The following is a 57,671-nucleotide window of genomic DNA, read 5'->3' as shown; positions in this document are numbered from 1 at the left end:
CGCCAATTCCCGCAAGCCAAAGTGTTCCAAAAAGTCCTTGGTTGTCGCGTACAAGATCGGACGCCCAATTCCTTCTGCTCGGCCAGCTTCACGAATTAACTGCTTGGATAGCAGGGTGTTAAGAGCTTTTTCGCATTTCACTCCACGAATTTCCTCGATTTCCGAACGGGTCAAAGGCTGTTTATACGCAATGATCGCCAATGTTTCCAGCGCGGCCTGAGAAAGCGTAGATTGACTGGGTGAGCTCGCCAAGCGCTCAAAAAAAGGAACGTGCTCGGGCAGTGTCGTCAGCTGGTAAGCACGTGCGACCTCCACGATCTGAATCCCTCTGCCCGCTCGGCGAAAATCTGCTTTCATGTCTTCAATCAAGTCGATGACTTCTTCTTCCGATACCTCGGTGATTTCACTAATTTCCTTGGCATCGATGCCTTCATCGCCCGAAATGAACAACAAGCCCTCAATGACGCCTTTCAGCTTGTCATAGTCCATCCTCAGGGGCTCCTTTCGTTGTGTTGTCACAAATCATGATGTCCTGAAACAATTGATTTTGGATACACGTAATTTCTTTTGCTTTCATCAGCTCCAAGAGGGCAAGAAAGCTCGTCACGATCTCGGTTCGAGTCGCTCCTCGTGTAAATAGCTGCGAGAAGCGAACCATTCCTCCCCCTACACGCACGAGTTGACGGATTTCGAACATCCTGTCTTTGATCGATACTTCGTCCCTAGATACTTTGGTGATCGGCTGTTTGTCATTGACCTTCTTCACCAGTTTTTCCAAGGCGGAGATCAGATCATAGAGCGTCACGTCCTTGACGGTATGATCCTCTTCTTTCACATAAGGTGACAAATTCTCAGCAGGACGCGTGTACACTTGTTTTCGCCCAATTTCCATTTCACGCAGACGCTCCGCGAGCATCTTGTATCGTTTATACTCCAAAAGACGCTGCACCAGCTCTTCCCGCGGGTCAATCTCTTCGACATCCATATCGAGAAACTGCTGAAAGACGTGCTCCTCTTTTTTCGGCAGCAGCATCTTGCTTTTGATCGAGAGGAGACTCGCCGCCATAACGACAAACTCGCTCGCTACATCCAGCTGCAGCTCCTGCATCGTATCAATCGTCGCCAGATACTGCTCGGTTATTTCCGCGATAGGAATGTCGTAAATGTCCACTTCGGCCTTGTCGATCAGATGGAGTAACAGGTCGAGCGGTCCCTCAAAGGAATCCAGTTTGATGCTGTAAGCCACAGGTAGTCCCTCGTTTCCTTTATACGAACAGTGTAACGATCCGCACTGCTATTTCTTGTACCCACGTAATGATAAATCCAAGTGGTATTCCGAAAATGGTAGAGCTGACACCCGGAATAAAAATAAGCAACAACAAAATCCACGGACCATAGAGTTCCAAATTGTAAAAGAATCGATCCCAACGTCGTGGGGACAGGAAACGTAATATCTTGTATCCGTCTAATGGAGCGATCGGTAGTAGGTTGAACACAAACAAGGCAGCGTTGATCACAATACAAAACTCCATCGTGATTTCAATCGCATACGCCCATTTTTCATTCATTCCTTCCAATGCGCCTGTATGTCCCACCACGATGTACAACACAGAAAACAAGATAGCTAGTACCAAATTAATCAGCGGTCCAGCAGCGGACACGTACACAATCCCTAGCCGCTTGTTGCCGCGAAAATGCAGCGGGTTAATCGGCACTGGCTTGGCCCAACCAAACGGTCCAAACAATATCAAGATCAAGCCGAACGGATCGATATGGGGAATCGGATTTACAGTCAAGCGCCCTTCATCCTTGGCTGTATTGTCACCCAGCTTCCAGGCAACAAAAGCATGTGCCCATTCATGCAAAGAGAAAGCGATGACGAACGCGATCATGCGAAACGGCACAGTCTTCCAATCAAAATGAAAAAGATCCATTGGTTCCTCCTCAAAAAAATCGTCTAATTTCTAGAATACCAGCAGTTGGATATGCTTACAAGCCTTCTCACGCACGCCTTAGCAGGCAAATAAAAACACTGACGAAATGATTCGCCAGTGTTTTGGTTCGTGCCATCTTATTCAGCTGTTACTTTTACAGTACCCATTTTCTCGCCTTGCTTGATTGCATCCACATGCTCCATACCGGATGTAATTTTACCGAATACAGTATGTACGCCGTCGAGATGCGGGAAGGAATCGTAGCAGATAAAGAATTGGCTTCCGCCAGTGTCTTTACCTGCATGTGCCATGGAAAGAGCGCCACGCAGATGTTTGTGCGGGTTGCCTTTCGTTTCACATTTGATGGTATATCCAGGGCCGCCAGTACCTGTTCCATAAGGGCAGCCACCTTGTGCTACGAATCCTGGGATCACGCGGTGAAACGCCAGACCGTTGTAGAAGCCTTCGTTTGCCAGTTTTTCGAAGTTGGCTACGGTGCCAGGAGCTTCTTGATCAAACAGCTCCAGCTCGATTTGGTTACCATTTTCCATGGTGATATGCGCTTTTTTCATTATGTAAGCCTCCAGACCTGGTAAAGTTAACGTACCCATTTTACCATGCGTAAGGGACGCCGTCCAACTTATACCTGAGATTGATGCACTTCATCTGAACGGAATTCCCAATCGTCGAGGAACACAGTGCCTGCCTGCTCTTTCGCCAGCTTTTTCACATGTGCCGCCCTCTCGGCAATCGCCTCCACATTTTCGTACTTGCCTGCGATGAGACGAACACCTGCCATGGACATGGAAAGAACAGATCCGTCGCCCATGCGCCGCTTCTCATAAATATCAGCAAAATATGGGGAGAAGGCATCCAATAAAAAGGAGATCAGTTCCTGTGCGCAGCTCGCTTGGGTAATGACGATGAAGTCGTCCCCTCCAATGTGCCCGACAAAATCGGACGTGCTCCCGTAATGTTTGACCGCTTCCTTCAATAGGTTCGCTGTTCTGACGATGATTTGATCCCCGACTTCAAACCCGTACCGGTCGTTGAACCACTTAAAACGATCCAAATCGCAATAGATGACCAGCTGCGACTCCCGCTGCTTGATTCGCTTGTTTAATTCGCGCTCAATCTGTACATTCCCGGGCAGACCAGTCAAAGGATTTGCAGAGGTCGCCATCTCCAGCTTGATGGAAGCCATTTTATCCAACAGACTTTGCACCGTTACGATCCCGATGTATTCGTTTTCTTCCCCAGTGATGATCACCACGTCGTACAGATGATAGGTATCCCGTGCCATGGCACGTCGTGCTACCTCGTCCAGCTTGTCATCTTTGTAGGCCGTGAGCGGATTGGCATTCATGATCTGTGAAATGGGGCGCTCATAGTAGAGAGCGATTCCGTACTGCCCCCCCAATATTTGATAGATCTGAAACCGCATGATCAGGCCAATCGGCTCCCCTTCCTCTAACACAACGATGCTTTCAATTCGTTGATTCTGCTCGAATATTTCGTGCACGCGACGCACTTTTGCATGTTTTTCCACACAGATGGTCTTCGCCAAGATTTCTGACATCGCTGGCGTAAAGATCAAAGGCTCTCCCTGTTCGCTCGTTCGCTTTTCTTGCATAAAGCCGAGAAAATTCATCGCCTGACCAGAGACGTGTGTCATCCCTTTATCTGGTCGCCCCAGAAAATATCCTTGCCCGTATGTGACGCCTACTTCCATCAACGTCTCCAGTTCTCTCTGAGTCTCAATACCTTCCGCGATAATTTTGCAGCTCACCTTATCCGCGAACTGAACGAACGTCTCCAGCAGGGCTTGCTTGATAGGGTCTACATCCACATTACGAATGAGCGACATATCTAATTTGATAAAATCGGGATAAATTTCGGTAATAGACTCCAGGCTGGAATACCCGGCTCCTGCATCATCAACAGCGATGAGATAGCCTTTTTTCCGGTACTCCTCAATGATCTTGCGAAAAACCGTGTAATTCGAAATCGCATGACGTTCCGTAATTTCAAACACAACATTGTGGGGATTCAATCCGTAATGCTCAAATAAGGAAAACACCTCACCGCGCAAAAGAAAGGGATCATCGATGGCACGTGGGTCCAGATTGATGAACAGCTTTTGATGTGGCTTCAGGTAACGCAATTGCTCTAATGCTCGTTTCCGACAGATGTGCTCCAGTCGAAATACTGTATCTGTCTCCTCCGCATAATTGAACAGCATGGACGGAGTGGCAAACGGACTATCTATAGGTCCGCGCGCCAATGCTTCCCAGCCCAACGTCTCCCCATCGGGTAAATGAATGATCGGCATGAAGTGCATATGAACGTTCTCTTCCGCAAGCAACTTATGAAATTGAGTGACATTCGTATATTTTTCTGACGTAATCCCGTACTTAGCCATATGGACGGCGCGTTTTACGGACATGTACATTTCCTTAACAATATCTTGCCCCGGCAGACTTGCATAACCAATATGAACACGTAGTTCCTCTCGATTAACAAAGCTCACCTGCCGATTTAATTGCTTTTCCGCCTGTTCCTGAAAATGAATGGATAGCATTCGGCAATCCTCTTCATTCACAGTGCCACTAAAAGACACATATATGGCAAAATCATCGCCCCACAGCTTTTGGATCGCGAGGATTTTCCCCCTGATTTCAAATACATGACGAGATACGGCTGGCATAATCCTCTCGAAAATATGAAGCACCCGCTTGGCAATTACATCCCCGTAGCGGTTCTCCACTTCTGTCAGCTTGACTATATCCACATAAAACATGACTACGCTGCGCCCTTTTTCCACTTCTTGGCTGATGACATTTTTCATCCATTGCCGTTTATCCAGTGTGAAAAAGGGGAAGCGCCCAAACCGATGCATGAGCGTCGACCACATGGTGAATCTTTCCTCCTCGCCATTCCCCATTATGGCAGTTACGCGTTAATTTTTTGTAAAAGGGATATGGAGGATTGATAAAAAATAGCACAAAGGACCTAAAAAAACCTCCCCGGGATATCCAGGGAGGCTGAACCTATTTGATTTTTATCGCTGTAATTGTGCTCGCTTTGGCAGCAGGTCGTGACTGACAACGTCTGCAATGCTCTCACGCTTTACAACCAATTCCGCTTCTCCGTCCTTTACAAAAACAACAGCAGGTCGAGCGATGCGGTTGTAGTTGTTTGACATCGAATAGCCATAAGCACCTGTGCTTGGCACAGCCAAAATGTCTCCTGAGACTGTAGCTGGAAGCTTCACATCCCAGATCAGCATATCGCCCGATTCGCAGCATTTGCCGGCAATCGAAACCAATTCTGTAGCAGGCTCGTTCATCTTGTTGGCAACCGCTGCTTCATATTCCGCTTGATACAAGGCTGGTCTCAGGTTATCGGTCATGCCGCCATCTACCGCGATGTATTTGCGCACATTTGGAATTTCCTTGTTCGATCCAATTCGATACAAGGTAGTACCTGCATCTCCGACGATACTACGGCCTGGCTCGATCCAAAGCTCCGGCAGTGGAATCTCACGAGCATTCAACTCTTCTCGCACCGCGTCCGTGATCGCTTTAATATAAGTTTCAGCTGGTTGCGGTGTATCTCCCTCTACATAGCGGATACCAAAACCGCCTCCAACGTTTAATACTTCGGGTAAGAAGCCAAATGCGTCTTTTGCTTCCCCTAGCAATTCGGTCAGTCTTCTCACTGCGACTAGGAAGCCCTCGGTTTCGAAAATTTGCGAACCGATGTGGCTGTGTACACCTAATAAATGAAGATGATTGCTTTCAAAGGAAAATCTCATCGCTTCCAATGCTTGCCCATGTTTCACATCAAATCCAAATTTTGAGTCTACCTGACCCGTAGAAATGTACTCATGTGTGTGAGCCTCTACACCTGGAGTGACTCGGAGCAGGACAGACACCTTTTCCCCGCGCTCTGCAGCCAGTTGATCAAGCAAGTGCAGCTCATAAAAATTATCCACGACAAAACAGCCAATCTTGGCGTCGAGAGCCATTACGATTTCATCCAAGGATTTGTTGTTGCCATGGAAGTGAATCCGGTCTACTGGAAAACCCGCTTGCATGGCTGTGTACAGTTCTCCACCCGATACGACATCGAGAGAAAGGCCTTCCTCTTCGACCAGCTTGCACATCGCCATCGTACAGAAAGCCTTGCTCGCGTAGGCTACCTGAAAGGCAAAGCCGGATGTACGGAACGCCTCAACAAAATCACGGCACTTACTGCGAATCTGTGCTTCATCGTATACGTAGAGTGGTGTCCCGTATTGTGTTGCCAGTTGCGTCGTGTCACAGCCACCGATCTCCAGATTACCTAGCTCGTTTACTCGACTTGTCCCGTGTAAAAACATGTTTCTTTCCTCCCCAATCGTCTGCACCGGATCATTTTATACGTTATTTTCCTATAGAGAAAGGCAACCGACCAAAAGTCAGTTGCCGAACATAACAAGCTCCGTAAGGCTTCCCATCCAATTTACTACATGGACGTTCATTTGACAATGGGTGTTGACCGACGTTTTCAGAATATTATTGCCTTGAACTATTTTGCGATCGGACAATACTCGGCCGATTATTTTTACTCGGAGCCGCGATCCTGACCATGATATCCTTGAATGCTTTATAGTTGAACGGAATGAACGGCCACAAATAGGGTGTATCGAGAGATCGGGTCGTGGCAAGTCCAACCAAAACCACGGTGAAGCCGATCATCAATCCCGGCGTCGAGAAGAAACCGACCATCAGGATCAAGAAGATGCGAACCAACCGATTCGCAAGACTCAATTCATAGCTGGGAGTCGCATACATCCCGACGGCAGCTATAGCGAGATAGAGGATGACCTCTGGCGCAAACAAGCCTACCTTGATCGCTATGTCACCGACCAAAGTGGCTGCGAGTAAGCCCATGGCTATGGACAATGGAGCAGGTGTATGAATTGCCGCCATCCGCATCAAGTCGAGACCGACCTCCGCCATTAAAAACTGGGCGAGAAGGGGAATGCTTCCCTTGTCTTTAATCCCTAGAAAATGGAGCGGTTCCGGAATCATAGACGGATGCATAACCAAGAGCAGCCAGATCGGTAGGACAAAAATGGAAGCAAAGATGCCAAAAAAGCGAACCCAGCGAAGATAAGCTCCGACGACTGGCGTTTGCCGATACTCCTCCGCGTGCTGGACATGGTGAAAATAGGTTGATGGCGTAATCATCACGCTGGGGGAATTGTCAACGTAAATGAGTACATGCCCCTCCAGCAAATGCACGGCGGCTACATCTGGCCGTTCTGTGTAACGCACCAGGGGAAACGGATTGAACGTCTTCCCGATTATAAACTCTTCTACCGTCTTTTCAGCCATCGGTATCCCGTCGATTTGGATGTTTTGCAGACGTTCCTTCAGTGTGTCTACGAGCTTTTCATTGGCCACATCTTGCAAATAAGCAACGGCTACATCCGTCTTTGTACGTTCGCCGATCCGCATGATCTCAAAACGTAGCCGCTCGTCACGAATTCGCCTGCGGGTCAACACGGTATTTATGACCAATACTTCTGTAAAACCATCATGCGCTCCCCGCACGATCCGTTCGGTATCTGGCTCCTGTGGCGAGCGTACCGGCAGCACTTTGGCATCCATGATGATCGCATCGGAAGAATGGTCGATGATCAACCCAATCTGTCCGACTAGCAGTTTGTCCATGAACTCATCGGTCTTGCTAACTTTTTCCAGCTGGAAATAAGGGATGTATTTGTAGAACAGGTGATCAATGATGTTGTTTTGAACATCCCGGCCACGCAAGTCGTTCAATTCTCGCATAATTTGCGAGACGAGATGGCTGTCCGCGAAACCATTTATGTAATACAGAACCACTTTGGTGCTCCCTATGAAAAATTCGTGGGCGCCAATATCAAAACTGGTACCAACTCCGAGTCGATCGTTTAGGTACTCCTTGTTTTCATCGACTCGGTCTGAGAGGGGACGTCGTTTTTCCGTTACCTGCGTCATGTTCTCCACTCCTTTCCAATATCCATTGCACGGCTATTCTGGTGATCGGACACCCGTTTTGCAGACTGTCTTTTCCTTCCATCTTCCCGATGTCACCGATGCCAATTACGTTCTGTACCTGAAGCGCGTTCAGGATATCCACGGTATCTCCGTAAATACGATGTTTCAGTTCCTCGTCCGCATAGCCATCCTTGTCCACTGCTTCTTCTACGATCTGTCCGTGGTTATCGACAGAATAAGCGACAATCGCGCCTTGGACGAAACGGGTATTGGAAGCAACTGCAATGGCACCGATCACCTCAATATCCGGATGCTTGACTACATACTCTAAGGCTTGCTCTCCTCTCCCCCTTCCAAAGTCACCATTATCATCAAACATAACGATTACCGGATCATGTGGAGCCATTTTGATCAGCTCAACCATTTGACTACCACGAAGCGGCGTCGGATTCCCGGCAGACAGCGAAATGCACCGGCCTCCCAACTCTCGGGCGACAGTCTCGACTACTTTTTGAGCAATATGGTCTCCGTCTGTCACCAGGATTACCTTTCTTTGCTGTCGATCCATCTTCGTTCACCGCCTTTGACTGCGTGCCAACTACCCTTTCGGTTTGAAAACAAGCGATGCTAAAAAACCGAATGCAATAGCTGCCGAGATCCCTGCGCTAGTGACTTCAAATATCCCCGTAGCGACACCGATCAATCCATGCTGCTCAGCCTCGCCAATGGCCCCATGGTACAGAGAATGGCCAAAGCTCGTGATCGGAACAGTCGCACCTGCTCCCGCGAAGTCAATGAATTTGTCATACACGCCGACAAAGTCGAGCACGACTCCAGCCACAACCAAGGTACTCATAACGTGCGCCGGAGTGAGCTTGCCTACGTCCATTAGAAGCTGGCCCACGACACAAACAAGACCACCGATAACAAACGCAATTACGTATTCCATCATTGTCCTCCCTCTAGCGCGACCGCATGTGCGATGCACGGAATGGAATTTCCTTGCTGATAGCTCACCGGGCTTAACAATGCTCCCGTCGCACAAACGAGCACTTTTTTCAGCAAACCTTTCTGTAATTGGTCCATGATGTAGCTATAGGTAACAACTGCGCTGCTCGCACAACCGCTCGCCCCTGCAAAAACGTCCTGATCGGGGGTAAAAATCATCAGCCCGCAGTCGTTATACACTTGATCCATCTGATACCCATCTCGTAACATGAGCTCTTTGACGATTGGATAACCGACAGACGCCAAGTCCCCAGTTACTATCAAGTCGTACGTCTGTGGGGAACGGCCCGTGTCTTTGAAATGTGCCTGTAGGGTAGAAACAGCTGCTGGCGCCATCGCTGAGCCCATATCAAACGGGTCCGTGATGCCCATATCGACTACTTTCCCAACTGTGGCATAGGTGATGCGCGGTCCAGTGCCCCCGATCCCCACCAGGCCCGCTCCTGAGCCTGTCACCGTCCATTGTGCCGTCGGAGGCTTTTGTCCCCCGTATTCGGTTGGGTAGCGATATTGTCGTTCTGCTGTAGCGTTATGACTACTGCAGGCTGCGATTGCCCTGTTGGCATACCCAGCGTTGACCAGTGCCGCAGCTGTGGAGAGTGTGAGCATCGAAGTAGAGCAGGCCCCGTACATTCCCAGCAAAGGAATGGCCAGCTTCTCAGCAGTAAAGTTGGTTGTGATGTTTTGGTTAAGCAAATCCCCTGCAAGAATGACATCCACATCCTGCTCTGTAATGCCCGCCTTTTGCAAAACGGTCGTAACGGCATCCTCCATCAGCTGCCGCTCTGCATCCTCCCACGTCTTTTGGCCTGCGTACATATCGTCGTGAATCTTGTCAAACAACGCTGCCAAAGGCCCTTCTCCTTCTTTGGGACCGACCGATACGGCGGAGGCTTGCAAGCGGACGTCTTGCGAGAAATGCCAAGTTTGCCGATTGATCCGGGACACTTGCTTTTTGCTTTCCACGAAAGTTCCCTCCCTCAGAAGATCATTTTGAACAACGTCTTGATAATGCCGGCGATAAACGCAGCCACTACCCCAAACACGATGACCGAACCCGCCAGCTTGAACATGTTGCCGCCTACCCCAAGGACTAAGCCCTCACTACGATGCTCGATGGCCGCTGCTGCAATGGAGTTGGCAAAACCAGTAACCGGCACGGCTGACCCTGCACCTGCATATTGGCCGATATTGTCGTAGACACCGAACCCCGTCAGTAATACAGAGATAAAAATCAGAGTCGCGACCGTTGGATTGCTCGCTGTCTTTTCCGTAAACCCAAAAAAGTGAATGTACATGTTCTGCAAGACCTGCCCAAACAAACAAATGGTCCCGCCTACCCAGAAAGCGCGGATCGAGTTGAGCAGGACATTTCGCTTCGGTTGGTATTTGGAAGCTTCCTGCTTATACATCTGTTTGGTCATTTGCATGGATCCAATGGGTTTTGATTTTGCTTTGGTCGCCATTTTTCCACTCCTTTTTATCACAGATTCAATGCCCATGATGCAATCCGTATCTATATCCTTCCTTTTTCAAAAGTTGCCTATGAATAGAGGTATTTACCAGTTCACAGGTTCAGGAACCATTGCACGATCGATCCCGTCACTTTGCCGAATACCACAGCCATGAGCAAATAGAGCAGCTTCCCATCCATGTGCAGACGCTTAGCCAGAATGGGGAACACATTGAGCACTTCTGTTAATCCTGCTGCCAATGTCCCCACAAAAATGCCTGCCATCAGCCCGTATACAGACGTAATGAGTAGGGGAAGATGCGCTCCCCAATGAAAAAAGTCGATGAGCGTAAAAAAGAGAGCCCCCATTACTAAGGACCATTCGAAAGCACGAATATAGCGATGCGCGTTGGTCAGCTGAGTCAACCGCGGAATGATATCCAGCACGGTAATAAACGCTACCAGTCCGCTCCCTACTGCTAATCCGCCACCCAAACCAACGAGAACCAGCAGCAACGCGATCCAAATCGTCATGTCTTCGTCCGCTGGTTTTCCTTGTTTTCGTGCTGGATGTAATATTGATCAAGACTTTGCTGGTACATAAACAGTTCCACTTCGAGAGGACTAGGCTCTTCATTGATCTTCTTCTTGAAGATGTGATTAAAGAACAAAATCATCCCCATTCCGATGCCGATTGAGTAGGGGATTTGCAGCCACAACGGTTGTTTGCTCTCCTGACCCGTAATCAAATAAAAGATGCGCTGATGAACCTGCATCATGCTCACATCGGTATGAAAGTTCATGATAGCCAGTCCGGAGCCAACAAAGAGTAAAACCCAAACAAGCGCCACCAAAACGAGATTTGCTTTCTTTCGCGGATTGAGTACCTCTACAATGATTTGGGGAGAACCCTGGATATCCAGATCTGCTTCTGGATAGGCCGAACGCAGTCGCTGAATCACTTGCATGATATCAATAATGATAAGGTTACCGTCCTCAGGCTTTACTCGGTAGATCGGCATTCTACTGATCGCTTCTTCCCGTTCTCCGTTCCAGTAAATCTGACAGACATCCCCCATCGTGATGAGAGCTTCTGGCTTTACCGCCAGTCTTTTGCGCAGGCGCAAAAACATCGGATCGTTCAAATGATCCCCTCCTTTTGGAAACCTCTCATGTATTCGCTAGTATGTGCCCCTCCTCAAATGCCATACCCTACAAAGGCCACTCCAGTGCTTACACAAAAAATAAGCACACCCATGCACACGTGCTCTTCCCATTATTTAACGGTGTCATATGATGTATCATCGAGGCTGACAGTCGAGGGGATGAATGCGTTGTTGTTAATAGATAAGTTGATTACCCTAATTAAAACGCGACATTCTGCACTTTCAAAAGAATCAATCAGCATAAATGAATCGGGATGGTCCAACCTTGTAGTCGTCGTAGGAGGACGAATTGTCTTCCGCTTTCCCCGCACAGACAGCGCAAAAAAAACCTTACAAATAGAGCAGCGAATTTTACCAACTTTAGGTCCATCGCTCCCCTTACCAATTCCTCAATTTCTTTACGCGTCGAGTCCAACAGACGAAATTACGTATGTTGGTTACCCTCTCATCAAAGGGGACCCGCTCTCGCCCAGAGCGCTGCATTCATTATCAAGTAAGCAAAAGGAGCTAGTTGCCAAACAACTGGGGGAATTTTTGACTGCTCTCCACACCTTTCCAATAGAAAATGAATTTCCATCCACTATAGAGGCTTCCTGGACGATAAAAACGTGGCAGAGAAATTATGAAACCATTAAAAGAAAATGTTATCCCTATATGGATCCTCAACTAATTGCCTGGACGGATCGTGTATTTACCCGATTTTTGTCCGACTCCGCATCCTTTCACTTTTCACCTTGTCTTTTGCACAATGATTTTAAACCAGCACATATCCTTTACAATTCCAGGCAAAGAGCCATCTCCGGAGTCATTGATTTTGGCTCCATGTGGGTGGGAGACCCAGCTTATGATTTTGTTGGTCTGCACAAAGCATATGGCCAGGAATTTGCTGCCCAGGTTATTCGCCACTACGGTGCACCCATTGATAAAGCTTTCTTCAGACGCATTACGGACTTTTACTTAAAAGTCATGAGCTTTTGGAAGCTCCTTCATGGGATCGAAACGAATAATCAACGATTGATTCAGAGTGCCTTAGAAAAACTAAGGATGATTTCAAAGCTGGATCGTGCCTAAATTACGATAGCCCATCTATTAAAGGCGTTTCCAGACCGTCAGTTACTGCATATGGTATTGGGAAAAATGCACTCCATCATCTGAGGTGAAAACATGCGTGTTTTGTTTTTGGAAAGCCACCCCATGTGGATCCACGGTTTGCCTAACGGATTTCGTGATGCTGGGCACCAAGTCAAGGTCTCAGGTCCATTAACCGAAGAAAACATTCCGAAGATGATTGCTGATTTCCAGCCCCATTTGATCGTCATGATGGGCTGGGGACCAGAGCACACTTTTCAACGACAAAATTGGATCCAAAAATACGTTCATGCCACGGACATTCCGCTTGTTTACTGGGCTACGGAAGACCCGACCTTTGCGGTGACCTTCTCTTTGCCATTGATTCGAATGGTCATGCCTCATTTTGTTTTTACGATTTCTCCTTCCTGGGTGAAGCATTACAATAGCTTGGGTATAAAAGCGGCACACATGGACTTCGGCCATCATAGCAGTGTCCATCATCCGGTGGAGAGTCAGGCTCGATACCGAAGTACCATTTCAGTAGTTGCGAATGCCTATCCCCATGTTTTCGAAAAATATCCCGATCATTATCGGCTTACCTCTCTCCATACACTGATTCGTCCACTGCTTCAGGCGCAGATACGAATCAATTTTTTTGGTCGTGACTGGGATAAAATGAAGCCGTATCTGGGAGTGGACATCCCCCGGGAGTGGCAGTACGGGTATTTGCCTTATACAGATGCAAATAAAGTCTACAGTTCTTCTGACATCATCATTGGCTTGCAGAATTACAAGAATCAGGTTACCCAAAGAACCTACGAAATACTGGGATCAGGCGGATTTCTCTTCACCCTAGATACGCCTGAGATCAGGCGATTGTTCACACCCGGTAAAGACCTCGTAGCTTCATCCTCACCCGAAGAAACTTTGCGTTTAATCCGCCACTACTTGGATCATCCAGAAGAGTGCAAACCTATACGTGAGCAAGGCAGGCTCGCTGTCAGTAATGCTACCTATCGCCATCGAGCCGAGCATATGATTACCGTCTTACAGGAGGATGGGATATTGACGATGGAAGACAGAATTGAACTCAACGGAGATAACAATGATGAAAAAGAGAAACCTGCAATGCACCATGTAAAAAAGGGAGATACGCTTTGGGAAATCGCCAAGCAATATGGAGTCACAGTCGAGAAGATTAAAAGCTGGAATAAACTTACTTCTGACATGATCTATGTGGATGACTCCTTGGCGGTCAGTGATGTACCAGAGGAAGTTCAAGATCATACAGACGGTCCAAAGGAAAGTACTCATCTTGTTAAACAAGAAGACACTCTTTGGAATATTTCTAAAAAGTACGGCGTTTCAGTCGAACAACTAAAAATCTGGAATAATCTAGCTTCTGATACGATCTATGAAAACCAACTACTTAAGATTGAGGATGATGAAACGGAGAGAACGTAATGGAACGTAGTACCCCAATCTCACGAAGGCCAAAAGCAGTAGCCCTTACCTTTGATGATGGTCCGGATCAAATATGGACACCGCGTATTCTCGATGTGTTAGCTGACTATCGGATTCACGCAACCTTCATGTGTGTTGGCAAAGCAGTGCAGAGAAATCCTCAGATGCTAAGGCGCATCAAGGATGAAGGGCATATCATCGGCAATCATACCTGGGATCATCCGAATTTGACGCAATTGCCCTTGTCTGACGTGCAGACTCAGGTTTTGCGTACAACGGAAGAAATCGATCGTGTAGCAGGTGTGAAAACGAGGTTATTTCGCCCACCATACGGAGATTTGAATGATGACATCGTCAGAAAAGTAACTTCACTTGATCATGAAATCCTTCTGTGGGATATCGATAGTTGGGACTGGAAAGGGCTTACTGGCCCTCAGGTAGCCAAAAACATACTTGGCCATGTGAGGGACGGATCCATCGTATTGCAGCATTGCGCAGGTCCTACCGAAACGGTAAAAGGGACACTTGAAGCATTACCTTATATTATCGAAGTGCTCAGCGAAAGTGGCTTCACATTTTCCACCATTCCCCAATTGCTCCATCTGTCCGCGTACAGGTAGTTCCGTAGCAGGCCTTTCGACTGGTACATCCTTGTTCCTAGTGAAACCATCCAACCTATTCGGGAATGGGAAATATTTGCACACGTAAAGACAGAGAAATGCAACGGCCGCTCCCCCGTGGATTTCAGGGAAACGGCCGTTGCTTCTTTTCGTCCTTTTTGTTTACTTGACAGGGTTATGACCATTTTGTAACGTTGTTTTCCTGTAAAGTATCGTCGTTGTTCCGTTGCTAGTGTTCAATTTGGTCTTTGATCGTCAGCAGAATGCGCTTCTCGAGACGCGATACCTGAACTTGCGAGATCCCTAGTCGCTCGGCTACCTCGGATTGTGTCTGATCTTTGTAATAGCGCAGATAGACAATGAGTTGCTCGCGTTCGGTCAATCGGCTGATCGCGTCCTTCAAGGCAATTTTCTCAAACCACTTGTTCACACCTTCATCCGCGATCTGGTCAATCAGTGTGATGGGATCACCGTCATTTTCAAAGACGGTTTCATGGATGGAAGAAGGTGCCCTGCTTGCTTCTTGCGCAAAGACAACCTCCTCAGGTGTGATTCCCACCGCTTCCGCCACCTCTGCGATCGTGGGTGCACGGCCGAATTGCTTGTACAGTTCATCCTTTGCGCGTCGTACCTTATTCGCTGTTTCTTTTAACGATCGACTGACCTTTACCGTACCATCATCGCGTAAAAACCGTTGGATCTCCCCGATGATCATAGGCACAGCATAAGTCGAGAATCTCACGTCATACGAAAGATCAAACTTGTCCACGGCCTTTAATAAGCCAATGCAACCGATTTGAAACAAATCATCCGCCTCATACCCGCGGTTGATAAAGCGCTGGACGACGGACCAGACCAGCCGGATGTTGCTATTCACGAGAAGCTCGCGTGCATCCACATCACCAGCTTGGCTCTTGGCAATCAAATCTTTCACTTGGTCATTGGTCAGAAATGGTTGACTCGCATTTTTGATATCGGCACCCATTTGGCACTACCCCTAATTTTGCAATGCTTTGGCAAACGACAGGCGTTTGGTTAGGCGAACCGTCGTACCTTTGCCGACGACAGTTGCCACTTCCAAAGAATCCATGAAATTCTCCATAATGGTGAAGCCCATTCCGGAACGTTCAAGTTCTGGTTTTGTCGTATATAGCGGCTGCATCGCCTGTTCCACATCGTCGATCCCTTTTCCGTTGTCTTCAACGACAACGTCAACCGTTCCATCTTCTATTTGCACGGAGATATGTACCACACCCTCTGGATTCTCGTCATACCCGTGTATAATCGCATTGGTCACCGCTTCGGAGATCACGGTCTTGATCTCTTCCAATTCATCCATCGTAATATCCATTTGGGAGATAAACGATGCGACGGCTACACGGGCGAATGCTTCATTTTGACTCAAAGCAGCGAACGATACGGACATAAAGTTACGTTGTGTCATGGTTTACGCCACCCCCAGAACAAGCAGTGCATCTGCTTCGTTTTCACGAAACTTAATCACTTTGAACAAGCCTGACATCTCAAAAATCCTGTAGATCGTCGGATTAATCGAGGTCACGTACATATCTCCTGATCGTGCGGATATCTGCTTGTACCTGCCCAAAATGACTCCGATACCTGAACTGTCCATAAACGTCAAATCAGCCAAACTCAATACAATATGGCGAATATCGGGGGCCCGTAAAATCTCATCTACCTTACCTCGCAGCTCTTCTGCTGTATGATGATCCAGCTCTCCCTGCAAACGGATGACCAATACATCCTGTTTGGTCTCCATCGCGATGCGCAAACTCATGGCTGACACACTCCTTCATCCCGTAATGAAACTCTCTTTTCTTCCTCTTCTCACCCAATTCCTGCCAGTCGACAAAAGAACAAAAAAATCGAGCAGCCACAGTATTCCATTCGAGGCAACTCGATTCTTTTCGCGTTCTAAGGTGTCTCTAGTAGCTGATGAAAACGTTCTTGGTTGTCCGCTTAAGAATCTCCCACATGCCTGCTTTTGCCACAGACTGTTCCGGATACAGATCGATGCGATTTACTTCTTTGCCGTCTTTCGTCCGAATAAAGATATGTCCAATAACCTGTTCCTTACTGACGGGGGCATACACTCGTTGGTTAAGTACAATTTCCCGAGCGTAGTTATCCGCGGATTCACCCTTTTTCATCAACATGCTGACAGAGTGAGGGGTGATTGCATTGATCTGCGGTTGTTGGCCTTTATCGACCGTGATCGGTTGGACCGCTTCCCCTTTTTTGTACATAGGCATGACCTGGAAGTGAGTAAAGGCGTAATTGAACATCGTGGAAACTTCATTATTGCGCGTTTTCACATCTGGTTCACCCATCACTACCGCAATGACTCGCATGTTGTTGCGTTTTGCTGTAGCCGTCAAGCAGTATTTGGCTTCCCCTGTGTAACCTGTTTTCAAACCATCTACACCTTCATAAAAGCGCACCAGCCGGTTCGTATTGACTAACCAAAACGGGTTTGCACTATCCTTGCGCAAGTAGTCCTGATACGTTCCAGTAAAACGAGTAATTCCCTCGTGCTTCAATAATTCTCTCGACATGATTGCGATATCTTGAGCAGAGGAGTAGTGGTTTTCTGCTGGCAACCCATTTGAGTTCACAAAATGAGTATTTTTCATGCCAAGCTGCTTTGCCCGCTCATTCATACGGGTGACAAAACCTTCTTCTGTTCCCCCCAGATGCTCAGCCATAGCCACTGAAGCATCATTCCCCGATGCGATCGCGATACCCTTGATCATATCCTCTACGGTCATTTCTTCGCCAGGTTGAAGGAAAATTTGTGATCCGCCCATCGAGGCCGCTCGCTCACTCGTCCTTACTTTATCCGTTAGCTTTAATTCCCCTCGTTCTACCGCTTCCATGATGAGGAGCATGGTCATCACCTTGGTGATGCTGGCCGGTGGCATTTTTTCATTGGCGTTCTTGTCGTACAAAATGGTCCCCGTATCAGCCTCGATCATGACAGCTGACCGCGCGTGTGGTGCAAAATTCATTTCTCCACTCTGGGGTCCAGACTTCTGAGCAGCTGCGACAACCATGGGAGAAAAGAAGGTAAAACACATGATGAAGCATAGAGCGAGATATCCATTCCGTTTCATAGCAGTCTCTTCCCTCCATTCATGGTTTTATTCTCACCAACGGGATAGGAAAATATTCACATAAAAAATCCCTTCCGCAATAAGCTGAAGGGATCTACTTTTAGATGACAAAGCGACTTACGTTTTCCGTTAATTCGTCCGCCATTTTTTTCAGTTGCTCTACATTTTCATTAATACGTGCAATGGAATGCAGTTGCTCATCCACCGTCTCGACGACACCCGTGATCGAATCACTGATTTCATCTGACATGGAAGCCAGGCGTTGCATCGAGTTCGTTACAACTTGGTTACCCGCTGCCATCTCCTCGGAAGTAGCAGTCATCGACTCACTTTGCTCTGCAGCTGACTGGATCTCAGCGACGATGTTTTGGAAGGCTGTACCTACCGATTCTACTGATTGGAGTCCGCCACTCACCATCGCTACGATATCATCCATGTGCTTGCTCATATCCATCGCTTCGTCGTTGATCGAGTGAGCGATCGAAGCGATTCGCTCTGAGAAGGAGCTGCTCTCTTCTGCCAGCTTACGTACTTCGCTCGCTACCACAGAGAATCCGCGTCCCGCATCTCCTGCCCGTGCCGCTTCGATTGCTGCATTTAATGCCAGTAGATTCGTCTGAGATGCGATGCTACTGATCATTTCGACAATGCTTGTTATTTGACGAGCTCTTTCCCGAAGGCTATGCATCTGACCCGCTGTACGTTCTACTTCTGCGGTGGCCTGACGTACCGTGCCGATTACGTTCTCAACCAATTGCATACCGCCCTGAGCCCGTTCAAAGGTACGTGTAGTCGCTACAGAGGTGGACTCAGCCGCTACTGCTACTTGTTCGACGCCTTGAGAAATTTCAGAGACTGTATGAGCTGTAGCTTGTACCTCATTCGTTTGCGTCGAAACACGAGTAGCAATCGCTGAAATATTATCCGTGATAACACTGATTGCTCCTTTGTTTTCTTCCGCAAACAAGGTCAGCTCATCCGTTGCGATATTCAATTGATTTGCTTGTCCTTGGACCAATGCAATGAGATTACGTAATTCTGCGGCCATCTCATTCATTTTGCGTCCTACCATGGCCAGTTCGTCGTTTCCATTCACCTTGACGTGCACATCGAATTGCCCTGCACCAATCCGATCCATATCCTTAGCAATCGCATACAGGGACGTGCGGATGCGTTTGGCAAACCACCAGATCAGCCAAACCGAAATGCCGATGACCGGAATACTGATGAGAACAAAGTACCATCCCATGCTGTTTACTTCACCGTATACTTCATCTACGCCTGTTGATAGCACCACATTCCAGTGCAGAATCGGAATAGGAGCATAGGCTGCAAAACTGGCCTTTCCGTTATCCGTATAGAGCAAGCTGTTACTCAAATCTTGTTTCATCATATCGAGCATCTCGTTGTATTCGCTTTTCCCTGTAAGGGTGAGCTTGTTGTTTTGCTCGAGATCTTTATGCGCGACTACGAGGCCATCCTGTCGGACAACGAAAGCATACCCGTTTTGCATAAAAGGAATCTCTTGCGTCTTCTGTACGATCTGGTCAATCGTAAATCCAACGACGAACAACCGTTGCGTATCTTTATTCTTTTCTCCAATAGGTGTCGCAATATAAAGAAAACTCTTATTAATACCTTCGACGATTTCTTCATCCGATACGATTGTACCGCCGCTGCTCAACGCTTTTTGAAAGTACTGTTTCTCTTTAAAATCGATCTCGTTTTTCCCGGTAAGAGAGTAGATCGATTTCCCGGTAGCCGTATCAATTAAGTAGATCTTCGATATTTCCTTGTGACTTTGACGCAGGAGAGTGAACTGTTCTCTGACCAGTGGCTCCAGCTCCGTCGACATGACCCGCTTGGAGGCTGCTGCTTCCGTAGAAGTCACAATGGAACTCAACCAGTCATTCATATTGGTAGCATGCTGTTCAGCCAACATTTTCGCTTGCTTGGAAGTGATGTTGATCAAGGTAGACTTAGAAAAAGAAAGCGCTATGTATTGCAGAGAACCAATAATAACAAGTACAAGAATCAGTCCAAACACAATCATTTTGGTAGCCAATGAACCTTTTAACTGCCCGGTAGATTTCTCAGTCAGGGTCTTAAATTTCTGAAAGAACGCTGCGGAGCTTCCAGATCCCTTTCCTTTCCATCGTGGCGCTGTAATTTTTTTCAAGATGTCTACCCCCTTTTTCTAAATACTCTACATTTTACCAGAAGAAGAGCAGAAAAAAATACCTCTGATAGGAATACTCTTGGGTATGATACCCGTTTTTATCAGAGGTAAAACCACTTTAAGAAACCTCTATCGAGGCTCGTTGATGGAGGGCGAACACAGACGAAGTTGTCATGCGTTCCTAAACACGCTGAGTTGCTGAATCCCTGTACGTTCACAGAAAGGGAAGCGAGCTCTCAGCCTATTGGCCAGAGAACCCGCTTTTTTTTGTAGAACTTAGTTATACAAATGGCAAGCAGCAAAGTGTCCTGGTTCAATTTCTTTCCATTCTGGCACCGCAGCGGCACACTCAGGCATCGCTTTCGGGCATCTTGTACGGAAATGGCAACCACTTGGCGGATTCATCGGGCTCGGTACGTCACCTTGGAGAACGATGCGCTCACGGTTACGTTCGATTTCTGGATCCGGAATCGGAATCGCGGACAAAAGTGCTTGTGTGTATGGGTGAAGTGGCTTTTCATACAGCGCTTCACTGTCAGCCAGCTCAACCATTTTGCCCAAGTACATAACTGCAACGCGGTCAGAAATATATTTTACCATGGACAGGTCATGGGCGATGAACATGTAGGTCAAGCCCATTTTCTCCTGCAATTGCTCCAAAAGGTTTACGACCTGTGCCTGTACCGAAACGTCCAAAGCGGAGATCGGCTCATCGCAGACGATAAACTTTGGTTCTACTGCCAGAGCACGTGCAATCCCGATCCGTTGGCGTTGACCACCGGAGAATTCATGCGGGAAACGGTTCATGTGCTCAGGGTTCAAGCTCACCAAGGACAAGAGTTCTTGGATCCGCTCTTTGCGCTTTTGACCGGAAGCCAGGTTATGAATATCCAGCGCCTCACCAATGATATCCCCGACTGTCATACGTGGGTTCAAAGAAGCGTATGGGTCTTGGAAAATCATTTGCATGTTGCGGCGCATTGCTTTCATTTCATGGTTGTTCAGGTTCATAATGCTTTTGCCTTCAAACAGGACATCCCCTGCTGTCGCATCGTACAAACGAAGCAGTGTACGACCAGCTGTGGATTTCCCACAGCCAGACTCACCTACGACACCCAGTGTTTCACCACGTTTGATTTCAAAAGAGATATCATTAACTGCTTTTAGCGTATTGTCACCAATGCTAAAAAACTTTTTCAAATTGCGGACTTCAATCAGCGTATCACGGTTATCCACTGTTTACCCTCCTCCTACGATCCTGCGCGGTTCTGAGCAAGCGGATGCTGGAGCCAGCAAGCTGCTCGTTGGGTCGTGCTGACGTCGTTCAAATCAGGATCGATCTCTTGGCACACACGCATCGCAGATTCACAACGTGCCGTAAAGCCACAACCAACTGGTGGACGCAACAGATCCGGCGGAGTCCCGAAAATCGGAGTCAACGGTTCGTCGCGGTTCAGGTCAAGACGTGGAACAGAACGCAGCAAACCTTTTGTGTATGGGTGTTGTGGGTTGTAGAAAATATCATCTACGGTTCCCGTTTCAATCACTTTTCCTGCGTACATAACGATTACGCGATCACACATTTCTGCAACGACACCCAGGTCATGCGTAATCAGGATGATGGAAGTACCTGTTTTCTTTTGCAAGTCTTTCATCAGGTCCAAGATTTGCGCTTGGATGGTTACGTCCAATGCAGTAGTCGGTTCATCGGCAATCAGCAATTTTGGAGAACAAGCCAATGCGATTGCGATCATCGCACGTTGACGCATCCCGCCGGAAAATTCGTGTGGGTATTGCTCAATACGTTTTTCCGGTTGTGGAATCCCTACCATTGTCAACAGCTCAATCGCACGCTCACGAGCTGCTGTACGAGACATGTTTTGGTGTTTGATCAAGCCCTCTGTAATCTGGTTCCCAATCGTCATGGTTGGGTTCAGAGAGGTCATTGGATCCTGGAAGATCATCCCGATATCTTTCCCACGGATTGCTTCCATCTGTTTATTGGATTTTTTGACGATGTCCTCGCCATTAAAGAGGATTTCTCCTTTTTTAATGTCGCCAGGAGGAATCGGAATCAATTTCATCAAGGTTTGAGCTGTCACGGATTTACCGCAACCAGACTCCCCTACGATCGCTACCGCTTCTCCACGGTTTACGTGAAAATTCACACCGCGTACTGCCTTTACTTCCCCTGCATACGTATGGAAGGAGACATGCAGGTCTTTTACATCAAGAATGCGTTCCATAACGATGATCCCTCCTATTTCCGCAGGCGTGGGTCTACTGCGTCGCGCAGACCGTCACCGAACAAGTTAAATGCCAAGATGGTCACGGAGATAAACAATGCCGGGAACATCAATCGCCATGGGTAGTACTTCATGGCCGGCAGACCCTCGGACGACATCGTCCCCCAGGATGCAACTGGTGCTGCTACCCCCAAACCGATAAAGGAAAGGAAGGACTCTGCGAAAATGGCAGATGGTACGGTCAAGCTCAGGGTTACGATAATTGGACCCAAAGCGTTAGGAATCAAGTGTTTGAAGATCAAGCGATTTGCGTCTGCGCCCAAAGAACGAGCTGCCAAGACAAACTCTTGTGATTTTAGCTGTAGCATCTGCCCCCGAACGATCCGGGCCATTCCTATCCATCCCGTTATCGTTAAGGCGATAATAATGGTCCCTACTCCTGGTTCTAACACAACCATGAGCAAAATAACAACGAGAAGATATGGAATTGCGAACAAAATATCGGCGATACGCATCATGATCTCATCCACTCTACCGCCGTAGAAACCTGCGAGACCGCCCCAGATGACCCCTACGATCAGGTCGATAAATGCAGCGGCGAGACCTACCTCCAAAGAGATACGTGCTCCGTACCAAATACGTACGAATACATCACGGCCCAAGTCGTCCGTACCAAACCAGTGCTCAGCGGATGGCTTTTTGTTCTTTCCAGCCAAATCCGTCGTAAAATAGTCATTGTGTGTAATAAACGGAACTACGATCGCAGCAACGATCAGCACTGCGATAAAAATCATGGATGCCATTGCTACTTTATTCATTTTCAATCGGCGCCACACGTCAGCCCAGAACGACAGGCTAGGGCGCTTGATTGCTTCAGCTTGGCGAAGGTCAACCGAAATCGGTTCAAATTGTTCTTTCGTCAATTGTTGCATGATATCATTACTCCCTTCCTGCGTCTGCCAGCTTGATCCGTGGGTCTACCAATGTGTACGCTACGTCAACGATCAAGATCATAACGACCAGGATGATGGAATAGAACACGGTCGTACCCATGATAACGGTGTAGTCGCGGTTTGTAATCGAGAGTACAAACTCACGGCCCAGACCAGGAACACCGAATATACGCTCAATTACAAATGCACCTGTCAAAATGTTGGCAATCAATGGACCCAGGTAAGTGATGACTGGCAAGAGAGCATTGCGGATCGCGTGTTTCACAGTGATCGTGAAGGTGTGCAATCCTTTTGCTTTTGCCGTTTTGATATAATCTTGTCCCAGCACCTCAATCATGTTGGAACGAGTCAGTCGCGCGATAAATGCCATCGGTGAAGCTGCGAGTGCTAGAGACGGAAGAATCGTGTACTCAAAGCCTTCCCACTTCGCGATAGGCAGTAAGCCCCATTTAATGGAAAAGAAATACTGGTAAAATGATGCCAGGATAAATCCTGGAACAGATAGTCCTAATACTGCGATGACCATGGCTGAATAGTCTTGCCATTTGTTATGGTTGAGTGCTGCAATGACACCGAGTATGATGCCTCCAAATACAGCCAGCAAGAGAGCCTGTGCTCCCAAGTGAGCGGATACAGGGAAACCGCGATTGATCATTTCATTGACCGTCGAGGATTTTTCCGTGAAAGACGGACCCAGATCCCAAGTAGCGACACCTTTTACATAGTTAAAATACTGCTCGTGCAACGGCAAGTTGAGTTTGTATTTGGCCTCCAGAGCCGCTTTGATCTCATCCGGAACATTTTTCTCAGACGTAAATGGTCCACCAGGTACTGCTTTCATGATGAAGAAGGTGGCCGTTACGATCAAGAAGAGTGAGATGAGCATGAAGATGATGCGCTTACCAAGATAACGGATCAACTAACTTACCCCCTTGACAGATAATGAATGCTTTCACGTCCCATCTTTACACTGCGGACGTTACCGACACAGTGCAAAAATCGGCTGTGTAAATAACCCAATAATTAAGATCTCTTGCAATAGTGATCTTTCTTTTTCTCTACTGGCTAATCTGCCATCTAATTTATATGGAAAGGGTCGGCATACGAGAGGGTATTTGTTCCGTCATATACCCTCTCGCTACCAAGCCCGATTCCTACTTTTTTACGTGTTGAAAATGAGACTACTCGATGTATGCGCCTTTCCAGTCTACGTCGCCCAAACCTGTAATTTGAACGCCTTTCACGCTTGGATTCTGAACCCAAGATTGTGTGTAGAAGTAGATTGGCATAATTGGCATGTCATCCATCAGGACTTGTTCCGCATCTGCAAGAATCTTTTTGCGTTTGTCGAGATCAGATTCCAGAGAAGATTGGTTCAGAAGCTCTTTGAACTTCGGATTTTCCCAACGCGTATCGTTGTTTCCACCCATTTTGTCTTTGTACAGCTCCAGGAAGTTGATTGGGTCATTGAAATCACCCAGCCAACCCATCCGTCCGATTTGGAAGTTTCCTTCGTGCAAATCTTCGAGATACACTTTCCACTCTTTGTTCTCGAGTTTCACATCTACGCCAAGATTCTTTTTCCATTGGTCTTGAATGGCTTCTGCGATTTTTTTGTGGCCTTCTGAAGTATTATAAGACAAAGTAACGGCAGGCAATTTGGTAATGCCTAACTCCTTCATCCCTTCTTCCATCAATTTCTTCGCAGTATCAATGTCTTTATCCTTGAAGTAGCCATTTGGATTCAAGACCATGGATGGTGGAACAGCACCTGTAGCTGGAAGTTGACCCGTTTGCAGGATGTTGTCGATCAAGCCCTGACGGTCAATCGAGTAAGCAAACGCTTTCCGAATCTTCACGTTGTTAAATGGCGGCTTCTCGGTATTGAACTTGTACCAGTACGTACCCGCGATCGGCTTCGTAACCATTTTGCCGGAATCTTTCAAAGCTGGAATCGCATCTGTTGGCAATGAACTTGTCGGAGAACCTGCCCAATCAAGCTCACCATTTTCAAACATGGACAATTCGGTATTCTCGTCTTCTACCATCGCAAACTCGATTTTGTCGAGCTTTACTTTGTCTTTATCCCAATAAGAATCGTTTTTCACGAGAACGATCTTGCTTTTGTGTTCCCATGTCTCAATCTTGAACGGTCCGTTACCCACGTGGGTTTTCGCTTCGCCTGCCCACTTCTCATTCGCCTGAACCACTTTCGGGTTCACTGGGAAGTAAGTACGGAAAGCCAGCAGTTCAAGGAAGAACGGAGTTGGATTCTCCAATTTGACTTCCAAAGTTTTGTCGTCGAGTGCCTTCACACCGACATCGTCCAGCTTTGCTTCGCCTTTGTTCGCTTTTTCCCCGTTTTTGATGTAGTAGAGCTGATATGCGTAATTGGAAGCCGTTTTTGGATCGAGAGCGCGCTTCCATGCAAATTCGAAGTCTTTAGCGGTAACAGGATCTCCATTGCTCCACTTGTGATCACGGATTTTGAAGGTGTATGTGAGCTTATCATCCGATACGGTGTAGCTCTCAGCAGCAGCTTCATGTGGCTTATCATCAGAGCCAATCCGTGTCAACCCGTCAAAGGTAGCCAGAATGATCGCACCGGAAGTCGTATCCTCAGCGAGTCCTGGGTCACCAGTTGGCGGCTCAGAGTGCAGATTCATTTTCAGCACTTGTGGTTTTTTCTCTGCTGGTGCAGGTGCAGCCGGCGTTTGAGTTGGAGTAGTAGCTGCAGGCTGTTGTGCTGCCGGTTGTGCAGCTTGTTGTCCTCCACCGCAACCAGCTAGAGCGGTTCCTAATACTGCTACAGAGCTCACTAATGCAAAAATATTCTTTTTCAACGCAAGTACCCCCAGTACGTTTTTCTTTTTTGTCTTTTTTCAGAAAATAAAGGACGAAAAAAACGAACATGACGCGAAGCAAAGTGACTACGGTTGGAAGGCATCAACCCCTTTCACTGCAAGGTCACCTCGTCATCCTGAACGAAAGAGAAAGAATCTTTGTACTGCTTCAGTTCGAGAGAAACATCCGCAGCAGCGATACCTTCAATTTGAGAGAGTCGTTCGTTGACAAAGGTGATCAGTTCGTCATTACTATGGAAACACGCTTGGAGAATCAAGTCGTGCTTACCGCTAAATGCGCCCACAAATCGAACGGCAGAAATTTTGCTCAATTCTTCTGCGACATTCTTCTGCATACCGAGCTTTGTAGTTAAACCAATAATGGCCTGTACATGTAAGCCTAATTTCTCAGGGTCAGGATGGATGACGAATTGAAAGACTCCATCTTGTAACAGGCGAGTGATGCGGGAACGAATCGTACCTTCACTTACACCAAGTTGATGCGCGATTTCTGTATACGGTGTTCGTCCGTCTTCCTGTAGGATTTGCAGGATCTGCTTGTCAACATGGTCTAGCTTTTTCATAAATACGATTTTTCGGGAACCTCCATCCATTTTTTACGAAATTCGAAAAAAACTTTAACATTTTGTTTATTACATTAAAAGTAATCTGAATTGATAGCGGTGTCAACGAAATTTGACAAGTAGAATTATAAAACATTATAAAGAGCATCCAACCAATAAAATATTTTTTACTTTACTAAACATCTATCGGTAATACATATTGAATATGAAAATGAAAATTTAATCAACTATATTTTCTCGGAAAACTGTATTTTTAAACAAAAAAGAGGTATGCATGCAACTGAGCGCATACCTCTTTTTATGTTGTGTATCAAGTACTTAGCTAGTCAATAATCCGATAAATCAGCGGTTGATCTGTCGGAGGCTCTGTCGAAATAGAGAAAGCACCGTCTAATTCCTGCAGAGCACTTCTCAAGAGCTCCTTTTTGTTGGCATGGATGGTCATGAGTACATCGCCTTTGCGGACCTGTTCCCCACGTTTTTTGTGTAGCACGAGACCAACAGCCAGATCAATCGCCATTTCCTTGGTCAATCTGCCTGCTCCTAAGACGACGGAGGCATGCCCAACTGCTTCTGCATCAATCGCTGTCAAATAACCATCCTCTGACGCCACAACCTCATGGATGATTGTTGCTTTGGGGAGACGGTCCATTTCGTATACGTCCCGCTTGTCGCCGCCTTGAGCCTCTACCATTTCCGCCAGCTTCTCCACAGCTTTACCGGTAGCCATGATTTCTTCCAGCTTGGCGCGACCTTCCTGCTCATTGGTTACAAGGCCACCCAGAACAAGCATACGTGATCCGATCGCCAAGGCCAGCTCCGTCAAGTCACGAGGACCTTTTCCTGCCAATGTCTCGATTGCTTCCTTCACTTCCAACGCATTACCCACAGCAAAGCCCAGTGGCTGGTTCATGTCACTGATTACCGCCACTGTCTTACGTCCTACCTGACTGCCGATCGCCACCATCGCACGCGCGAGTGTCTCGGCTTCGTCTAAGCTTTTCATGAAAGCGCCCTTGCCCACTTTTACATCAAGAAGGATAGCGTCTGCTCCAGCCGCTATTTTCTTAGACATGATGGAACTCGCGATCAGCGGAACTGCTTCTACGGTCGCTGTCACATCGCGCAAGGCGTACAGTTTTTTATCTGCAGGCGTCAAGTTGCCTGACTGCCCGATGACGGACACACCGATCTCACGCACCTGCTGTAAAAATTGCTCGCGTGTGCGCTCTACGGCAAATCCTGCAAATGACTCTAGCTTGTCAATAGTCCCTCCGGAATAACCGAGACCACGCCCCGACATCTTCGCTACAGGTATCCCTGCAGCAGCAACCAAAGGAGCCACCACAAGAGTCGTCTTATCTCCTACGCCACCTGTACTGTGCTTATCTACCTTGATCCCTTGTAGAGACGTTAGATCGAGTTGCTCGCCTGACCCTGCCATCGCCATCGTCAAGTCGCCGGTCTCCCGTGGAGTCATCCCACGGAAAAAGACGGACATTGCCCAAGCGGACATCTGATAATCAGGAATACTGCCATCTGTGTACCCATTTACCAGGAATTGAATTTCTTCTGTAGTCAGTTCTCCGCCATCTCTTTTTTTGGCGATAATATCGACCATACGCATAGCAAGCCCCTCCTAGGGTCAACTCTTACAGCTTGGCAACGATTCCGTTTACCAGAGCCAAAAATTGTGTTTTCACCTTCTCAGTCGTCTCCATGACCTCATCGTGAGACAAAGGCTGCTCCAAGATACCCGCTGCCATATTGCTGATGCATGAAATACCCAGTACCTTTACGCCCATATGACGCGCAACAATGACTTCTGGTACGGTGGACATACCTACTGCGTCTCCACCCAAAATACGCAGCATGCGAATTTCTGCTGGAGTCTCGTAGCTAGGACCGAGCAGGCCGACATAAATACCTTCGCGCAGCTCGAAACCTTGTTCGCTAGCTACTTCTTTTGCCAGCTGACGCAGTTCTTTGGAATAGGCTTCTGACATGTCAGGGAAACGAGCACCCATCGCTTCGTCATTTGCCCCGATCAACGGATTGCGGAACGTCATATTGATGTGGTCGGAAATGAGCATCAGGTTTCCTGGATCATAATTCTCGTTAATACCGCCTGCTGCGTTTGTCACGATAATCGTTTCCACGCCGAGCAGCTTCATGACACGAATTGGGAAAACAACCGCATCGAGGCCGTGTCCTTCATAAAAATGAAAGCGTCCTTGCATCGCTACGACTTGTTTCCCTTGTAACTTTCCGATAACCAGCTGCCCTTTGTGGCCTACTACTGTGGATACCGTAAAACCTGGAATTTCATGGTAAGGAATGACAACCGGATTTTCGATTTCGTCTGCCAGAACTCCAAGACCGGATCCGAGCACCAAACCGATAGTAGGTTTTTCTGTCAACTTTGGTTGAATATAGGATACTGCTTCATGGAAATTTGCCATTTGTAACACTCCTTTTAATCTGTTTCTTCTATATAAATGTTTATAAATGCTTAATTTTTATAAATGACTTAGGAAGCTTTTTCCTATCGAGGGAGCTTTCACATCAAAGTTGTCTGCGATCGTTGCTCCCAGATCGGCAAACGTTTCACGAACACCCAGATCTGTTCCCACCGTGATGCCTTTGTGGTAAGCCAGCAGAGGAACGTATTCACGTGTATGATCGGTACCATGGTGCACAGGATCGTTTCCATGGTCAGCAGTAATCACGAGCAAATCGCCTTCCAGAAGAGCCGACAACAACTCAGGAATGCGTGCATCGAATTCCATCAAAGCCTCTCCGTATCCTTGCGGGTCACGACGATGACCAAACTTCGCATCAAAGTCTACGAGATTCACAAAGCTGAGTCCGGTAAAAGACTCATTCATGGTTCCCAGCAGCTGGTCGACCCCATCCATATTGTCTTTCGTACGGATGGACTTCGTGATCCCTTCCTCTGCATAAATATCACTGATCTTGCCGATGGCAATCGAAGACAGACCAGCATCCTGCACGTGATTCATCACCGTCGGAGAAAATGGCTTGACGGAGTAATCATGACGATTGGAGGTTCGGGAAAAATGGCCTGGCTCCCCTTCAAATGGTCGAGCAATGACACGCGTCACGGCAAACTCGTCGCGCAGCGTCAGCTCACGCGCAATCTCACAAATGCGATACAGCTCATCCAGAGGGATTACGTCCTCGTGGGCAGCGACTTGAAAAACGCTGTCTGCAGAGGTATACACGATGACATTTCCTGTCTTCATGTGTTCTTCGCCCAGCTCATCGAGAATATCTGTACCGGAAGCCACTTTGTTCCCCAGCACTTTCCGCCCGATTCGCTGTTCAAACTCACTGATCAGACTTGATGGAAAACCATCAGGATACGTATTAAATGGAGTGGAGACATGGAGACCCATGATTTCCCAATGTCCTGTCGTTGTATCCTTGCCCATAGAAATTTCCTGCATTTTTCCATAATGAGCGAGTGGAGCAGCCGTTGCTGGGACGTTGTTTATTGGGGCAATGTTTCCCAATCCCAGTTTTTCCAGATTTGGCAGGCGGAAACCTGCGACTCTCTCCGCAATATGTCCTAATGTATGTGCACCTTCATCACGGAATTTTGGTGCATCAGGCAGCTCACCAATTCCCACACTGTCCATCACAATCAAAAAAACACGAGAAAAACGCAAAGCAAACGCCTCCAGTTCCACAAAAAGTATGATTTTGCATCAAGTCGTCAGACGTCTGACCTGATGCAAAAAAGTTTGCTCCGCCTAAAAGCATGACGGAGTCTTATTTACCTTTGTTCTCTCTCTTTTTCTTTGTCCGGAGTTGATTACGCTCGCGGATGGGTCTTGGCATAAATATCTTTGATACGTGTACGTGTAACGTGGGTGTAAATCTGGGTCGTGGAAATATCAGCATGACCTAGCATTTCCTGTACGGAACGCAAGTCAGCACCATTTTCCAGCAGATGGGTAGCAAAGGAATGACGCAGCGTATGTGGCGTGATCTCTGCGCGAATGTTGGCTTTGAGCGCATACCGCTTGATGATCTTCCAAAATCCTTGCCGCGTGATTTGTTTGCCCAAATGATTTAGGAACAACGCTGTATCGCCTGTACCTTTTACCAGCTTGGGTCTACCCGCTGACAAATAGTGTCTTACCATCTGTACGGCGACTGATCCCAAGGGAATAATCCGCTCCTTGGAGCCCTTCCCCATGCATTTGACAAACCCCATGTCTAGATTTACGTCAGCTGCATCCAGATTGACCAGCTCAGAGACACGAATCCCTGTCGCATACAACAGCTCCAGCATGGCTTTATCACGCAGCCCAGCAGGATTGTGAACGGAGGGACTTTCCAGCAGCCTCTCCACTTCTTCAATCGAAAGCACCTTTGGCAGTCGCTTCTCGATTTTCGGGGTTTCTAGGTGTATCGATGGGTCTTTGTCTATGTATTTGTCCCGAACGAGAAACTGATAAAATGCCCTGATCGATGCCATGTTGCGAGAAAGCGTAGCTGTCGCTCTACCTTTTTCCCGGAGTACGAGCAGGTAGCCGATAATTTGTGTGCGCGTTGAATCTTCCACGCGCGTGATGCCTTGGTCCTGCAAATACGTAGTATAGGCCACCATATCCCGCTGATATGATTCTAGAGTATTTCTCGATAGCCCTTTCTCTACAGCCAGAAAATGGATGAATTGATCAATCAGACTGTCCATGAAGCTGTCCCCTTCAGGTGATAAGTATCCTGTATTGCTTTCCACATGGATGGCGAAACTCCTGCTTAGCTCGCAAAAAAATGATCAGCAGGCATAGTTGAGCCAATTACTCTCCTGTCACGTAAAAAAGCTGCAGACGCGTCAAATATCCGTCCAGATCTTGTGTCTCGGGAGAATTCACCAGTTTCACGACTTTTACTGCATTCCCGCGAGGCTCATCATAGGGATTGGAAGGGAGCAGCTTGTCGGACAGAAGCGTAATGATCCCGTATGAGAGTAGGGTGCACGTCACAAAGAGAAGCAGAAAGCGCAGCGCCTCCATCATGCGGCGGTACGGAATCCGCATTCCTATCCCTCCTATTTCTGTGAAAGTCGAGACGTTTTTCATAAACGTGGATGTGACCGCTCGCGGTCGAACAAAACGGTCAAGACCGTTTTGTTTCCCTCCCATTATATGCACTTGTCCCCTACTCCATTCGGCACTACAAAGGCATGTCTGCCAGTACATCATCCAAGGGAGTAAAGGAGAGCTGCAGCGACTTGGCCACCGCTTCGTAGACGATATATCCATGGATGACATTCACGCCGCGAGCCAGCGCCCGGTTTTGCGTGATGGCAGCCCGATAGCCTTTGTTTGCCAAGAGCAAGCCATACGGTAGCGTCACGTTGGACAGTGCAATCGTCGACGTACGTGGTACAGCCCCTGGCATATTGGCTACGGAATAATGAACCACTCCATGCTTCACATATGTCGGATCACTATGCGTCGAGATGCGATCGACTGTCTCAATGGAGCCCCCCTGATCGATCGCCACGTCGACAATGACAGATCCAGGAGACATGGATTTCACCATCTCTTCTGTCACGAGTCGCGGCGCACGCGCTCCTGGAATGAGCACCGCTCCAATAAGGAGATCGGCATGCTTTACTGCTTCTGCCAAATTGTAATGATTGGACATCAAAGTATGCAGACGGCCTTGGAACTGATCATCCAGCTCCCGGAGTCGATTTGCGTTGACATCGAGTATCGTCACATCTGCGCCGAGCCCTATTGCCATTTTTGCCGCGTTGGTGCCAACGATACCACCACCGACGATGGCGACCTTGCCCGGAGGAACACCTGGTACACCTCCTAGCAAAATGCCTTTGCCCCCATGCGGTTTCTCTAAAAATTGTGCACCGATCTGCACGGACATCCGCCCCGCCACCTCACTCATCGGCATCAGGAGCGGCAAAGCACGATCATCAGTCTGGATCGTCTCATACGCGATGGCGACCACTTTTTTCGCAATAAGCTGTTCCGTCAATTCTTTCTCAGGTGCTAGGTGCAAGTACGTGAACAAGATTTGATTTTCGCGAAAATAAGGATATTCGGCTGGTAATGGCTCTTTGACCTTACAGATCATCTCTGCATTCTGCCACACGTCACTCGCCTTTTCGAAAATCTCAGCTCCTGCTGCTAAGTAATCTTCATCTCCAAATCCTGATCCTGCACCTGCCTGCGCCTCGACAAGCACGCGATGACCCGCTTGTTTATAAGAACTCACACCTGCTGGAGTCAATCCAACACGATTTTCATTGTTTTTCATTTCCTTTGGTACCCCAATAATCATCTGCAAACCCACCTCCTGTCTCTTACTACCTTTTTATGATGCCACACGAAATCGATGACCATTACAATCTAGATAAATCGGTGAGATTAGCAAAACTTGGCTACGCCTAGCTTTTTGGAGGAGCCTTAGTTGCGCTTATACTTTCAACCTTTATCGCATTAATGAACTCTAACTTTAAGAAAGTAAAAAGAAAAAAACTTCTCCGTTACCAGAGAAGTTTTTCTTATTTGAAGTCTTCCACGTTGACTTTATCGATGCAGCGACTGCAAATTCCGTAAAAGGTCAAGCGGTGATCGGTAATGTAAAAGTTGTAAACATTCTTGACTTTTTCCTCTGCCGTTACAAGCAGGTCTTCGAATATTTCATCGACGGAGCCGCAGTTCAGGCAAATCAGGTGATGGTGATGATAAGCTGCATTGTCATCACGCAAATCGTACCGAGCCACACCATCGCCAAAGTTCATTTTGTGAAGGATCTTCAGCTCACTCAACAGCTCTAATGTCCTGTATACAGTTGCAAGCCCGATTTCCGGAGCTTTATCCTTTACCAGGAGATACACATCTTCCGCGCTCAGATGGTCTTCTTCATTTTCCAACAAGACGCGAACAGTGGCTTCACGCTGTGGTGTCAACTTGTAGTTCTGTGAATGCAATTGCTGCTTGATTTTCTCTAACTTTTCTTCCAACATTAATGCCCCTCCCCGCTCGCATGAAACCTGTTCCTATTATAGTAGAGGGTCCTTGAATAAGTCAAATGCAGAAGTTCTTACATGAGAATTATTATTAATTAAGCACCAGCTGCATGAGTCTGGGCGATACGAAAGTCTCAAACAGCGCAGCCAGCGTCAACACGGCGAGCATACACACGACAAGCACTGTATAGCCAACAAAATGGGGAAGGATGACATCGCGTTTGCTGACCAATCTCGTTTTGATTAATCGCAAGGAGAACGAAATTCCGCTCACGCCTATGATAAACATGGCAGGTACCACCAATAGATTTTGCGGAAGTACACCTAACAATGCAAATGTAACCCCATTCCATTGCAGCTGGTTCACCAAAAAGCCGACCGTGAAGCCAACGACCACACCTTTTAAGAAAAGCATCAGCAAAATCATAGGCAGGCCGATGATGGACAAGCCTAATACCCACATGATAGCTACTGTTTTGGCGTAGTGTCCAAATGCCTCCTGAAAATGGGTGTTCGTCTCAGGGATGCCTTGCGAAGACAAACTGTTAAAAAAATATTGGAGGAAGCCATACAGCTCCTGCTTTTGCGAAAGAGGCAAGGAATTGACAAGTACGGCTCCAAAAATAATGCCCATGGTAAACAAAACAATCGTGAACCAATAAAGCGACTGATGATCTTTCGCATACGATTGGATAGTTTGTCCGACTCGTGATCGCACGTTACGTCGCCTCCCGCTTCACTGATTACTGTACAGCTTATGCGGGGAAGGTTGACGCTATGACTGCTCACTCTCGGACAATCTTACCGTAAGTTCCTGCTGCTCCAGCTTGAACCGACAGCGTGCCAGATCTCGCCTTTTCAATCAGGTCAGCAATTTTTTCTCCGGTGACATTAGCCAACTCGTCGCGTTCCACCCTGTGCAACACGTTCATTTGCGTGCCAAAAGTGTCATACAGCTTCTGCAGTAGCTTGGGGCCTATTCCCGGAATAAAATCGAGTGGAACCTGTTCGACATAAGGCGGACGATGTGATGGATGCAGACCATATGGCGAGTCAGCCAGCTGTTCAATTCTTGCAGCTACCCCTCGAACGACACGTTTATGCCCACATTCCGGGCATCTACCTGACGCATCTGTGGGTACTAATGATTGGCAGTCCTGACAAGCCGTCAGATGATACTTCCCCAGCTCTGGCTGCAAACCGTAATTGACTGCCACTCCTCTACCCTCTACTCTGCGGATGGCTTTCTCCCACTCGGCGTAGCTACGCTCTCGCATACACATCGATTGGTACTCACGGCCTATCTTTCCGAGGGAATGTGCATCTGAATTGGTAAGAAAAGTCTTGTTATGAAGCTCTGACAAACAGTCGGCCATCGCCGTGTTTGCACTCAAGCCCAGCTCAACAGCCAAAATCATGGATGGATCCATCACTTCTGCCATCGAGTCTGTACAGCTTCCATAGAGACCTTTGTGCGGCGTGAAAATATGGGCAGGGATGATCAACCCACCTAGCTCGGCCACACATGCTTGCAGTTCATGTAGGCTAGCTCGAATCCGCTGTGAACTGAGTTGAACATTTTTGCATCTGCTAGATAGCCATTGGGTGAAAGACTGCATGTCCCGCAATCGCGGCATGTAAACGAGAAAGTGTGCTTCGCCCCTGTCAGCTTCCTTGATTTCCACCTCAGAGCCGAGAATGAGCATCGTTTCCTTGTAGGTGATTCCCCCATCCTCGTGTTCCGCAGCGGATCCACTTTCCAGCAGATCTATGAGTTCCTCCTGGACTTCCGGTGAATGGGCATCGATAATCCCTATCACATCCATGCCTTTCCTTTCAGAGGCTTCCTCCAGAATCCGAGTCAAAGTCATCTGACGCGACGCCGTTATTTTCACCGGCTTCCCACTGCGCGTCCCTCCAATATGGATGTGCATATCACAAAAGTACTCCGTTAGTACGGTCTCAACCACGGGATCGAAGCACCCGGTTTTCCCATGCAAAAAGCGCGACTACGGTCTTCGCATCCCGAATCTCTCCTGTATGATGCAATTCCTTCGCTTCTTCAAGTGTCAATTCCAGCACATCCACAAACTCGTCTTCATCAGGTCTGCTTTCCCCCTTGGTCAAACCGGTCGCAACGTACACGTGGAGAATTTCATCGGCGAAGCCAGGAGAGGTGTAAAAAGAACTAAGCAACTCCATATGTTTCGCCGCATACCCCGTCTCCTCTTCCAGCTCACGAATAGCGCATGCGAGGGGCTCTTCACCTGGCTCAAGCTTGCCAGCAGGGATTTCCACAATCGTGCGTTCCAAAGGTTTGCGAAATTGGCGAACGGCAATCATTTTTCCATCGTCTGTCAAAGGCATCACAGCGACGGCCCCTTGGTGATTCACAATCTCCCTTTTTGCGGTATTTCCATTAGGAAGCAGTACCTCATCTACTTTTACCTTTATGATCCGTCCATCATAAATCGATTGGCTCGAAATCGTTTTTTCATATAAGTGCTCGTACTTCCTCATAAAAAAACCTCCCTTTTCCAATTCCATCGTTCTAAATGCTCCAGATGCACCATAAGTTGGGACCATGAAGCTTGTCCACACTAATTGTAGCGGAGGAGATCACAGATGAAAACCTATGTGAGTGAAAAGCAATTACGTATGGTAGGAAAAGCTTGGGAAATCAAGGCTGCTCTCCGTTCCTGGTCCAAAAAAGATCTAACCCTGCAAGCGTATCTAGAGAGGAGAAGCAATGCGGGTCGTCACTGAACGCTTTAGCCAAATCTACTCGCCAACCGCTAAGCTGATCGGCAGCCAACACGGCCGTCTGAAAAGGTACCGGATCTTCCTGCCAGCTTCTTCCCATCGTGGTAAAGGCTGAGCCATATTCTTTTTCCATGCTCGCGATCCTGTTCATATTCGCTACCATTCCCCTGATAATCACATGCTTATCCAGCTTTTGAAGAGCTACCATCTGTTGCTCCAAAATCGTGTCGTACTGATTTCCCACCTGTGGCATTGAGAGCACAACCGGGCGTAGGGCAAAGCGGCTCAAAATTGCGGTGGTGTGATGGCTCATGCCGTAATGACGTCTACGAGGGTCTGCAAAGCTAATCCGGGGGATTAATAGCGGAAATCCACCTAGTGCGGATACTGCATGGATGACTTCGGCGAGTTGGATCCCGGAAAAGGCATAAGGAGTCCCTGTCCCAGCTACCCCCGGCCCGAGCATACATATGATGATGTCGGCATTTTCTACGTGGCGTGCTGCCAAAAGGCCACTATGAATGGTGACGGCCTCATAATCACCACCCCATGCGTGTCCAGTCGTGATCGTCGCCGCTAAGAAGCCTGCTTTTTGTAGCTGATGGACATGCCCACTCAAGGAGATAGGCAAGGATGCACCATCGGGCATGACATAGACAATTTTTGTTTGTGGATCATTCTGTTTTAATGTCAAGACTGTCGCAGGCAACAGGCTGTGCAATTCACTGATCACGACAGGTGTTCCTTCCAACGATAAATCATGCCGAACAAACAGATCGTGATGCGGACTCGCTTGTTCTTCTACCGCATCTATCGCTAATTGCCAAGGGGAGTAACGCATCTTCATCACGTGTCCCCAGCTGGTCGGCAACAGATCTTGCTCAGTCATCTGTTCAGCTTTGCCTACAACCAGGTGATAGCCGCCTGTACCCAGCTTGAGTCGCACTGCCGTTGTATTCATGATCAGTTTCTCTCCGATTGAATACTCCTCGTGCGCTATTGAAATGGCCCGCTCTCGATTGCCCGTCTCCTCAATCAAAACCTCCAGAAGCTGCATTCCCATTCGCTTTTCCACCACTTGCAATACCGTCCCCATTGCCAGGCAAAGCATGGACCTACCTCCCTTCCGTCGAGTACTCTTTCTCAGTGTATGACTGGCATAGCTTGGCTCAATCATTTCATTTAAAAAAGCCGAGACTCCTGAGGGAATCCCGGCTTTAGGTACGCTCTTATTCTTGAACTGCTGCAACAACAGCGAGAACCAACTCTGCCGCTTTGTTCAGTTCTTCAATTGGCATACGCTCGCTCTTGGTATGGATCTCTTCATAGCCAATTGCGAAGTTTACGCTTGGAATGTTGTAGCCATTGAACACGTTTCCGTCGCTTCCGCCACCGCTAGCTACCAGCTCAGGATTGCGCTCTACGCGTTTTACTGCATTGATCGCTTTTTGTACGACTGGTGTCTCTTCGTTGAATTTGTAGCCGTGGTACATAAAGATCACATCGTTCTCGACAGTTGCACCGTATTCAGCAGCTGCTTCTTCGAAAGCGGTAGTCATCTTCTTCACTTGTGCTTCCAGCTTGTCCATCACCAAGCTGCGAGCTTCTGACCATACTTCCACATAGTCGGTAACGATGTTGTAAGCTTTTCCGCCTTCAAAACGGCCGATGTTGGCAGTTGTATCCGCGTCGATACGTCCGAGTGGCATACGGGAGATTGCTTTACTAGCGACAGAAATTGCACTGATTCCGTCTTCTGGATTCACACCAGCATGCGCCGCTTTTCCATGAATTTTAGTAACGATGCGGTATTGCCCAGCACCTGCTACGGTGATTTTACCTACAGGACCCTCAGAGTCGAGGATAAAGCCCATTTCTGCTTTCAACAGGCTAGAATCCATCGCACGGGAACCCACCAGGCCGGATTCCTCACCAACTGTCAGGACTACCTGAATGGTTGGATGTGGCAGATTCTGTTCCTTCATCGTCCGGATACCTTCAAAAATAGCAGCGATACCAGCTTTGTCGTCTGCACCCAAAATCGTGGTGCCATCGGAGTAAACATAGCCATCGCGAATTTGTGGCTTGATGCCATTACCAGGTACTACCGTGTCCATATGGCTGCTGAATAGAATAGCTGGACCGTTACCTGTACCCTCCAGTGTTGCGATCAGGTTGTTCCCGCCGTGACCTGTTTTGGCAGCAGCATCATCTTCCTGAACAGCAAAGCCCATTTCAATCAGTTTTTCTTTCAGCACTTTGTTTACCTGTGCTTCATTTTTGGTTTCGCTGTCAATCTGCACGAGTTCCAAAAACTCGTTTAGCAAACGTTCCTGATTAATCACCCACGTAACCTCCCAAATCAAAGCCCGATTTTGGTACATATTCACAAGTTCCAGTATACCGCAAAAAATTTTTTTCTACCATGAAAAGGTCACAAACATACTCGTCTGTAAGTTCACTCTTCGTGATCTGCTGTTTTTGGATATTGGCATAATTCGTATAAAACGCCATTGGCTGCTTTTGGATGCAAGAAACCTATCTGCGCATGGTGAGCTCCATCTTTCGGTTTCTCATTGATCAATGGTACACCCTTTTCTTTCAGTGTCGTGAGGCGCACCTCCACATCGTCCACATCGAGAGCAATATGATGAATTCCTTCACCCTTTTTTTCTATGAATGTAGCGATCGGACTAGCTTCCGAAAGTGGTTCCAACAGTTCGATACGACTTTCTCCGATCCCCAAAAACGCTACCTTTACTTGCTCACTCGCTACTTCTTCTGTACCCAGAAGGGTTAATCCCAACTGCTCGGTATAGAACGGAAGGACTTGATCCAGGCTTTTGACGGCAATGCCAATGTGCGCAATTTTATTCGGTGCTTTCATTGTACTCATCCTTTTCTATGGAATCAGATATCCAAAACTGCCTAGTGCTCTACTGTTTCGGATCCTCTGTGGACAACGATGTTGCTACACCTTGTACGATTAGGTAAAATCAAGATAGATGATTCATACGAGAGTGGATATTCTACCTGTTATCTCTCTACCAATTTTAGCATACCCTCTCACAACCATGCCGCCCTTTTCCTTTGGCGAAGCATTTTCACTTATAGAAAGGAGGATCATCGAGATGAAGCAATCCTTAGTGGCCAAAATTCTCATTGGCATTATCGTCCTCTCCCTGGTTATCCCAACGTTTTTCTATTATCTATAGGGTTCGATCAATTTGAAATTAACAAACCCCCTTACCGTAACGGAAGGGGGTTTTGATTTTAACGATATACGTATACGCTAGACGTTTTTGCATCCCAGCCGACTTTATAGCCGAGGTTATCTGTTACGAAGCGAACCGGAATCATTGGCATGCCATCTTTCAGAACGACTGGCGATGGAAGCGTAACTTCCTGGTTGCCTACACGCGCTTTGTTGGAACCAACTGTGAATTTCAATACTTTGGTACCACTGATGATCGCAACGGATTGGTTGTTCCATTGCGTGGTCAATGCCAATGCTTCTTTGAAGAATTGAGCAGGAACCATCGTTGTATTACCACCAGCCATGTAAGGAGCTACCTGAAGCGGATAGTTTTTACCGTGCAGAGTAAATGTCTTTGCATTTACTTTAAACAGTGCTGCGTTGGTAGGTACATTCGCAGCTGGCTGCGTAGATGGTGCAGTTGGTGTAGTAGGTTTGGTAGGTGTGGTTGGCGCTGGCATTCCTACGCCTACCGCACGAGCAAACTGCAGCCCTTTTTCTTCCGAAGTAAACACGCTGATGCTGTATGCGTTTTTCACACCAGGGTTTACGATGTTCGCTGCCGCATTGATCGCCACGTTGGCTGCACTAGCTGCCGGGATATCTTGCCCTGGATACACTAGAACGTTTTGACCACGAACCGCTACGTAGTTCGCAGCAACACCATTGACGCTGATGTTGGCTGGTGCGATGTAAGCTGGTACACGGTAGCCAGCTGGGAACACCAACTCGATAAAGTCACGTTGCTTCGCGAGTCCTACACCCAGACCTTTGATCGCTACATTCACACCTGTTGCTTGGTTGAGCGCTGTGTTCGTCAATGTAATCGTAGCCGTGCTATTGTTCACTCCTGGAGTTGGTGTAGGAGTCGTTGGTGATGTCGGCGTTGTTGGCGTGGTCGGATTTACAGTTGACCCACCGATCGAGAACGACTTGGAAGTGATCGTTTTGTTTGCTACGGTCGCTTTCAAATTATAAGAACCAGCTGTTTTCGGGTTGGTAATCCACGCTGTATAGGCCACGACAACTTTTACGCTGCTATCCGCACTGAAATTGCTCGGAGTCGTGATGTACACTTTGTTGCCCACTGCTCCCACTTTTTTCGGTGTTTTGCCATTGACGGTGAAATCAGATGTGCTCAAAATCATAGGCACCATGTCAGAGGATGGGAACTCGATGACCAGATCGGAATCAGCCTTCAGGTCTTTTCCAAAATCGGTCTCAAACGTGTAGCTGGAGCGAGCACCTGCTGCTGGATCCGACAGGTTTACCGTATAATCACCGGAAACTGTGCTTGAGCTTGAGCTGGATCCGGATTTGGTGATTTCGAACGATTCCGACTCGTATGTAGTTCCGTCATATTTCACTTCGAAAGTGTAATCGTCAGCGGTATCTGGGTTGCTGATACCCGCTCCTTTTAGGAACTCCAGATTGATGTAGTCATTGCCGTCTGCTCCACTTGGAACTTTGATGAGTACTTCATCACCGTCAACTGACACAGACTTAGCAACCTTACCGTTGACTTTCACATCTTCCTTGTCGATGCTTTTCGGTAGCATATCTTCATCCGGGAAAATGACGGTGATGGTTTCGCCTGTTTGCAGCTCATCTTTACCATCGAGATCGAAGTCTCCCAGTTCGATGGAAACTTTTTCACCAGCTTTTTCGCTGCTCAAGTCAACGTTGAAGTCATCTTTAGAGCTGCTGTTGCTTTTTTTGCCGTCTTCTTTGATTTTGACGTCGTCTGGTTCATAGCTTTCATTCGTTGTTTTTACTGATACTTCGTATGTATCTTCATCATCTGGATTCGTAATGCCATCCGTGATGGTAAAAGACACGTCTTCCTCGTCGTCGATATCCTCATCGACTTTAATTTCAATCACGTTCCCACTTACTTTTACACTCTTGATGTCGAAATCCGCATCAATGGCGTCTTCGTCGATATTTTTGTCTACATCGAATTCTTTATCAAATTTGACATAAATGGTATCTCCAGAATCAATCGGCTCTTCAGTGGTAAATTCAATCTCATACTCACTATCTTCCCCAGCCGTATTGTCATCAGCAGTTACGGTCACACCTGTCAAAGCATGTGCCTTCTGTGGCACTGCAACCAAAGGGGTAGCTGCCAGTGCAGATGCGAGCACAATCGGCAGTGCTTTTTTACTCTTCTCCATGTTTTTCCTCCCATATTTGCCTAAAATCAGGAAATGTGTCTCTAGCAGATCGCTATCAGTTTACCATAAATGAATAACGTAGGAAATCTATTCTAAGGAAAATGATAGACTCCTTGCTTACATTTGCTAAGACGCAACAATTCGCCGAAAAGTTACATCTGTTGCTGCCTATAAATAAATTATTTTTGACTGTCATATTTGCAAAATAGGCGCAGAAAAACCAGACCTGTGAGAGCGTCTGGTTTGCGCTTTAATACAGTTTGGTATCCGGTCCGATATTCTCGAGCTTTTGCTTGACGCTTTGCAGGAAGCGCCCGCAGATCAATCCATCAAGAACACGATGATCCAACGACATGCACAGATTGACCATAGAACGAATGGCAATCATGTCGTTGATGACGACTGGACGTTTTACGATGGACTCAACACTCAGGATGGCAGCCTGTGGTGAGTTGATGATTGGTTGAGACTGAATGGAACCGAAAGACCCTGTATTGTTGACGGTAAAGGTTCCTCCTGTCATGTCATCCATCGTCAGCTTACCCGCACGAGTGCGCGCTGCCAGATCATCTACCGACTTGGCGATACCCAGGATCGATTTTTGATCGGCATCCTTGATCACTGGTACGTACAAGGCATCTTCAGTCGCTACTGCGATCGAGATGTTGATATTTTTCTTGACGATGATCTTGTCGCCTGCCCAAGTGGCATTGATCATCGGGTATTCTTTGAGCGATTCTACGACTGCCTTGATGAAGAACGGCAGGAACGTGAGATTGAGACCTTCTTTGCGAGCAAAGTCACCTTTCGCCTGATTGCGGAAATTCACGAGATTAGTCACATCGACTTCGACCATCGTCCATGCGTGAGGTGCCTCGTGCTTACTTTGCACCATACGGTTGGCGATCGTGCGACGAATCGGCGTAACCGGGATGATCTCATCGCCAGTAGCTACTGGAATATCCACTGGAGCTGCAGGCGTTGGCGCAGGTGTGCCACTGACAGGTGCAGTCGTAGCAGGTACAGTAGCGGCTGCTTGCTGATCTACTACAGGTTGATCCGCCTGTGCAGTCTCTACAGGTTTTTGGCCGCCTGCATCAATAATCGCTTGCACATCTTTTCTCGTTACGCGTCCACCTGCGCCAGTCCCTACTACGCGAGCGAGGTCAATCCCATGCTCTTGGGACAGCACGACTACTGCTGGAGAATAACGCTGTTTCGTACCGCTCTCTACAGCCTTTGCTGCCACCACCGGGGAAGCGGCCTGTTTTTGAACGGGCGCAGGTTGCTCTGTGGAAGCAGCAGCAACCACTGGAGCGGCTGGAGATGCCTGAGCTTCCCCAGCTGCACCACTTTCTTCTATATAAAGAATCAACGTGCCTATCGCGACTGTTTCGCCTTCCTGTACCACGATTTCCGTGACACGACCGGACACGGTGGATGGTACTTCGGCGTTGACCTTATCGGTCGTTACTTCAGCCAGCGAATCGTACTTCTTTACGGTGTCTCCCACATTGACAAGCCATTTGCTAATGGTGCCCTCGGTCACGCTCTCTCCGAGCTGGGGCATAAGTACTTTCGTTGCCATGATCGTTGGTCCTCCTCGCCTTAAAAGTTGGCCAGTTCCCGCATTGCTTCCAATACCTTATCCGGGTTCAGCATAAAGAATTTTTCCATCGGCGGGCTGTACGGCATAGCCGGTACATCAGGACCACACAGACGTTTGATCGGCGCATCGAGATCGAACAAGCATTGCTCAGCGATAACAGCTGCTACTTCTCCGCCGACGCCGCCTTCCTTGTTGTCTTCATGCACAATCAGAACTTTCCCTGTTTTGGACGCCGCTTCTGCAATTGCCTCTTTGTCTAGTGGATACAAGGTGCGAAGATCAAGCACATGCGCACTGATACCCTCTTGCGCCAGCTTTTCAGCCGCTTGAAGGCAGAAATGCAAGGCCAATCCGTACGAAATCACAGTGATATCTGTTCCTTCGCGCTTTACGTCTGCCTTTCCGATCGGCAGGACGTAATCATGATCAGGAACTTCTCCTTTGATCAAGCGATAGCAACGTTTGTGCTCGAAGAACAGTACGGGATCTTCGTCACGAATCGCTGCTTTGAGCAAGCCTTTTGCGTCATACGGTGTGGATGGTGCCACAACCTTCAGACCTGGTATGTTGGTAAACATCGCTTCTACCGACTGTGAGTGATAGAGTGCACCGTGCACTCCACCCCCGAATGGCGCACGAATGGTGATCGGGCAATTCCAGTCGTTATTGGAACGGTAACGCATTTTCGCAGCTTCACTGACGATCTGGTTGACTGCCGGCATGATAAAGTCAGCAAACTGGATCTCTGCGATCGGACGCATGCCATAAGCTGCTGCCCCAATCCCTACACCGACGATCGCTGATTCAGCCAGTGGTGTATCAATCACGCGTTCCTCGCCAAACTCTTCAATCAAACCCACGGTGGCACGGAAAACACCGCCACGTACGCCGACGTCTTCCCCGAGGACAAATACATTGGGATCACGACGCATCTCTTCACGCATCGCCATCGTAATCGCATCAATAAACGAAATGACCGCCATCTGGATTCCCCTCCTTATTCCCCGTATACGTGTGTCATTGTGGATTCTGGTGTCGGATATGGTGCGTTTTCTGCATATTCGGTCGCCTCATCCACTTCCAGCTGCACACGAGCCAGCATGTCTTGTTCCGTGTTTTCATCCAGCAAGCCAATTTCTCGCAAATACGCCGCAAAAACGATCAACGGATCTTTTTTCTTGGCTTCTTCTACTTCTTCACGTGTCCGATAGACACGGTCGTCATCGTCACTGGAGTGTGGAACCAGACGGTACATCACCGCTTCGATCAAGGTAGGACCTGCGCCGCTCCGCGCACGTTCCACTGCTTCCTTGGTGACACGGTATACTTCGATCGGATCGTTTCCATCCACACTGACTCCTGGGAAACCATATCCAATCGCACGGTCTGCTACACTCTCACAAGCCAGCTGCTTTTTCAGTGGAACGGAAATCGCGTATTTGTTGTTTTCACAGAAGAAGATGACCGGCAGCTTGTGTACACCTGCGAAGTTGGCACCTTCGTGGAAGTCACCTTGGTTGCTGGAGCCTTCACCAAAAGAAGTGTAGACCACAAAATCCTTCTGCTGCATTCTTCCTGCCAAAGCCATGCCCACTGCGTGAGGAACCTGAGTCGTCACCGGGCTGGAGCCAGTCAAAATGTTATATTTTTTTCCACCAAAGTGACCGGGCATTTGCCGCCCGCCACTGTTTGGATCTTCTGCTTTTGCAAATGCGGACAGCATGCAATCACGAGCTGTCTGTCCGAATACGAGCACCAATCCGAGGTCACGATAGTACGGGCACAAGTAATCTCTACCTGTTTCCATGGCAAAAGCCGCTCCGACTTGAGCTGCCTCCTGCCCTTGGCAAGAAATAACGAACGGTACCTTACCCGCCCGATTCAACAGCCATTGGCGCTCGTCAATTTTACGGGCCAACAGCATGTAATAGTACATGTCAAGTACTTGCGCGTCCGTCAAACCTACTTGTTCATGCCGCTTGGTTGTCATCGTCGGTTACCCTCCTCGCTAATTGTGAATCGCTTTTCCATCGACCGCCAGAGCTGCTTCCATCAGTGCTTCTGACAGCGTCGGGTGTGGATGGATCGTCGTTCCGATCTCCCATGGAGTCGCATCCAGCACACGTGCGAGACCTGCTTCTGAAATCATGTCTGTCACGTGCGGTCCAATCATGTGAACGCCGAGCAAGTCATTTGTCTTGGCATCTACGACAACTTTGACAAAGCCGTCGTTTTCACCGTGAATCAATGCTTTGCCCAGCGGTTTGAAGCTGAACTTACCTACCTTCACTTCAAAGCCTTGATCCTTCGCTTCTTTTTCCGTCAAGCCGACGTTAGCCACTTCTGGGCGACTATAGGTGCATTTTGGAACTTTCGTGTAGTCCATGGGATGAGGATGCCCGCCCGCCATGTGCTCCACCGCCAAAATTCCTTCATGGGATGCCACGTGCGCGAGCTGCAGCCCGCCGATGACATCTCCGATGGCGTAGATGTGAGACTCCGCTGTCTGAAAGTGTTCATTGACGACCACTACACCACGCTCGACCTTGATTTCTGTAGCTTCCAATCCAAGGTTTTCTACGTTTGCTTGTCGTCCAACGGAAACGAGTACTTTTTGTGCCTCAAAGGATTGCACGCCGCCAGCCGTCTCTGCCTGAATCATGACACGCCCTTCTCCTTTTTCCAGAGATTCGGGCAATACTTTGGCAGACGTGACGATGTTGACTTTTCTCTTTTTCAAAAGACGTGCCATCTCTTTGCTCACTTCTTCATCTTCCATCGGCAAGATGCGATCCGCGTACTCAACTACCGTGACTTCCACACCAAAATCGTTCAGCATAGAGGCCCACTCAATGCCAATCACGCCACCACCTACGATGACGACGGACTCTGGCAGCTGCTCCCATTGCAGCGCTTCGTCACTAGTCACAACATATGAACCATCGATGACCAGCCCTGGTAACGTGCGCGGGCGGGATCCCGTTGCAAGCAAAAGAAAGCGAGGAACGATCATCTCCTGATCTCCGTTTTTTTTCTCAATGCGAACAGCGCCTGCTTGCGGCGAAAAGATGGACGGACCCATCACTCGGCCAAAGCCTTCAAAAATCGTGATGCTACCTTTTTTCATCAAGTACTGAATTCCTTTGTGCAGTTGCTCGATGATTCCTTCCTTGCGCTCCTGGATCTTGGCAAAATCGTAGCCAACCTCGCCAGCAAACACTCCGTACTTGTCACTTTCCTTGAGTGTGGCAAATACCTCGGCGCTGCGCAAAAGTGCTTTGGAAGGAATACAGCCACGATGCAAGCAGGTACCGCCGAGCTTTTCTTTTTCGACGATCGCTACTTTCATTCCGAGCTGGGAGCCGCGTATCGCTGCTACGTACCCTCCAGTGCCTCCGCCCAAAACGACCAGATCAAACTCTTGAGACATAATCGGATCTCTCCTTTCATTAAAAAAGCCGCTGCAGGTCCCTCTATGAACGTGTGGGCTCTCCCACGTTTTTTTAGCGAATACGAATATTCAAAGAACGAATCATATGTACCCCCCGACCGCGATTCCAGAGGAGTGCGGTCAGAGGAAGCTACTGATTAGAGAAAATTAGCGATGGTAAACAGTCTTGCCGTTTTGCAGAAAAGTATTACGCGATTTGGCAACGCTGGCAATCCGTTCTTCTGCCATGCGGTCTGCTGCCTGATAGGAAGCCATTCCGTCACGCTCTGCGATCTCGAATACTTTTACGATATTGTCATAGATCGTCTCGACCTTTTTCAGTGCGCGCTCGCGGTTGTAGCCTTGTAGTTCGTCAGCTACGTTGATAACGCCACCCGCATTGATGACATAGTCTGGTGCGTAGATGATACCCATTCCATGGATCTGGTCACCGTGTCTGTCTTCTTTCAGCTGGTTGTTTGCAGCACCCGCGATCACTTTTGCCTTAAACAGTGGGATCGTGTCGTCATTGATGATGGCACCCAACGCGCAAGGAGAGAAGATATCACAATCTACGCCGAAGATTTCATTTACGCCAACTGCTTTGGCGCCAAAATCATTCACCGCGCGATTCACGTTTTCTTCGTTAATGTCGGTGACGATCAGGTGTGCACCCTCTTCATGCAGGTGGCGGCAAAGATTGTAAGCCACATTTCCTACACCTTGTACAGCTACTACACGTCCTGTAAGATCGTCATTTCCGTAAGCAAGCTTGGCTGCTGCTTTCATACCGCGATATACACCGTATGCAGTCACAGGGGATGGATTACCGCTGGATCCAAACGCAGGGGATACCCCTGTCACATAATCCGTTTCCAAGTGGATCATATCCATATCAGCAACTGTTGTTCCTACGTCTTCCGCTGTGATGTAACGGCCATTCAAGCCTTGGATGTAACGGCCAAACGCACGGAACAGCTCTTCACTCTTGTGCTGACGTGGATCGCCGATGATAACGGCTTTTCCTCCACCGATATTCAGTCCAGCTGCTGCGTTTTTGTAAGTCATACCACGTCCGAGGCGCAGTACGTCAATGATTGCTTCTTCTTCTGTTTTGTACGGCCACATCCGTGTACCACCGAGTGCCGGACCAATTGTCGTATCATGAATGCATATAATGGCTTTCAAACCGGAATTTTCGTCCTGACAAAATACCAATTGCTCGTAATCGTACTTTTGCATGTAGTCAAAGATGTTCACTGAAGAGACCTCCCTAGTATCAATCGTTGTTCGCATGGTTGCTCCTAGATGTTGAACATGGGCTCCATCTGGATTATTCCCCCGTCATGAGCTTAATGCAAAAGTCGTGCCAATCACTGCACTTGTTTTGAAAGCGCTTTATTTAGCTGGTTATGGATCGTTTTGTCCATCGTTAAGCATGCAATTTCTTGCATGCTTGCGCAAAAGGATGCATGCAAAAAATTGCACATACGTCCAATTAGCTATGATCTTCCATCATCCCTAGCTTCTCCAGCTTGTAGTAAAGACTGCGAATAGAGATGTCCAAGCGTTTTGCTGCCAAGGTCCGATTACCACCAGCCGCCGAGAGCTCCTGCAATATATGCTGGCGTTCGGCTTCTTCTACGGCTTCCTTCAAGGTTTTACCCGTGGAACTCGTGCTGGTCCGTGTATCGGTCCCTGTTGCAGCGAGCCTGCGATCCAAGGGTGGCAAATACTCTGGCAAGATGATGCGTTCATTTATCCGCATATGGATCATCGCTCTACCCAGCACATTTTCCAGCTCCCGTACGTTTCCTGGCCAATGATAGGAAAGCAGAAGCTGCAGTGCCTGCTCGTCAATTTCTTCGACGTTTCGCCCATATTCCAGGTTGTACTTCCGTAAGAGGTGCATCGATAACGGTTTGATATCCTCCAAACGCTGTCTGAGCGGAGGAATTTGAATGGGAACGACATGGAGGCGGTAGTACAGGTCCTCACGAAACTTCCCAGCGCTGATCGCAGATTCCAAATTCACATGTGTCGCAGTGATGACTCGCACATCGATCGCGATCGGTTTGGTACCGCCGACACGAACGACTTCCCGTTCTTGCAAGACACGAAGAAGCATGACTTGCATGCTCATAGAAAGCTCACCAATTTCGTCCAAAAAGATAGTACCGCCGCTCGCTTCTTCAAAGAGTCCACGCTTGCCTCCCCTGCGGGCCCCGGTAAACGCTCCTTCTTCGTAGCCAAAAAGCTCGCTCTCCAGCAAGCTCTCCGAAATAGCAGCGCAATTGACGCGGATAAACTGATTGTATTTGCGTTCGCTCGCATTGTGGATCGCGTGGGCAAACAGTTCCTTCCCTGTACCCGACTCTCCCCTCAGCAAAACTGTCGCCGGTGTCAAAGCTGCTTTTTGGGCTTGCTCAATCGCCGCACGCATAGGCTCGCTATACCCAATAATGTCTGCAAAGCTATATTTCGCCTCCAGCGTGCGAATAATGCGGCGTGCTTTTTCCAGCTCTTCGGTCAAGCGCTTGAACTCGGACACATCGTGAATGACTCCGACGCTCCCCTTTAGTTCACCATCAACCATGACCGGCGCTACATTTACGACGACGTCCTTCCGTTTAGGTCCGAGCTTCATTGGCACACCGCGGACAGGCTTCTTCGTTTTTAATACTTGCATATGCATGCTTTCGCCTTCGGAAATATCAACGGTGGCAGGCTTTCCGATAATGTCGTCGGGGGATAGACCTGTGAGCCTCGTATATGCAGGATTGATCAACAAGCCGTTCCCGTTCTTGTCTACCACCGAAATCGCTTCATCCGATGAGTCGATGATGGCTTGAAGCATGCTTTGCAGCTCTTTTAAATCCGTTACTTCTTCCGCGAGTGCCATAATTTCAGTTATGTCCCGAAAGATCGCGACAGCACCTACTACTTCTCCCCGCTCATTTCGCACGGGGACGCGGTTTGTAATAATACGTGTCTGATTGGGCAATATCTGCTCTTGATTCAATTCTGGAGAGCCTGTCTCTAATACGATATGTAACCGAGTGTTGGGTATACGTTCCGTTACTTTTGTATCCAACACTTCGCTTGCTTCGATGCCCATCAAACGCTCTGCTGCCTTGTTAAACAGTGTGATGATCCCTTGCCGATTCACTCCGATGATCGCATCATGCGTGGAATCAAGCATCGTTTCTCTTTCCCGTCCGCTTTGCATCATGACAGCGATCAGCTTGTCTCTTTCTCGTATCAGCTTCATCACGATGCGGGTAAAAGTACCCGGGATAAGCACAGTCTTGTCCTGCTTGAGATGGCGCAGATGCTTGTACTCACCCAAATCCCCAGTCGCTTCCAGGATGACGTCGAGATCGACATTCAGATAAGGGCGGTAATCGATATCCGTCTTAATACCAAAGGAGCGTGCCAGCTCGAGACCTGGGGCGTCAGGTCGATGGTCGACGACGGCAACGATCTCGATGCGTTCCATTTGATTCAACATACGCAGGAGTGCAGTTCCACCACGTCCGGCACCAACGATGAGCAGCTTGTGCATGTGTGCCCCCTCACTTTTAACAATCATACTCGTTACCATTGTACTCCAATGGTTCAGGGTTGGACAGGCGTAGTTGCCTAGCGTGCGCTCGCTCGTGTGCAGGTCACTTATGGACAAGCTGGATTGCATTCGCTATGATGAATGGGATGAGATAGAAAGGTGTGAAACACCCTTGATCGTTCAGAAAGTGATCGCACTTCTGATCATGGTGATTCCGGCTGCAATCGCCATGTACGGAATCAAACTGATCCGAGATGCGTTCTTTTATTCCGTTTCCTCTGAAGTTGGCTTTTTATGGGGAAAGCTCATTATGGGCGTTCTGTGCTTTGCCATCCCCGTTCTGTTTATCGCTGGGTTCATTTTGCACCATGAACGAAAAAAAAATCGGGTACAACCACGCTTCATGATCCCGGAGCCAGACGAAGACGAGTAGACCAGGCAGGATGTCAGCCTGGTTCTTCTATTCGAGCTCTGCTGATCTACCCCATCTGTCGATGCGCTCCAACCAACGGAACCGTTCAATTAGCGCGGTTATAGAAATGAATTCGGCTAAAATGTGCAAACCGATGAACAGGAGCAAAATAACCGCCTGCGCGATCACTGGTGTTCCGAGAACGAACAGATATCCCACACAAAATCCTAGCGCATTGGCTCCCGTATCTCCCAGCATGATACGCCCTCCGGCATCGTGACGGAAAAACAAGCACGTCGACATCATAACAGGTAGCTGCCAGATTCCGTGCCTGTAACTGCTCTCCAATCCTTGTGAGTAATATCCGATTACCATGGCTATGACCAAGAGCAGCCAAAACACTTTCATAGCACGCGCCGGACGTAAATCAAATAAATTGAGTACATTCGGTGAGATCGCCAACAAACTCGCCGCAATGATCCACGTCCACAAAGAGGCAGGCCCCAGCGCCAGTGCTATGACGACTGCGGTACTACCTCCTCCCCACACTTTCCACATGCCACTGGTCATTCTTCCCTCCCTCCACAGCGTCCCAAAATGACCGCGAAAGCCTTTGGTCTGCTGATCTGTGACGCAATCGTCCTGCCATCCCCAAAAAGCAACAGCAATCATGCCCGCCCCGAGTAGAATCCCTTCCTTCCACGCGGAAATCTCTTTCGTCATTGCTCCAACATAGACAAGCATCCCGAGCAAAGCCAGGATAGAGGAACTGACGAGCATAACTCCTCCCGCCGTCATGACTTCGATCCCACGGTAGTTAACCCGATGCATCCCGCGTTCGCGCAATTTATTCAGGACAAATGAAAGAAGAGAACGATGCACCAACACGGGGATTCCCAGCCCGATCGCTGATGCTACAAGCCATTGCGACTCCATCTGTGTCCCTCCCACCATTTGCGACAAAGCGTTCGGCTGATCGCAACGAATTCTTTCCCCCTATGGCAATATCCGGACCAATCATTTCCGGTCTCTCGGTGTGAAAACAATACGGGAACTTCCATCACGCGATACCCTGCCCGCAGTGCATCGACAGTCAACCCTACCTCTACCCCAAAGCCTTTGTCGAGCTTGCCCATCTGCTGCAAAATTTCGCGACGCATTGCTCGCTGTCCAGATAACGGAGCTGCGGTCTCAAACCCTGTCAGCATTCGGATTCCGTGGTGCGCCAGTCCTTTTGCCAAACCCATCCCTGCTTTTGTCCGAGGTGGAGGCAGCACAGCCACCGCCATATCACACGCTCCATCCAGGACTGGGGAAAGTAAATGAGCTGCCTCCGCTGCACTTTCGCGAAGATCTCCATCGAGGAGCATCACGACGTCACCTTTTGCGAGCTGCCAGCCTGTCTGCAAAGCAGTTCCCTTCCCACGATTCACAGGAAATTGAACGACGAGATCCGCCCATTTTTTCGCCAGTTCACCCGTCCCGTCTACACTGCCATCATCTACAACGATCAACTCCTGACAGAAAAATCGTTCCCGGATGGCACGAAGTGTAGCACCAATTGCATCAACTTCATTGTAGGCTGGAATGACCACGCTAACTTTTTTCATGTTCCAACCTCATTTCGGTCAACAATTTTTGTACTTTGTCCAGTAGCGCCCACTGTTTTGCAGGTGAGTCAGGCACTTGTTCGATCCGCAGCCAGCGACGCGGTGCAGGCAATCCTGATACCCACTCTGGCTCCTCATGGGCAAACACAAGAAGTAGACCATTTTCTACCGTAGCACCTTCCTGATAAGGCAGTACATCGACTCCTACGGATTGTAGTAGCTGTTTGATAGGTGCCAGCTTTAGATCGGGCTGGTTCCAGACAAACACCTTACTGCCTGACAAATCGTGAGAATAACGCATCGCCATGAGGTGAATGACTTCTTCATTGCTGCGCTCCACTTCCATGAGCAAACGGTTCATCTGTTGCTTGAGCTCATTATTGCTTTTTAGAGCTCGATCGTATTTGGCCTCCATCTTCGCGAGGACTTCCTGCTCTCCCACTGTAAACCAGGAATGCCCAGCCATTCCTCCAAGAAGAATCCCAACACCCAATGCAAAGAAGACAGCCGTGAGTGATAGCAGGTGATATCGAAAGTGAATCATACAGCCGCCTCCTAAAATGCCCAAATGCGCCATTGTGTCCAGAGCATTTGCGCAGCGTGACGGGCTACCGGATTGATCACGAGTGCTGCTCCGATGGGTGTCAGCATGGCTGCCAAGCACCACCCCCATAGTTTCCACGACCACCTCGGCTGATAAAGCTGATTGACTCCCTTGGCATCGATCAACTTCGTCCCGATCTTGGTTCGGACCAAAAGCGTGCTCGCCATTCCTTTGCGCCCTTTTTCTAGAAAATCGATCATATTCGTATGCGTTCCGATCGTTACGATCAGCTGTGCGTTCTCCTCGTAAGCCAAGAGCATCGCCACATCTTCACTTGTACCCGGTGCCGGCAGCAAGTGATAGGACACCCCTAGGTGATTCATTCGAACTTGTCCGGGCGCACGACCATTCGCAAATGCATGAACAACAATCTCCGCTCCGCATTGCAGGGCTTTGTCGGAAACACTGTCCATGTCTCCCACAATCAAATCTGGGATGTACCCGGCATGCATCAATGCATCTGCACCGCCATCCACCCCAATCAACACCGGGCGATACTCACGTATGTAAGCATGAAGCGTCTGCAGATCCTCCCGGTAATGCTTCCCGCGGACGACTACCACGACATGCCGATTATCCATTTTCGTGCGCAATGATAGTGGATACAACGGCTTTAGGAAAAGATCCTTTTCCCGACTAGCATACTGAAGAGTATTGTCGATAAAGCGAGAGAGCGTCTCATCAAGCGAGTCATTTGCCTCCTGCCACTTCGCTTGAATATATTCCGCCGTAACGATCTGCAAAGGAATGAGTTGTTTGTCTCCCTGCTTGGTGTATACTGTCAACTGATTGTCTTCAATCGACGCCAGGCAACCATTTAGTCGTTCTATGAATTGTGCATCATACAGGTTGGCAGGTACTTCATACAGGCTAATTCCGTCCATCAAAAGTCTGCGAGCTCCTTCTGCCGGATAATGTCCCGTCATGTAGGAAGACAAGTTGATGACGACCTGTACACCCGCTTCCAGCAAAGATCTGGCGGCCATTTCATCGACATCTGCATGATCAATGAGTGCGATGTGGTCGGAGTGGAGTTTTTTGCACAGTTGTTTGGTCTTGCGATCCGCCATGATGACTGCTGTACACGAAAAGACATCAGGTTTTTTTCGCTTGATCACCTGTTCCACCTCCGCCATTAGTATGCTAAAAATTTCCTCGCGACATGCGCCAGAATACGAAAAAGAGGCTGCGTAAAGTACGCAACCTCTCTTCAGACACTCAAGTTACATATGTACTACGCTGCCGCTTTCGTTGCGTAGTAAATGATCAGACCATCGGCAAAAAGGAATACCACCAAGGATACGACGCCAAAGCCGATAGCAAACTTGTTTTTCGCTTTAAATGAACTGATACAGCCCCAAGCGATGAAGAAGGTGAAAATAAACATGAGGAAATCAAACAAAATCACTTTCATAAGTACGACAACTCCTTTACCAAGATGACACGAACCGGAATACAATGGCAATTCCATTATATAGCTTTGCCAATTATGAAACAAGCATATCCAAATTTGTGACAAACGATTTCACAATTAGACCGATGATTGCCTTTCTAGTATGCCTCAAGCCTTTACTCCTATCCAAATTGTCCAGTGGTCCTGTTCCTCGATTATTTGTTGATCCGAAACCTTTTCCCCGATTCGCGTAACGAGCTGCCGCAATTCCTTATCGGAGAGCTCGTGCAAGATCGAACGTCCTGTACGAGCGAGCAAGTCTGCTTCCAAGTCCGCCCATTGATCGTACGTACGACGCACTTCCCAAAACCCGCGGGCACTAATCTGGACAAAACCATTTTTTTGCATCGTTTCTTGAACGACTCCATCCTCTGGTCTCCTTCTCGACTCTTTGACCAGAAGCTGTGGAAATTGTTCCAAGAAATACCCACGGAAATGAGTAGGAGAAGCAGGCATGAGGACATCCGTCATCGTTCGGTCTTGAATGATGCAGATTCCACCCGGCGCCAGCAAACGATAAGCTTCTTCAAAAAAAGGATCTAACTCAGGTAAATGATGGATCAAAGCACGAGCAAAGACAATGTCCGTACTGCCAGCTGGTAGTCCTGTGGCGTGAGCAGCTCTGCGGATAAAAGAAATTCGCCTGTCCTCATGGCAATTGTCCCAAGCAGCTTTTAGCATGACCTCGGAAAAATCAGCACCGATGACTGATTCAGCGCCCATCTCCACCCAGGCTTTGCAGTAGATTCCTCCGCCACATCCGATGTCCATCACTTTTTTCCCTTGTGGATCGACAATAGTACGCATGGCTTTACGCCAGGTTTCGTCTGCAGTTCGGCCTATGTACGAGCTCTGATTCTCTTCCGCGTGAAAATCGATGCCCATTTTATTTCGCCTCCATAAATTCCAGTCGATTGCCGAATGGATCTTCCGTAAAAAATCGGATCAATCCAGGGATTTCATCATCAATTCGGATCGAGATACCTTTCTCCTGCAGGTGGCCCATCAAACGTTCAATCTGGTGAACCAAAAAAGCTGGATGGGCTTTCTTGGCTGGCTGAAAAGCTGACTCGACACCGATGTGGATCATTTGTGGACCACATTGAAACCAGACACCTCCGCGCACTTTTAGTTTCTCAGGCTTCGGCACTTCTGTCATTCCCAGTAGATCTCCAAAGAATCGGCGTGCTTCCTCTTCGCAACCAGCGGGTGCCGCCAATTGGACATGATCGATACCTACCCACTCAAATGCGTAGCTCATGTTACTGATCCCCTCTCGTTTTCGTGCAGAGCACCATCCACTCCTCAATCTGATGAGTAAGCACCCTGCCATTTTCTATTTTCATATCCAGATAGTCTTTTTGTTTGTCTGTCGCAAGTAACAAAGCGTTTTCGACCGTTTGCTCTTGTTGCTCCGACTCCGAGGTACGCTTCACCCATTGCGGGAATCCAAATTTCTTGGTTCGGTGCCGCTGCATCCTGCCGACTAACCCATGCCTATCCATCAGACTACGCCATTCGCTCGCAGATAGACAGCGTACATGGCTTGGATCACGCAGCTTTTCGATCTGATTCATAAATTCAGCAAGGTCAGAATCGTCTGGTGCAACATTATCAATGAGTAAGAAGTTTCCCCCTGGCCGCAAAACACGACTCACTTCACCGATAAAAGCTTCTGGATCGGGAAAATGATGAGCAGCAATTCGACAAGTCACAGCGTCAAAAGACTCATCAAGAAAAGGAAGACCTTCCGCATCGGCCTGCACGTAAAGGATATGCTCTGCTTCCGCTATCCGATTCGCACGGCTCGCCGCCTCGAGCATGGGGCGGGTCAAATCCGTTGCTACTACAAGCTCCACATGGGAAGATAATTTGCGCGCTACATGTCCCCCGCCTGTTGCAATGTCGAGGACGGTCCAATTGCTTTGTGGTTGCATCCAGTCCACTAACAGGTCCAAATCATCACCTTTCGCGTGTGACTGACTTTGGACATACTGTTCGGCGTTTCTTCCGAATTGTTCTTGAACCGCCTTTTTTACTTCATCTTTTTTTACCATGAAGAACACCTCCTAAAACTATCTTATTCCAAATATCGCCTGCCTTGTTATAGAATGTTGCTAACGAGGTATCGACAATATCGTTAAGGAGTTTCGCATATGGATAAAGAAAGTCTCGAAGTGTTTTTGACTATCGCTCGCCACGGGTCGATTAATCGAGCGGCGCAGGCCTTATTTCTCGCTCAGTCGACCGTTACGCATCGCCTGAAGCAGTTAGAGCGCCAAATTGCAACCACCTTGTTTGTGCGAACCGCTTCTGGTGTCTCTCTCACGGCGGAAGGTCGCCGCTTGCTACCCATCGCAGCCAACATCGTCGAACAAATGCGTGCCTTTACCGAGAAAAAAGAGCAGCGTCAATCCATGAACATCGTAGCTGGGAAGGCATTTATCGCCTATGAGCTCCCCCGCCTAATCGGGCAATATCGTCAAGGACATCCACAATTCACCTGTTACGTCCGTTCGACCTTATACGAAGAATCTCTAAGTGCTTTATTAACTGGAACGGCTGATATCGCTTTTCTCGGGAGCGAAATGTATCATCCACATATTTATCAAGAATTTTTGCCAAGTGATCGCATCCTATTGGTCACTGCCCCCAATCACCCTTGGGCAAATGGTTTTCCGGGTTTTCCTGAATGGGGAACCGCGGAAATGGTCCTCTTTGGTAATCATACTGCACCGTATCGCCAACGCATCGACCATTTTCTCGCTCAAAACGGTGTCTTTCCCAATGTCATCATGGAATTAGACAGCTTTAGCGCCGTCAAAAAAATGGTGGAGCAGCAATTGGGCATTACGATGCTACCGGAGCGGACCATCCGCGAAGAGCTATCTGCGGGAACACTTGTCGCCCACGATATCGCAGATGGACAACTGCTTCGTCCGACATTAATCGCCTACCTGCATCCCCAAAAAAAGGACGAAGCTTTTCAGCAATTCGTCCAATGGATCAAAGAAGCCTATTAACGTAAGGTAAGCACCGTCACTTCTGGTCTGCAAAAGAAGCGGATCGGCAGGATCG

58 protein-coding genes and 1 pseudogene (2 of these 59 cut by a window edge) are annotated in these 57,671 nt (G+C 48.2%); 6 read left to right on the top strand and 53 right to left on the bottom strand.

Annotated elements, in window-relative coordinates:
* The 13 genes from scpB to AN963_RS05550 form a co-directional block, all read right to left on the bottom strand.
* A protein-coding gene (scpB, locus tag AN963_RS05610) for an SMC-Scp complex subunit ScpB (protein WP_055743542.1) crosses the window boundary here: on the bottom strand, positions 1-489 show its 5' portion. It extends 96 nt beyond the left edge of the window; the window shows 489 of its 585 coding nt (coding positions 1-489); it begins with the start codon at positions 487-489; the stop codon falls past the left edge of the window.
* Positions 479-1,246 (bottom strand): segregation/condensation protein A, encoded by a 768-nt coding sequence (locus tag AN963_RS05605; RefSeq protein ID WP_055743541.1) that lies wholly within the window; start codon positions 1,244-1,246, stop codon positions 479-481. The genes scpB and AN963_RS05605 overlap by 11 nt, the downstream gene beginning before the upstream one ends.
* A 19-nt stretch (positions 1,247-1,265) precedes the next feature.
* Entirely contained in the window at positions 1,266-1,934 is a 669-nt protein-coding gene (locus AN963_RS05600) for a site-2 protease family protein (RefSeq protein ID WP_055743540.1), read from the bottom strand.
* Positions 1,935-2,071: 137 nt separating this feature from the next.
* The gene (locus AN963_RS05595; RefSeq protein WP_055743539.1) at positions 2,072-2,506 is read right to left on the bottom strand and encodes a peptidylprolyl isomerase; all 435 of its coding nucleotides are present in this window, start codon (positions 2,504-2,506) and stop codon (positions 2,072-2,074) included.
* Positions 2,507-2,574: 68 nt separating this feature from the next.
* Entirely contained in the window at positions 2,575-4,848 is a 2,274-nt protein-coding gene (locus tag AN963_RS05590) for a GGDEF domain-containing protein (protein WP_055743538.1), read from the bottom strand.
* A 147-nt stretch (positions 4,849-4,995) separates the two neighbouring features.
* Entirely contained in the window at positions 4,996-6,318 is a 1,323-nt protein-coding gene (gene lysA, locus AN963_RS05585) for a diaminopimelate decarboxylase (protein ID WP_055743537.1), read from the bottom strand.
* A gap of 175 nt (positions 6,319-6,493) precedes the next feature.
* The gene (locus AN963_RS05580) at positions 6,494-7,963 is read right to left on the bottom strand and encodes a spore germination protein (RefSeq protein ID WP_055743536.1); all 1,470 of its coding nucleotides are present in this window, start codon (positions 7,961-7,963) and stop codon (positions 6,494-6,496) included.
* Positions 7,914-8,531, bottom strand: a complete 618-nt coding sequence (locus tag AN963_RS05575; RefSeq protein ID WP_055743535.1) for a stage V sporulation protein AE — start codon at positions 8,529-8,531, stop codon at positions 7,914-7,916. Before AN963_RS05575 ends, AN963_RS05580 begins: the two co-directional genes overlap by 50 nt.
* A 30-nt stretch (positions 8,532-8,561) precedes the next feature.
* On the bottom strand, positions 8,562-8,912 hold the full coding sequence (gene spoVAE / locus AN963_RS05570) for a stage V sporulation protein AE (RefSeq protein ID WP_055743534.1): 351 nt from the start codon (positions 8,910-8,912) through the stop codon (positions 8,562-8,564).
* Positions 8,912-9,937 carry a stage V sporulation protein AD gene (gene spoVAD, locus AN963_RS05565; protein WP_055743533.1) on the bottom strand — a complete coding sequence of 342 codons (1,026 nt, stop codon included), beginning with the start codon at positions 9,935-9,937 and terminating at the stop codon, positions 8,912-8,914. The genes spoVAE and spoVAD overlap by 1 nt, the downstream gene beginning before the upstream one ends.
* A 14-nt stretch (positions 9,938-9,951) precedes the next feature.
* On the bottom strand, positions 9,952-10,437 hold the full coding sequence (spoVAC, locus tag AN963_RS05560; protein ID WP_055743532.1) for a stage V sporulation protein AC: 486 nt from the start codon (positions 10,435-10,437) through the stop codon (positions 9,952-9,954).
* A 101-nt stretch (positions 10,438-10,538) separates the two neighbouring features.
* Entirely contained in the window at positions 10,539-10,958 is a 420-nt protein-coding gene (locus tag AN963_RS05555) for a stage V sporulation protein AB (RefSeq protein WP_055743531.1), read from the bottom strand.
* The gene (locus AN963_RS05550; protein ID WP_055743530.1) at positions 10,955-11,569 is read right to left on the bottom strand and encodes a stage V sporulation protein AA; all 615 of its coding nucleotides are present in this window, start codon (positions 11,567-11,569) and stop codon (positions 10,955-10,957) included. Before AN963_RS05550 ends, AN963_RS05555 begins: the two co-directional genes overlap by 4 nt.
* 189 nt (positions 11,570-11,758) lie before the next feature.
* On the opposite strand from AN963_RS05550, the gene AN963_RS05545 reads away from it, so the two are divergent.
* The 3 genes from AN963_RS05545 to AN963_RS05535 all read left to right on the top strand — a co-directional run bounded on the left by AN963_RS05545 (position 11,759) and on the right by AN963_RS05535 (position 14,745).
* Positions 11,759-12,661: a phosphotransferase family protein gene (locus AN963_RS05545; protein WP_055743529.1), complete on the top strand. Its 903-nt coding sequence runs from the start codon at positions 11,759-11,761 to the stop codon at positions 12,659-12,661.
* Between the two features lie 93 nt (positions 12,662-12,754).
* Positions 12,755-14,125 carry a LysM peptidoglycan-binding domain-containing protein gene (locus AN963_RS05540; protein WP_083496792.1) on the top strand — a complete coding sequence of 457 codons (1,371 nt, stop codon included), beginning with the start codon at positions 12,755-12,757 and terminating at the stop codon, positions 14,123-14,125.
* Positions 14,125-14,745: a polysaccharide deacetylase family protein gene (locus AN963_RS05535; RefSeq protein ID WP_152985605.1), complete on the top strand. Its 621-nt coding sequence runs from the start codon at positions 14,125-14,127 to the stop codon at positions 14,743-14,745. The genes AN963_RS05540 and AN963_RS05535 overlap by 1 nt, the downstream gene beginning before the upstream one ends.
* Positions 14,746-14,974: 229 nt before the next feature.
* Here the strand turns inward: AN963_RS05535 and sigF are convergent, their stop codons facing one another.
* The 21 genes from sigF to AN963_RS05430 form a co-directional block, all read right to left on the bottom strand.
* On the bottom strand, positions 14,975-15,730 hold the full coding sequence (gene sigF / locus AN963_RS05530; protein WP_055743528.1) for an RNA polymerase sporulation sigma factor SigF: 756 nt from the start codon (positions 15,728-15,730) through the stop codon (positions 14,975-14,977).
* A gap of 12 nt (positions 15,731-15,742) precedes the next feature.
* Positions 15,743-16,189, bottom strand: a complete 447-nt coding sequence (spoIIAB, locus tag AN963_RS05525; RefSeq protein WP_055743527.1) for an anti-sigma F factor — start codon at positions 16,187-16,189, stop codon at positions 15,743-15,745.
* Between the two features lie 3 nt (positions 16,190-16,192).
* Positions 16,193-16,543 (bottom strand): anti-sigma F factor antagonist, encoded by a 351-nt coding sequence (gene spoIIAA, locus AN963_RS05520; protein WP_055743526.1) that lies wholly within the window; start codon positions 16,541-16,543, stop codon positions 16,193-16,195.
* A gap of 148 nt (positions 16,544-16,691) precedes the next feature.
* Positions 16,692-17,879: a D-alanyl-D-alanine carboxypeptidase family protein gene (locus tag AN963_RS05515; RefSeq protein WP_055743525.1), complete on the bottom strand. Its 1,188-nt coding sequence runs from the start codon at positions 17,877-17,879 to the stop codon at positions 16,692-16,694.
* Between the two features lie 100 nt (positions 17,880-17,979).
* Positions 17,980-20,058 (bottom strand): methyl-accepting chemotaxis protein, encoded by a 2,079-nt coding sequence (locus AN963_RS05510; protein ID WP_055743524.1) that lies wholly within the window; start codon positions 20,056-20,058, stop codon positions 17,980-17,982.
* Between the two features lie 276 nt (positions 20,059-20,334).
* On the bottom strand, positions 20,335-21,294 hold the full coding sequence (locus AN963_RS05505; protein ID WP_055743523.1) for an ABC transporter ATP-binding protein: 960 nt from the start codon (positions 21,292-21,294) through the stop codon (positions 20,335-20,337).
* A 14-nt stretch (positions 21,295-21,308) separates the two neighbouring features.
* Positions 21,309-22,304, bottom strand: coding sequence for an ABC transporter ATP-binding protein (locus tag AN963_RS05500; protein ID WP_055743522.1), 996 nt, complete (start codon positions 22,302-22,304; stop codon positions 21,309-21,311).
* A 14-nt stretch (positions 22,305-22,318) separates the two neighbouring features.
* On the bottom strand, positions 22,319-23,236 hold the full coding sequence (locus AN963_RS05495) for an ABC transporter permease (protein WP_055743521.1): 918 nt from the start codon (positions 23,234-23,236) through the stop codon (positions 22,319-22,321).
* 7 nt (positions 23,237-23,243) lie between these two features.
* Positions 23,244-24,176 (bottom strand): ABC transporter permease, encoded by a 933-nt coding sequence (locus AN963_RS05490; protein ID WP_055743520.1) that lies wholly within the window; start codon positions 24,174-24,176, stop codon positions 23,244-23,246.
* A gap of 262 nt (positions 24,177-24,438) precedes the next feature.
* Positions 24,439-26,100: a peptide ABC transporter substrate-binding protein gene (locus AN963_RS05485; protein WP_055743519.1), complete on the bottom strand. Its 1,662-nt coding sequence runs from the start codon at positions 26,098-26,100 to the stop codon at positions 24,439-24,441.
* 113 nt (positions 26,101-26,213) lie between these two features.
* A complete protein-coding gene (locus tag AN963_RS05480) occupies positions 26,214-26,684 on the bottom strand; it encodes an Lrp/AsnC family transcriptional regulator (RefSeq protein WP_055743518.1) in 471 nt (156 codons plus the stop codon).
* A gap of 322 nt (positions 26,685-27,006) precedes the next feature.
* Positions 27,007-28,311: a pyrimidine-nucleoside phosphorylase gene (locus AN963_RS05475; protein WP_055743517.1), complete on the bottom strand. Its 1,305-nt coding sequence runs from the start codon at positions 28,309-28,311 to the stop codon at positions 27,007-27,009.
* Positions 28,312-28,336: 25 nt separating this feature from the next.
* A complete protein-coding gene (locus tag AN963_RS05470; protein ID WP_055743516.1) occupies positions 28,337-29,146 on the bottom strand; it encodes a purine-nucleoside phosphorylase in 810 nt (269 codons plus the stop codon).
* A 57-nt stretch (positions 29,147-29,203) separates the two neighbouring features.
* Complete coding sequence (gene deoB, locus AN963_RS05465; RefSeq protein WP_055743515.1) at positions 29,204-30,376, bottom strand: phosphopentomutase; 1,173 nt, start codon at positions 30,374-30,376, stop codon at positions 29,204-29,206.
* A gap of 146 nt (positions 30,377-30,522) precedes the next feature.
* Complete coding sequence (xerD, locus tag AN963_RS05460; protein ID WP_055743514.1) at positions 30,523-31,410, bottom strand: site-specific tyrosine recombinase XerD; 888 nt, start codon at positions 31,408-31,410, stop codon at positions 30,523-30,525.
* A gap of 106 nt (positions 31,411-31,516) precedes the next feature.
* Entirely contained in the window at positions 31,517-31,756 is a 240-nt protein-coding gene (locus AN963_RS05455) for a YqzK family protein (protein WP_055743513.1), read from the bottom strand.
* A gap of 136 nt (positions 31,757-31,892) precedes the next feature.
* Complete coding sequence (ald, locus tag AN963_RS05450) at positions 31,893-33,023, bottom strand: alanine dehydrogenase (RefSeq protein WP_055743512.1); 1,131 nt, start codon at positions 33,021-33,023, stop codon at positions 31,893-31,895.
* A gap of 223 nt (positions 33,024-33,246) precedes the next feature.
* Positions 33,247-33,711, bottom strand: coding sequence for a ferric iron uptake transcriptional regulator (gene fur / locus AN963_RS05445; RefSeq protein ID WP_055743511.1), 465 nt, complete (start codon positions 33,709-33,711; stop codon positions 33,247-33,249).
* Positions 33,712-33,805: 94 nt separating this feature from the next.
* Positions 33,806-34,432, bottom strand: coding sequence for a stage II sporulation protein M (gene spoIIM / locus AN963_RS05440; RefSeq protein ID WP_055743510.1), 627 nt, complete (start codon positions 34,430-34,432; stop codon positions 33,806-33,808).
* A 67-nt stretch (positions 34,433-34,499) separates the two neighbouring features.
* A complete protein-coding gene (locus tag AN963_RS05435; RefSeq protein ID WP_055743509.1) occupies positions 34,500-35,648 on the bottom strand; it encodes an endonuclease Q family protein in 1,149 nt (382 codons plus the stop codon).
* A 28-nt stretch (positions 35,649-35,676) separates the two neighbouring features.
* Positions 35,677-36,234, bottom strand: a complete 558-nt coding sequence (locus tag AN963_RS05430) for an NUDIX domain-containing protein (RefSeq protein ID WP_055744460.1) — start codon at positions 36,232-36,234, stop codon at positions 35,677-35,679.
* Positions 36,235-36,339: 105 nt separating this feature from the next.
* Between AN963_RS05430 and AN963_RS32440 the strand changes: the two are divergent.
* A pseudogene (locus AN963_RS32440) lies at positions 36,340-36,387 on the top strand (hypothetical protein); the annotation flags it as partial.
* A 7-nt stretch (positions 36,388-36,394) separates the two neighbouring features.
* On the opposite strand, the gene AN963_RS05425 reads toward AN963_RS32440, so the two are convergent.
* The 10 genes from AN963_RS05425 to AN963_RS05380 all read right to left on the bottom strand — a co-directional run bounded on the left by AN963_RS05425 (position 36,395) and on the right by AN963_RS05380 (position 50,514).
* Positions 36,395-37,588 (bottom strand): DUF3866 family protein, encoded by a 1,194-nt coding sequence (locus AN963_RS05425; protein WP_055743508.1) that lies wholly within the window; start codon positions 37,586-37,588, stop codon positions 36,395-36,397.
* A gap of 118 nt (positions 37,589-37,706) precedes the next feature.
* Positions 37,707-38,861: a M20/M25/M40 family metallo-hydrolase gene (locus tag AN963_RS05420; RefSeq protein ID WP_083496790.1), complete on the bottom strand. Its 1,155-nt coding sequence runs from the start codon at positions 38,859-38,861 to the stop codon at positions 37,707-37,709.
* Positions 38,862-38,935: 74 nt separating this feature from the next.
* Positions 38,936-39,364, bottom strand: a complete 429-nt coding sequence (mce, locus tag AN963_RS05415; protein ID WP_055743506.1) for a methylmalonyl-CoA epimerase — start codon at positions 39,362-39,364, stop codon at positions 38,936-38,938.
* A gap of 386 nt (positions 39,365-39,750) precedes the next feature.
* Positions 39,751-41,910, bottom strand: coding sequence for a copper amine oxidase N-terminal domain-containing protein (locus tag AN963_RS05410; RefSeq protein ID WP_055743505.1), 2,160 nt, complete (start codon positions 41,908-41,910; stop codon positions 39,751-39,753).
* Positions 41,911-42,160: 250 nt separating this feature from the next.
* The gene (locus tag AN963_RS05405; protein WP_055743504.1) at positions 42,161-43,498 is read right to left on the bottom strand and encodes a dihydrolipoamide acetyltransferase family protein; all 1,338 of its coding nucleotides are present in this window, start codon (positions 43,496-43,498) and stop codon (positions 42,161-42,163) included.
* A 20-nt stretch (positions 43,499-43,518) separates the two neighbouring features.
* On the bottom strand, positions 43,519-44,502 hold the full coding sequence (locus AN963_RS05400) for an alpha-ketoacid dehydrogenase subunit beta (RefSeq protein ID WP_055743503.1): 984 nt from the start codon (positions 44,500-44,502) through the stop codon (positions 43,519-43,521).
* 14 nt (positions 44,503-44,516) lie between these two features.
* Positions 44,517-45,509, bottom strand: coding sequence for a thiamine pyrophosphate-dependent dehydrogenase E1 component subunit alpha (locus tag AN963_RS05395; RefSeq protein ID WP_055743502.1), 993 nt, complete (start codon positions 45,507-45,509; stop codon positions 44,517-44,519).
* Between the two features lie 18 nt (positions 45,510-45,527).
* The gene (gene lpdA, locus AN963_RS05390; RefSeq protein WP_055743501.1) at positions 45,528-46,949 is read right to left on the bottom strand and encodes a dihydrolipoyl dehydrogenase; all 1,422 of its coding nucleotides are present in this window, start codon (positions 46,947-46,949) and stop codon (positions 45,528-45,530) included.
* Between the two features lie 168 nt (positions 46,950-47,117).
* Complete coding sequence (locus AN963_RS05385) at positions 47,118-48,209, bottom strand: Glu/Leu/Phe/Val dehydrogenase dimerization domain-containing protein (RefSeq protein ID WP_055743500.1); 1,092 nt, start codon at positions 48,207-48,209, stop codon at positions 47,118-47,120.
* A gap of 238 nt (positions 48,210-48,447) precedes the next feature.
* The gene (locus AN963_RS05380; RefSeq protein ID WP_055743499.1) at positions 48,448-50,514 is read right to left on the bottom strand and encodes a sigma 54-interacting transcriptional regulator; all 2,067 of its coding nucleotides are present in this window, start codon (positions 50,512-50,514) and stop codon (positions 48,448-48,450) included.
* A gap of 172 nt (positions 50,515-50,686) precedes the next feature.
* Between AN963_RS05380 and AN963_RS05375 the strand changes: the two genes are divergently transcribed.
* The gene (locus tag AN963_RS05375; RefSeq protein WP_055744459.1) at positions 50,687-50,947 is read left to right on the top strand and encodes a DUF2627 domain-containing protein; all 261 of its coding nucleotides are present in this window, start codon (positions 50,687-50,689) and stop codon (positions 50,945-50,947) included.
* A gap of 27 nt (positions 50,948-50,974) precedes the next feature.
* On the opposite strand, the gene AN963_RS05370 is transcribed toward AN963_RS05375, so the two are convergent.
* The 8 genes from AN963_RS05370 to AN963_RS05335 form a co-directional block, all read right to left on the bottom strand.
* Positions 50,975-51,862 (bottom strand): hypothetical protein, encoded by an 888-nt coding sequence (locus tag AN963_RS05370; RefSeq protein WP_055743498.1) that lies wholly within the window; start codon positions 51,860-51,862, stop codon positions 50,975-50,977.
* Positions 51,841-52,536 (bottom strand): glycosyltransferase family 2 protein, encoded by a 696-nt coding sequence (locus AN963_RS05365; protein WP_055743497.1) that lies wholly within the window; start codon positions 52,534-52,536, stop codon positions 51,841-51,843. The genes AN963_RS05370 and AN963_RS05365 overlap by 22 nt, the downstream gene beginning before the upstream one ends.
* Positions 52,523-53,080, bottom strand: a complete 558-nt coding sequence (locus AN963_RS05360) for a copper transporter (RefSeq protein WP_055743496.1) — start codon at positions 53,078-53,080, stop codon at positions 52,523-52,525. The genes AN963_RS05365 and AN963_RS05360 overlap by 14 nt, the downstream gene beginning before the upstream one ends.
* An 11-nt stretch (positions 53,081-53,091) precedes the next feature.
* Positions 53,092-54,276: a putative cytokinetic ring protein SteA gene (gene steA / locus AN963_RS05355; protein WP_152985604.1), complete on the bottom strand. Its 1,185-nt coding sequence runs from the start codon at positions 54,274-54,276 to the stop codon at positions 53,092-53,094.
* A gap of 98 nt (positions 54,277-54,374) precedes the next feature.
* On the bottom strand, positions 54,375-54,554 hold the full coding sequence (locus AN963_RS05350) for a DUF2759 family protein (protein ID WP_055743495.1): 180 nt from the start codon (positions 54,552-54,554) through the stop codon (positions 54,375-54,377).
* 147 nt (positions 54,555-54,701) lie between these two features.
* Positions 54,702-55,478: a class I SAM-dependent methyltransferase gene (locus AN963_RS05345; protein ID WP_055743494.1), complete on the bottom strand. Its 777-nt coding sequence runs from the start codon at positions 55,476-55,478 to the stop codon at positions 54,702-54,704.
* Between the two features lies 1 nt (position 55,479).
* On the bottom strand, positions 55,480-55,854 hold the full coding sequence (locus AN963_RS05340; RefSeq protein WP_055743493.1) for a VOC family protein: 375 nt from the start codon (positions 55,852-55,854) through the stop codon (positions 55,480-55,482).
* A gap of 1 nt (position 55,855) precedes the next feature.
* Entirely contained in the window at positions 55,856-56,650 is a 795-nt protein-coding gene (locus AN963_RS05335) for a class I SAM-dependent methyltransferase (protein WP_055743492.1), read from the bottom strand.
* Between the two features lie 99 nt (positions 56,651-56,749).
* Here AN963_RS05335 and AN963_RS05330 point away from each other — a divergent pair, with 99 nt between their 5' ends.
* Positions 56,750-57,616 (top strand): LysR family transcriptional regulator, encoded by an 867-nt coding sequence (locus tag AN963_RS05330; RefSeq protein ID WP_055743491.1) that lies wholly within the window; start codon positions 56,750-56,752, stop codon positions 57,614-57,616.
* Here the strand turns inward: AN963_RS05330 and AN963_RS05325 are convergent.
* Positions 57,613-57,671, bottom strand: partial view of a metallophosphoesterase gene (locus tag AN963_RS05325; protein ID WP_055743490.1) — the final stretch only. It continues 805 nt past the right edge of the window; only the last 59 of its 864 coding nucleotides appear in the window; its start codon lies beyond the right edge, outside the window; its stop codon occupies positions 57,613-57,615. The two genes, AN963_RS05330 and AN963_RS05325, sit on opposite strands and share 4 nt — an antisense overlap.

Origin of the sequence: Brevibacillus choshinensis, assembly GCF_001420695.1 — a bacterium.
Taxonomy (GTDB): domain Bacteria; phylum Bacillota; class Bacilli; order Brevibacillales; family Brevibacillaceae; genus Brevibacillus; species Brevibacillus choshinensis.
This window is presented reverse-complemented; position numbering and strand designations above follow the sequence as displayed.

Excerpts from the sequence above, each read along its gene's own strand:
- AN963_RS05600 (WP_055743540.1), bottom strand. The coding sequence starts at position 1,934 with ATGGATCTTTTTCATTTTGATTGGAAGACTGTGCCGTTTCGCATGATC.
- AN963_RS05595 (WP_055743539.1), bottom strand. The coding sequence starts at position 2,506 with ATGAAAAAAGCGCATATCACCATGGAAAATGGTAACCAAATCGAGCTG.
- AN963_RS05590 (WP_055743538.1), bottom strand. The coding sequence starts at position 4,848 with ATGTGGTCGACGCTCATGCATCGGTTTGGGCGCTTCCCCTTTTTCACA.
- lysA (WP_055743537.1), bottom strand. The coding sequence starts at position 6,318 with ATGTTTTTACACGGGACAAGTCGAGTAAACGAGCTAGGTAATCTGGAG.
- AN963_RS05580 (WP_055743536.1), bottom strand. The coding sequence starts at position 7,963 with ATGACGCAGGTAACGGAAAAACGACGTCCCCTCTCAGACCGAGTCGAT.
- AN963_RS05575 (WP_055743535.1), bottom strand. The coding sequence starts at position 8,531 with ATGGATCGACAGCAAAGAAAGGTAATCCTGGTGACAGACGGAGACCAT.
- spoVAE (WP_055743534.1), bottom strand. The coding sequence starts at position 8,912 with ATGGAATACGTAATTGCGTTTGTTATCGGTGGTCTTGTTTGTGTCGTG.
- spoVAC (WP_055743532.1), bottom strand. The coding sequence starts at position 10,437 with ATGGCGACCAAAGCAAAATCAAAACCCATTGGATCCATGCAAATGACC.
- AN963_RS05555 (WP_055743531.1), bottom strand. The coding sequence starts at position 10,958 with ATGACGATTTGGATCGCGTTGCTGCTGGTTCTCGTTGGTTTGGGTGGC.
- AN963_RS05540 (WP_083496792.1), top strand. The coding sequence starts at position 12,755 with ATGCGTGTTTTGTTTTTGGAAAGCCACCCCATGTGGATCCACGGTTTG.
- AN963_RS05535 (WP_152985605.1), top strand. The coding sequence starts at position 14,125 with ATGGAACGTAGTACCCCAATCTCACGAAGGCCAAAAGCAGTAGCCCTT.
- sigF (WP_055743528.1), bottom strand. The coding sequence starts at position 15,730 with ATGGGTGCCGATATCAAAAATGCGAGTCAACCATTTCTGACCAATGAC.
- spoIIAB (WP_055743527.1), bottom strand. The coding sequence starts at position 16,189 with ATGACACAACGTAACTTTATGTCCGTATCGTTCGCTGCTTTGAGTCAA.
- spoIIAA (WP_055743526.1), bottom strand. The coding sequence starts at position 16,543 with ATGAGTTTGCGCATCGCGATGGAGACCAAACAGGATGTATTGGTCATC.
- AN963_RS05515 (WP_055743525.1), bottom strand. The coding sequence starts at position 17,879 with ATGAAACGGAATGGATATCTCGCTCTATGCTTCATCATGTGTTTTACC.
- AN963_RS05500 (WP_055743522.1), bottom strand. The coding sequence starts at position 22,304 with ATGGAACGCATTCTTGATGTAAAAGACCTGCATGTCTCCTTCCATACG.
- AN963_RS05495 (WP_055743521.1), bottom strand. The coding sequence starts at position 23,236 with ATGCAACAATTGACGAAAGAACAATTTGAACCGATTTCGGTTGACCTT.
- AN963_RS05480 (WP_055743518.1), bottom strand. The coding sequence starts at position 26,684 with ATGAAAAAGCTAGACCATGTTGACAAGCAGATCCTGCAAATCCTACAG.
- AN963_RS05475 (WP_055743517.1), bottom strand. The coding sequence starts at position 28,311 with ATGCGTATGGTCGATATTATCGCCAAAAAAAGAGATGGCGGAGAACTG.
- AN963_RS05470 (WP_055743516.1), bottom strand. The coding sequence starts at position 29,146 with ATGGCAAATTTCCATGAAGCAGTATCCTATATTCAACCAAAGTTGACA.
- xerD (WP_055743514.1), bottom strand. The coding sequence starts at position 31,410 with ATGGACAGTCTGATTGATCAATTCATCCATTTTCTGGCTGTAGAGAAA.
- AN963_RS05455 (WP_055743513.1), bottom strand. The coding sequence starts at position 31,756 with ATGCGGATTCCGTACCGCCGCATGATGGAGGCGCTGCGCTTTCTGCTT.
- ald (WP_055743512.1), bottom strand. The coding sequence starts at position 33,023 with ATGATTATTGGGGTACCAAAGGAAATGAAAAACAATGAAAATCGTGTT.
- fur (WP_055743511.1), bottom strand. The coding sequence starts at position 33,711 with ATGTTGGAAGAAAAGTTAGAGAAAATCAAGCAGCAATTGCATTCACAG.
- AN963_RS05435 (WP_055743509.1), bottom strand. The coding sequence starts at position 35,648 with ATGCACATCCATATTGGAGGGACGCGCAGTGGGAAGCCGGTGAAAATA.
- AN963_RS05430 (WP_055744460.1), bottom strand. The coding sequence starts at position 36,234 with ATGAGGAAGTACGAGCACTTATATGAAAAAACGATTTCGAGCCAATCG.
- AN963_RS05425 (WP_055743508.1), bottom strand. The coding sequence starts at position 37,588 with ATGCTTTGCCTGGCAATGGGGACGGTATTGCAAGTGGTGGAAAAGCGA.
- AN963_RS05420 (WP_083496790.1), bottom strand. The coding sequence starts at position 38,861 with ATGTACCAAAATCGGGCTTTGATTTGGGAGGTTACGTGGGTGATTAAT.
- mce (WP_055743506.1), bottom strand. The coding sequence starts at position 39,364 with ATGAAAGCACCGAATAAAATTGCGCACATTGGCATTGCCGTCAAAAGC.
- AN963_RS05410 (WP_055743505.1), bottom strand. The coding sequence starts at position 41,910 with ATGGAGAAGAGTAAAAAAGCACTGCCGATTGTGCTCGCATCTGCACTG.
- AN963_RS05405 (WP_055743504.1), bottom strand. The coding sequence starts at position 43,498 with ATGGCAACGAAAGTACTTATGCCCCAGCTCGGAGAGAGCGTGACCGAG.
- AN963_RS05400 (WP_055743503.1), bottom strand. The coding sequence starts at position 44,502 with ATGGCGGTCATTTCGTTTATTGATGCGATTACGATGGCGATGCGTGAA.
- AN963_RS05395 (WP_055743502.1), bottom strand. The coding sequence starts at position 45,509 with ATGACAACCAAGCGGCATGAACAAGTAGGTTTGACGGACGCGCAAGTA.
- lpdA (WP_055743501.1), bottom strand. The coding sequence starts at position 46,949 with ATGTCTCAAGAGTTTGATCTGGTCGTTTTGGGCGGAGGCACTGGAGGG.
- AN963_RS05380 (WP_055743499.1), bottom strand. The coding sequence starts at position 50,514 with ATGCACAAGCTGCTCATCGTTGGTGCCGGACGTGGTGGAACTGCACTC.
- AN963_RS05370 (WP_055743498.1), bottom strand. The coding sequence starts at position 51,862 with ATGGAGTCGCAATGGCTTGTAGCATCAGCGATCGGGCTGGGAATCCCC.
- AN963_RS05365 (WP_055743497.1), bottom strand. The coding sequence starts at position 52,536 with ATGAAAAAAGTTAGCGTGGTCATTCCAGCCTACAATGAAGTTGATGCA.
- AN963_RS05360 (WP_055743496.1), bottom strand. The coding sequence starts at position 53,080 with ATGATTCACTTTCGATATCACCTGCTATCACTCACGGCTGTCTTCTTT.
- steA (WP_152985604.1), bottom strand. The coding sequence starts at position 54,276 with ATGGCGGAGGTGGAACAGGTGATCAAGCGAAAAAAACCTGATGTCTTT.
- AN963_RS05350 (WP_055743495.1), bottom strand. The coding sequence starts at position 54,554 with ATGAAAGTGATTTTGTTTGATTTCCTCATGTTTATTTTCACCTTCTTC.
- AN963_RS05345 (WP_055743494.1), bottom strand. The coding sequence starts at position 55,478 with ATGGGCATCGATTTTCACGCGGAAGAGAATCAGAGCTCGTACATAGGC.
- AN963_RS05340 (WP_055743493.1), bottom strand. The coding sequence starts at position 55,854 with ATGAGCTACGCATTTGAGTGGGTAGGTATCGATCATGTCCAATTGGCG.
- AN963_RS05335 (WP_055743492.1), bottom strand. The coding sequence starts at position 56,650 with ATGGTAAAAAAAGATGAAGTAAAAAAGGCGGTTCAAGAACAATTCGGA.
- AN963_RS05330 (WP_055743491.1), top strand. The coding sequence starts at position 56,750 with ATGGATAAAGAAAGTCTCGAAGTGTTTTTGACTATCGCTCGCCACGGG.